Origin of the sequence: Klebsiella sp. KE9456, from assembly GCF_043832615.1 — a bacterium.
Classification (GTDB): Bacteria; Pseudomonadota; Gammaproteobacteria; order Enterobacterales; family Enterobacteriaceae; genus Klebsiella; species Klebsiella indica.
Genome location: NZ_JBDYQK010000022.1, coordinates 1 through 57,671 on the forward strand (window position 1 = coordinate 1; position 57,671 = coordinate 57,671).

Here is a 57,671-nt window from a genome sequence, read left to right on the forward strand (position 1 = left end):
GTCCCACCTGACCCCATGCCGAACTCAGAAGTGAAACGCCGTAGCGCCGATGGTAGTGTGGGGTCTCCCCATGCGAGAGTAGGGAACTGCCAGGCATCAAATAAAGCAAAGGGCTCAGTCGAAAGACCGGGCCCTTTGCTTTATCTGTTGTTTGTCGGTGAGCGCTCTCCTGAGGAGGACAAATCCGCCGGGAGCGGATTTGAACGTTGCGGAGCAACGGCCCGGAGGGTGGCGGGCAGGACGCCCGCCATAAACTGCCAGGCATCAGATAAGTGAAAAGGCTATCCTCACGGATGGCCTTTTTGCGTTTTCGCCACCCGAAAAGATCGTTAACTGCTCGCAGGGTTATAAAGCATGGCGAAATACTGAAATATCTACCATTCTAATCTCGCCATTTTAACCACTGCATAATAAACGCGGCGATCTGCGGAATATCATTTAGATCTAACACTGGCAGTGATGTTCCGACAGGAATATCACTGGCCACCGCAATGACATGCTCATCAAATACCAACTCTTCCGCGCTATGCCTGCCGTTTTGCCGATAAAGTAAAATCTTAGGCACAGATTCATGCTTAAAACCTTCCACCAGCACCAAATCTAACGTTGATGTATCCATTCTGCTAACCAGCCAGTTAAGATCCAGAACAGGTTTATCAGGCGTTTCCGTCATTAACGCCCAACGCTGTGAACTGGCGACAATCGTCTGAGCTGCCCCGGCTTTACGTAGCTCATAACTGTCTTTACCAGGTTTGTCCACATCCATATCGTGATGCGTATGTTTAATGAGTCCCGGGCGTAAGCCTTCCGCGCATAATGCCGGAATTAATTTCTTTAATAACGTCGTCTTACCCGTACCGCTCCAGGCGGAAATCGCTAAAAGAGGGATCATGATGGTTCCTGCATACTTTGTAGATCCTCAAGCGTGTTGACGTTAATAAATGCTGATTTTACATCGCTAAAATCGACAGAATGCCCGGTAATTTTGCGCATAAATACCATCACGCGCCGCTCGCCTGCGGCCAGATAAGTTTCCAGTTCTGGAATTACCTCTCGGTTCACTAAAGCAATCGCAGGATGATCGCGTGCACCGTCATGTACCCAAACGGCCGGGGACGATTCTTTCTGCTGTATTAAGCGCTCTGCGAGAAATGGGGGGATGAATGGCGTATCACATGGGCAAAACAGAAACCACTCATTGTCGACTTGTTGCATAACAGACAGCATTCCGGCGAGCGGGCCAGGAAAATTGTTCAGGCTGTCAGTAATAATCGGGTAACCGCTTTTTTGCCAGCGATCAAGATTGCGATTAGCGCTAACCACCAGGTTTGTTACCTGGGGTTCTAACGCATCTGCGACGTGACGCCACAAGGCCTTACCGTTTAGCAACTGCAATCCTTTATCTATCCCGCCCATGCGTGTGGCCCGTCCTCCGGCCAGCACAACACCGGTTATTACCTCGCCCTGCATATTAATATCGCCTCTTTCATTGTGGGATTGTCCCTGCTAACGTATTCATATTAAGAGTAAGGAGCAACCCTATGAAATGTAAACGCCTGAATGAAGTCATTGAGCTTCTCCAGCCAGCCTGGCAGAAAGATCCTGAACTGAATTTAATGCAATTCTTGCAAAAACTGGCAAAAGAGGCGGGTTATACCGGTGAATTGAGCGATCTTTCCGACGATATTCTGATTTATCATCTGAAAATGCGCGACTCTGCGAAAGAAGCCGTTATTCCTGGCATTCAGAAAGATTATGAAGAGGATTTCAAAACCGCCTTGCTACGTGCTCGTGGCATAATTAAAGAGTAAAAGGTTGTAAGCGCTGCCGCAGAACGGGCAATGAGATGATATCCTGAATCATTCGTACGATTATCGGATGTCAGGATGCACGATAAGGCTTTTACTTTTCAGACGCTTCACCCGGATACCATCATTGATGGTCTGTTTAATCTGGGAATGCGGGTGGATTCCGGTCTCACGCCGCTTAACAGCTATGAGAACCGCGTTTACCAGTTTCAGGACGAAGATCGTCACCGTTATGTGGTGAAATTCTATCGTCCTGAACGCTGGTCCGCAGCACAAATTCTCGAAGAACACCAGTTTTCCCTTCAGCTTGTCCAGGACGACGTTCCCGTTGCCGCGCCATTATCGTTTAACGAAAATACGCTTCACCAGCATCAGGGGTTCTTTTTCGCCGTTTTTCCAAGTCTGGGCGGACGCCAGTTTGAGGCGGATAACCTTGATCAGATGGAATGGGTTGGGCGCTATCTGGGCCGCATGCATCAAACGGGACGTAAACAGCGTTTTGTTGCTCGTCCTGATATTGGCATCAATGAGTATCTCCTTGAGCCGCGCCAGGTCTTTGAGCACTCCAGGCTTATTCCTGCCTCGCTTAAAGAGGCTTTTCTTAGCGCTGCCGACAAGCTGATTGATGCGGTAATGGCACGATGGCACGGGAGCGCCAATATTTTGCGTTTGCATGGTGATTGCCACGCGGGAAACATACTCTGGTGCGATGGTCCCCTGTTTGTTGATTTAGATGACTCACGAAATGGCCCGGCTGTTCAGGATCTCTGGATGCTGTTGAATGGTGATAAAGCCGAGCAGCGCATGCAACTGGAAATGATCATTGAAGCGTATGAAGAGTTCAGTGCTTTCAATACAGATGAAATCGCGCTCATCGAACCTTTACGCGCAATGCGGTTAGTTTATTATCTGGCGTGGTTGCTCAGACGCTGGAACGATCCCGCTTTTCCCGTCAATTTCCCATGGTTAACCGGGGAAGATTACTGGCGCGGGCAGATAACAACTTTTCTTGAGCAGGTGAAGGTTCTGCAGGAACCCCCTCTTCAGTTAACGCCAATGTATTAATGTGATATACCCAGGAGAGAATTAATCATGAAAAAAATTTGGCTGGCGCTGGCTGGTATGATTCTGGCTTTTAGTGCATCCGCTGCCCAGATCACCGATGGTAAGCAATATATTACCCTTGATAAGCCCGTTGCTGGCGAGCCGCAGGTGCTTGAGTTCTTCTCGTTCTACTGCCCGCACTGCTACCAGTTCGAAGAGGTACTTCATGTTTCAGATAACGTGAAGAAAAAGCTGCCTGAAGGCGTCAAAATGACGAAATACCACGTCGACTTCCTCGGCCCATTGGGCAAGGATCTAACCCATGCCTGGGCTGTGGCCATGGCGCTGGGTGTGGAAGATAAAATTACCGTTCCAATGTTTGAAGCGGTACAGAAAACGCAGACCGTGCAGACCGTGGCGGATATCCGTAAAGTCTTCGTTGATGCTGGTGTGAAAGGGGAAGAATACGATGCAGCCTGGAACAGCTTTGTAGTGAAGTCTCTGGTGGCTCAGCAAGAGAAAGCTGCGGCTGATTTTCAACTGCAGGGCGTACCAGCAATGTACGTTAACGGTAAATATCAGCTCAACCCACAAGGGATGGATACCAGCAATATGGATGCATTCGTTGCCCAATATGCTGATACTGTTAAACAGTTAGTTGAGAAGAAGTAAAAACTGAACGCCGGTCACTGACCGGCGTTGTTGTTATTTGCGAGAAAAATTATTTTTTACTCAGCCGCATTATTTCTGTTAACTGCCGATCCTTTTCTTCCCACAGCGTATTTAGCCAACGCTGAAAGCGGCGCTTAAAATTTTTATCATTCACATAATCGCCATGCAGATCTTCAGTAACAGGCTCAAGACTGACTCGCACCACAATCCGCGTCAGTCGGCCGCTTAGCATGTCGTAAAACGGCCGTTGGTCGTTCTCCGGATAGCATAAAGTCACGTTCAGCAGCTTATCAAACTGCGAGCCCAGCACGCTCAATGCCATCGCGATTCCCGCCGCCTTTGGGGCCAATAAATTATTATACGGCGAACGTGTCTGACGCTGCTTTTCTGGTGTAAAACGCGAGCCTTCAACAAAGTTAACAATAGTCGTTGGATGGGTACGGAATTTCTCGCAGGAGCGGCGCGTAGTCTCGACATCTTTGCCGCGACGCTCCGGATGACGAATTAAATAACCACGTGAGTACCGGCGCATAAAGGGCATATCCAGCGCCCAGCAGGCAAGGCCAATGAACGGCACCCAGGCCAGTTGCTGTTTAAGGAAGTATTTATTCATCGGGATATGTTTGCGAAACAGCACGCAGAGCACCACGATATCCGCCCAACTGTGATGGTTGCTGATTAGCAGATACCAGTTTTTCTTACTCAGCCCCTCAAGGCCCTGAACGTCCCATTTTAGCCAGGGATTAAGATATAGCAGCAGCGCCAACCCTTCACACCAGCAATACATCATGAAATTGCAAAAAACGGATATCGAGCGCCAGACCGGTGGAATAGGCACTAGAAGTTTAATCAGTCCGGCAACGATGATCGGCACGGAACAGATTATGGTGACTACGATGGTAAGGGCGATACTCAACGGAAACGTTATCGCAGCGAGTAATCTCGACATAGTTAATTTATTCAGAAAGTTAGGCTGACAAAGAACGCATTTAAACAACGTAAGGGGCTGATTTTATCAGAAAATACAGTAAATGACGGTTGTTACCAGAACAGAAAAATTTCTGGATCTTATATCCACATGGAACATTGAGTCATCATAATGATATTAACGATACAACTATAAATATAATGCTTTGAAAAATAATGAATAATTGATATGTGTGCTGTGCTGTTCTGCTCCGGATAGCTCTGGTTATAAAAATATACACAAAGTTATCCACAGATTAATGTGCAACACCCTCGCCAGCTACGGCGAATCTTTTCGACGAAATGTGGGAAAAATTCAGGATTTAATGCCCGTCTGTGGCATCCTTTACCGATAATCTGATAAACAGGCACGGAAATTATGGTTCAGATCCCAGAAAACCCTCTCATCCTCGTTGACGGCTCCTCTTACCTTTACCGGGCATATCATGCGTTTCCCCCGCTGACTAACAGCGCCGGTGAACCGACAGGCGCAATGTATGGCGTGCTGAATATGCTGCGTAGCCTGATTCTGCAGTATCAACCGACTCACGCCGTCGTCGTTTTTGATGCCAAAGGGAAGACGTTCCGTGATGAACTGTTTGAGCACTATAAATCTCATCGTCCACCGATGCCGGACGATCTGCGGGCGCAGATCGAGCCGTTGCATGCCATGGTGAAAGCAATGGGCCTGCCGCTGATGGCTGTTCCTGGCGTAGAAGCTGACGATGTAATCGGCACTCTGGCGCGTGAAGCCGAAAAAGCGGGCCGTCCGGTGCTGATCAGTACCGGCGATAAAGATATGGCCCAACTGGTTACGCCGGGAATTACCCTGATCAACACGATGACCAACACCATCCTTGGCCCGGATGAAGTGGTGACGAAATATGGCGTACCGCCGGAGTTGATCATTGATTTCCTTGCCCTTATGGGCGATTCGTCGGACAACATTCCGGGCGTGCCGGGTGTGGGAGAAAAGACCGCGCAGGCATTGTTACAGGGGCTGGGCGGTCTTGATACGTTATATGCTGAGCCTGAAAAAATCGCCGCACTGAGCTTCCGTGGCGCGAAAACGATGGCGGCGAAGCTGGAACAAAATAAAGAGGTGGCATATCTCTCTTATCAGCTGGCGACGATTAAAACTGACGTTGAGCTGGAGTTGGGTTGTGAAGAGCTACTGGTTGCACAACCGGTCGCGGATGAACTGCTGGCGCTGTTTAAAAAATATGAATTCAAACGCTGGATCACTGATGTTGAATCCGGCAAGTGGCTGCAGGCGAAGGGGACCAGGCCAGCGGCGAAGCCGCTGGAAGCCGTTGCTGAGGTGACAGATAAAGAAGAGCCAGCGGCGACGGCGCTCTCCGCTGAAAATTATGTCACGATTCTCGATGAAGAAACGCTGACGACGTGGATCGCAAAACTGAAGGAAGCGCCGCTCTTCGCTTTTGATACCGAGACCGACAGCCTGGATAACGTTTCTGCCAATATGGTTGGTCTGTCCTTCGCCGTTGAGCCGGGCATGGCGGCTTATGTACCGGTCGCCCATGATTATCTGGATGCGCCGGATCAGATCCCGCGGGATCGTGTGCTGGCGCTGCTGAAACCGCTGCTGGAAGACAATAATCTTCTGAAGGTTGGGCAGAATCTCAAGTATGACCGGGGGATTCTGGCTAACTACGGCATTGAGCTGCGCGGTATCGCGTTTGATACCATGCTGGAATCCTATATTCTCGACAGCGTAGCGGGTCGCCATGATATGGATAGCCTCTCCGCGCGCTGGCTAAATCACAAAACGATTACCTTTGAAGAGATTGCCGGCAAGGGGAAAAATCAGCTCACATTTAACCAGATCGCGCTGGAAGAAGCGGGTCGTTACGCAGCGGAAGATGCTGATGTCACTCTGCAACTGCATTTGAAAATGTGGCCAAAACTTCAGCAGAACGAAGGGCCGCTGAACGTCTTTAAAAATATCGAAATGCCGCTGGTTCCGGTGCTTTCGCGCGTTGAGCGCAATGGCGTGAAGATTGATCCGGCCGTGCTGCATGCGCATTCTCAGGAAATCGCTAAACGCCTGGTTGAACTGGAGCAAAAGGCCTACGAGATCGCTGGTGAAGAGTTTAACCTCTCTTCACCAAAGCAACTGCAAACAATCTTGTTTGAAAAACAAGGGATTAAACCGCTCAAGAAAACCCCGGGCGGCGCGCCATCTACATCGGAAGAGGTGCTGGAAGAGCTGGCGCTGGATTATCCGCTGCCGAAAGTGATTCTGGAATATCGGGGACTGGCGAAACTCAAATCTACCTATACCGATAAGCTGCCGCTGATGATTAACCCGAAAACGGGTCGAGTGCATACTTCCTATCATCAGGCGGTTACCGCAACGGGGCGCCTGTCGTCCACCGACCCGAACCTGCAAAATATTCCGGTACGCAACGATGAAGGGCGCCGCATTCGCCAGGCATTTATCGCTCCGGAAGACTATCTGATTGTTTCTGCCGACTATTCGCAAATTGAGCTGCGTATCATGGCGCATTTGTCTCGCGATAAGGGCCTGTTAACCGCGTTTGCAGAAGGTAAGGATATCCACCGGGCCACCGCGGCAGAGGTCTTTGGCTTGCCTCTGGATAGCGTAAGTAGTGAGCAGCGTCGCAGTGCGAAGGCGATCAACTTTGGCCTGATTTACGGCATGAGCGCGTTTGGTCTCGCGCGGCAGCTCAATATTCCGCGAAAAGAAGCACAAAAATATATGGATCTCTACTTTGAGCGCTATCCTGGCGTACTGGAATATATGGAGCGTACGCGGGCGCAGGCAAAAGAACAGGGGTACGTCGAAACTCTGGATGGCCGCCGCCTTTATCTTCCTGATATTAAATCCAGCAACGGCGCACGGCGCGCAGGTGCCGAGCGTGCGGCGATCAATGCCCCGATGCAAGGTACCGCTGCGGACATTATTAAGCGAGCGATGATCGCAGTCGATAACTGGTTACTGAGTGAAAAACCCCGCGTACGTATGATCATGCAGGTACACGATGAATTAGTTTTCGAAGTGCATAAAGATGACCTGGATGCCGTAGCGAAGAAGGTCCATGAGCTGATGGAAAGCAGTACGACGCTGGCGGTTCCGCTGTTGGTCGAAGTTGGAAGCGGAGATAACTGGGATCAAGCGCACTAAATACGCGACGGGTAAGGCCATTTTTTGTAAGTGAGCAACATAACTTATCGCTTTTTGTGATGATCATTTGAATTTGCTATGTAAAGAATGAAAAAAAACTACAAAAAATGCTTTATCCGTAACTGAAAGAAGAGTAGAGTTAAAGACGTAGGGTACAGAGGTAAGATGTTCTATCTTTCAGACCTTTTACTTCACGTAATCGGATTTGGCTGAATATTTTAGCCGCCCCGGTCATTTATGACCGGGGCGTTTTTTATTGTGCACAAGAAAATTTTTGCCATCCGGATGATAGCGAAGGGACGGCCCGGATAAAGCTCTGCGCGCTGTTATCCGGGGAAACGGGAAAAATTATTTCTCGTCTTCAGGCGCTTCCTGAGGAGGGAGATCGCTATACCAGCTATCCAGCTTCTGGCGCAGTTTATCCACCCCCTGCTTTTTCAGTGAAGAAAAGGCTTCCACCTGAACATCACCGTTAAAAGCGACCACCGCCTCGCGTACCAGGTTGATCTGCGCTTTACGCGCCCCGCTGGCCAGCTTGTCGGCCTTAGTGAGTAACACCAGAACCGGTATATTGCTTTCAACGGCCCATTGGATCATCTGCTGATCGAGATCTTTTAGCGGATGGCGAATATCCATCAGTACGACCAGGCCTTTCAGACACAGGCGCTTCTCCAGATATTCACCCAGGGCGCGCTGCCATTTGATTTTCATCTCCTCCGGGACCTGTGCATAACCATAGCCAGGCAGGTCGACCAGGCGTTTGCCTTCAGCGACTTCAAACAAGTTGATGAGCTGTGTACGACCTGGCGTTTTTGATGTGCGCGCCAGGTTTTTCTGGTTAGTCAACGTGTTCAGGGCGCTGGATTTCCCGGCATTGGAGCGGCCAGCAAATGCCACTTCGATACCCGTATCTGCAGGAAGATGGCGGATATCCGGCGCACTCGTGACAAAATGCGTCAGTTGATAATTCCAGTTGGTCAAGACGGTCGTCTCCGTAAAATCAGGTTATAGTGGGGGATTATACCTGAACAGCAGAAAAAGACTGTTTTTAACCGTGCATGACCGTGCAGGCAAAGGCCATATGTTTTGTAAGACATTGACTACTGTATATATAAGAAATTCATGAGAAAAAACCGAGCGTAAATTATACAACCGTTTATAAATCATCAGATTAAATTGATGGAAAATTCTTAAATCTGTGTTTTTCTTGTACAGCGGGTTGTAGGTTTTTCTCAAACCAGTAAAGTAGCAATGAAGGGCGAGGATGCTTATCAGGATTGCGACTCAGGATGAGGGGTCAGGAAGCTCCAGGAAGGTGAAGACCACCGATTGTCAGGATGACACGCGTCTGGGAAGACGTTTTAACAAGGAAATGGACGTAACAGGGATCGTGGGTAGCTAAAGGAAAGACAGGGTGCGTCGTGAGCTAACATGGAAAGTGGAAGCCCATTAAGGGTTATCAGTGCGGAAAAAGGCGGCAGAGTAATCTGTCGCCTTTTTTCTTTGCTTGCTTTCTGCTAGATTCCGCCTCAATTCTATACTGAAGAAAATGGCCTGAAGATTACACATTATGAAAAAACCGTCATCCGTACCTCATGGCAAAAAAAGTCGTAAAACGCGCGAAGAATTGAACCAGGAAGCCCGCGAGCGTAAGCATCAGAAGAAGCATCGCGGTCATGCGCCAGGTAGTCGTATGACCGGCGCTCAAACTGCTTCAGCGAGTAAAAAGCAGGGCCAACAGCATGATCCCCGAATTGGCAGTAAAAAACCGATCCCGTTGGGCGTGACTGACAGTACCCCAACGGTTAAGCAGCATAAACCGAAGAGCGAGAAACCTATGCTTTCACCGCAGGCTGAGCTGGATTTGCTGGAGAATGATGAGCGCCTGGACGCGCTGCTGGAACGTCTGGAAGAGGGCGATACCCTGAATGCTGAAGAGCAAACATGGATGGATGCCCAACTGGATCGTATTGATGAGCTAATGCAGCAACTTGGGCTCTCTTATGATGATGACGACGATGAGGAAGAGGAAGAGCGCAAAGAAGATATGATGCGCTTACTGAAGGGTGGAAACTAACATTTGCATCCCATCGGGTTCCCGGTCCTGCTTATAACCCTTCTGGTTATATGTTATCTGCTGTGGTTATTCGTTAAACTACGACGGTTGTCGCGGCGTAAAAGCTGGCTGCGCAACCGGCTCATTACCCGAGGTGCGGTTGGGCCGGCGCGGCGTACCCGCCGACGGCACCATCGGAAGGAGTGAGCATGTCTGTGCAGTTAATCGACTGGGATCTGGCCCTGATCCAGAAATATAACTATTCCGGGCCGCGTTATACTTCGTATCCCACTGCGCTGGAGTTTTCTGCGGAATTTGGCGCCGCTGAATTTGACGCAGCGGTTGCCCGCTATCCGCAGCGACCTTTATCGCTGTATGTACATATCCCGTTTTGCCATAAGCTGTGCTATTTCTGCGGCTGCAATAAAATTGTTACCCGGCAGCAGCATAAAGCCGATCAGTATCTGGATGTCCTTGAGCAGGAGATTATTCATCGCGCCCCGCTTTTCGCTGGTCGCCTGGTGAGTCAACTGCACTGGGGCGGCGGCACGCCGACCTATTTAAACAAGGCGCAAATTAGCCGTCTGATGACGTTGCTGCGAACGCATTTTAATTTTAATGCCGATGCGGAGATTTCCATTGAGGTCGATCCCCGTGAAATCGAGCTTGATGTACTGGATCATTTACGCGCTGAAGGCTTCAACCGCCTGAGTATGGGCGTGCAGGACTTCAACAAAGAAGTACAGCAACGGGTGAATCGCGAGCAGGATGAAGCGTTTATCTTCGCCCTGCTCAACCATGCGCGCGAGATCGGCTTTACCTCTACCAATATTGATCTGATTTACGGCTTGCCGAAGCAAACGCCGCAGAGCTTTGCCTTTACGTTACGGAAAGTGGCGGAGTTAAACCCCGATCGTCTGAGCGTCTTTAACTATGCTCATCTGCCGACGCTTTTTGCCGCGCAGCGAAAAATCAAAGATGTTGATTTACCTTCGGCCGCGCAGAAGCTGGATATCCTGCAGGAGACCATAGATTCGCTGACGGCCGCGGGGTATCAGTTTATTGGTATGGACCATTTTGCTCGTCCGGATGATGAACTGGCGATAGCCCAACGTGAAGGCATTTTGCATCGCAATTTTCAGGGATACACCACTCAGGGAGATACCGACCTGCTGGGACTGGGCGTCTCGGCGATCAGTATGATTGGCGATTGCTATGCGCAGAATCAGAAAGAGCTGAAGAAATATTATCAGCAGGTAGATGAAACCGGAACGGCGCTGTGGCGCGGCATTGCGCTGACTCGCGATGACTGTATTCGTCGTGATGTCATTAAGTCTCTCATCTGCAATTTCCGCCTCGATTTTTCCGTGATAGAAGCGCAGTGGGCGTTAGATTTTGGCCGCTATTTTGCCCAGGATTTGCAGCTACTGGCGCCGCTGGCTAACGATGGGCTGGTGGATGTGAACGAAAAAGGCATTCAGGTGACGGCAAAAGGCAGGTTGTTAATTCGCAACATCTGTATGTGTTTTGATGCTTATTTGCGCCAGAAAGCGCGGATGCAGCAGTTTTCCCGGGTGATTTAAACCACTCACCCTCTCCCGAACAAGGAGAGGGTGAATGAATCAGTTAAACAGACCAACTATAGCTGCGCACAGAACGGCAGCTATCGCCGTTTGCGGCGTATGGCTGGCTGCAGCACCGCTCGATATAATATTTATGAGTGATTCAAGCATGATTTCCCCCGTCTTTCCGGGCAAGATCATACCCAATGCACTGCAACAGTAAAGTACAAAATAGCAGCAGTTTGCGCTGGGTGACTATTTTTTACACACTGCCGCCCGGCTACTCCATTCCTAACTCTTTTAGCTTACGCGTCAGCGTGTTACGCCCCCACCCCAGCAGACGCGCCGCTTCTTGTTTATGGCCCTGAGTATGGCGCAGCGCGGTGGTCAGCAATGTTCGCTCCATTTCCGGCTGTGCTTCCGATAGCAGGTTTTGATGACCAGAACGCAAGGCGCGATCGGCCCATTGTCCCAGCAGCGTGGCCCAGCTATCCGGTAGCATTTGCGTCGGATTATCCGGTACCGCGGTTTCAAACAGCTCGCTGGGAAGATCCTGAGTCAGAACCTCCTGGCTTGCGGCCATCACTGTCAGCCAGCGACAGGTATTTTCCAACTGACGTACGTTACCAGGCCAGGCCAGCCGGGTCAGCGCCATTTCCGTTTCCGGATGTAGCAGCTTGGCTTCGACGCCCAGTTCACGAGCGGCAATTTGCAGAAAATGCCGCGCCAGGCGTGGAATATCCTCCCGCCGCTCGCGCAGCGGTGGGAGATGGACGCGAATGACGTTCAGGCGGTGGAATAAATCCTCACGAAATTTGCCTTCCTGCACGCGTAGTTCAAGGTTCTGGTGGGTGGCGGCGATGATACGCACATCCACTTTCACCGGAGCATATCCGCCTACGCGATAAAACTGACCGTCAGCCAGAACACGCAGCAGACGTGTCTGTACGTCCAGCGGCATATCGCCGATTTCGTCAAGGAATAACGTGCCGCCATCTGCCTGTTCAAAGCGCCCCTGACGCACGGTATTCGCACCGGTAAAAGCGCCTTTCTCATGGCCGAAAAGTTCTGATTCAATCAAATCCTTCGGGATAGCCGCCATATTTAGCGCAATAAACGGGGCCTTCGCGCGCGGACTGTGGCGGTGCAGCGCATGGGCGACCAGCTCTTTACCGGTACCGGATTCTCCGTTGATCAACACGCTGATTGACGAGCGCGACAGGCGGCCGATAATGCGAAAAACATCCTGCATCGCCGGCGCTTCGCCGATAATATCGGCTGTCGGGCTATTCATCGGCGTATTACGTGGCTGCTGCTGTTCCTGATAATGGCTAATCGCGCGATCAACCAGCGCTACCGCTTCATCAATATCAAACGGTTTCGGCAGATAATCAAAGGCGCCTTGTTGATAGGCGCTAACCGCGGCGTCCAGATCCGAATGCGCTGTCATGATGATGACCGGGAGCATCGGATGACGCTGTTTAATCTGCTTTAGTAGCGCTAACCCATCCATCCCCGGCATACGGATGTCAGACAGCAGAACATCCGGGGTTTTGGTGGTGAGGGCATTAAGCACCTCGTTGCCATTTTCAAATGTTGTACAACTCAAGCCTGCCCCGGTGAGCGCGCGTTCAAGCACCCAACGGATGGAGCTATCGTCGTCAACGATCCAGGCTATCCCTCGTTGCATAAACACCTCTACTTCCGAATAGGCAGGTACACCGAGAATTCGGTATGCCCTGGCCAACTGGTAAATTCAATTTTGCCGGAGTGCTGATCGATAAGGCTGCGGGCAATAGACAGGCCGAGTCCGGTGCCGCCTTCACGCCCGCTAACCATCGGATAAAACAGCGTATCTTGTAAGTGGGATGGGATCCCTGGACCGTTATCTTCAACATCAATGCGTGCGGCGAGGCGGTAACGCACGCCGTGCAGAGTGAGCTGGAAGGCTGTTCGGGTGCGCAGGGTGATCTCACCCCCTTCCGGTCCCAGTGCCTGTAGCGCATTGCGCACGATATTTAGCAGCACTTGTTCAATTTGATCCGGGTCATGCGGGAGTTCCGGCAGACTCGGGTCATAGTCGCGAACCAGTTTGACGTTATCTGGCAACTCCATCGATACCAGCTTTACCACCCGCTCAGCAACTTTGTGGATACTTTCTGTTACGTGCATCCCCGGATGCTGTGGTCCCAGCAGACGGTCGACCAGATTTCTTAACCGATCGGCCTGTTCAATAATAACTTTGGTGTATTCCGTCAGCGTTGGATCGGGCAACGCTTTGCTCAGCAGTTGCGCCGCGCCGCGCAACCCTCCCAGCGGATTTTTAATCTCGTGGGCCAGACCGCGCACTAAATCTCGTGCGGCGACCTGTTGGGCTTGCTGAAGCTGTTCCTGGCTCAGGCGACGCTGATTATCCATTGGGGCCATTTCCAGCAGAATAAAGCCTTCTGGCAAACGTTGCGCAGTCAGGGAAAGGATGTGCGAGCGTCCGTCAATAACCAACGTCACTTCGTTATCGGTAAATCCCTGACCCGCCGCCAGGCTCTCTTGCATGAGGCCGATATTCAGCGAGAAATAGCTCAACAGCTCTGGAAGTGGCGTACCAAACAGCTTGCGTGAACTTTGCGCCAGCAACTGCTGCGCCGCTGGGTTCGCGTAATGAACTTCCAGGTCATCGTTGACCAGTAAGATACTGTTGATTAAAGAGTTAAGGATCTGCCCAGCATCGGGCAGTGTGCCTGTTGCCATCTGACAGTCTCCTGAAAAAGGTGCACTATTTTAGTGCATTATAGCTTTTTATAAATAAAAAGCTCATGAGATCAGCGTGTTGGTGGAGAAAAAAGCCCATCCTGAGATGGGCTGAAGTTTCCACGGCAACAAAACATCCCTGGTACTCCACGCCACAACACGGAACGCCAGGGATTTACAGCAAAATTAGACGCTGTAGTACAGTTCGAACTCAACCGGATGCGGAGTCATACGCACGCGGTCGTTTTCCCCAGTACGCAGCGCAATGTAAGCATCAATGGCGTCGTTAGTGAATACGCCACCGGCGGTCAGGAATTCACGGTCTGCGTCCAGCGCATTCAGTGCTTCTTCCAGAGAGCCTGCAACCTGTGGGATCTCGTTCGCTTCTTCTGGCGGCAGATCGTACAGGTTTTTGTCCATAGCTTCGCCCGGATGGATTTTGTTCTTGATTCCGTCAAGACCGGCCATCAGCAGAGCGGCAAAGCACAGATACGGGTTGGCTGCCGGATCCGGGAAACGAACTTCGATACGGCGCGCTTTCGGCGAGGTAACTACCGGAATACGGATAGACGCGGAGCGGTTACGGGCAGAGTAAGCCAGCATAACCGGCGCTTCGTAACCCGGGACCAGACGTTTGTAGGAGTTGGTTGTCGGGTTAGACAATGCGTTAATCGCTTTAGCGTGTTTGATAACGCCGCCAATGTAGTACAAGGCTTCTTCAGACAGGCCTGCGTATTTATCGCCGGAGAACAGGTTTACGCCATTTTTAGACAGCGACATGTGGCAGTGCATACCGGAACCGTTATCGCCGAACATCGGTTTTGGCATAAAGGTGGCGGTTTTACCGAAGCGATGCGCGACGTTGTGCACAACGTATTTATAGATCTGAATTTCGTCCGCTTTTTTGGTCATGGTATTGAAGCGGGTAGCGATTTCGTTCTGACCGGCAGTCGCCACTTCGTGGTGATGAGCTTCAACAACCAGGCCCAGCTCTTCCAGAATCATACACATGGTAGAGCGGATATCCTGAGAAGAGTCTACGGGTGGAACCGGGAAGTAACCGCCTTTCACGCCAGGACGGTGACCTTTGTTGCCGCCTTCATATTTGGTGGCAGAGTTCCATGCGCCTTCGATATCATCAATAGCAACGTGGGAACCAGAGATGGACGCACCAAAACGGACGTCATCGAACAGGAAGAATTCTGGTTCTGGCCCGAACAGTACGGTGTCAGCAATGCCGGTGGAACGCAGATATTCTTCAGCACGCTTAGCAATGGAGCGCGGGTCGCGGTCATAGCCTTGCAGGGTGCCTGGTTCCAGGATGTCGCAACGGAGGATCAGGGTCGGTTCTTCATAGAACGGGTCGATCAGCGCGGTGGTCGCATCCGGCATCAGAACCATGTCGGATTCGTTAATACCTTTCCAGCCGCCAATCGAGGAGCCATCAAACATTTTGCCTTCTTCGAAGAATTCGGCATTTACTTGATGAGAAGGAATAGTAACGTGCTGTTCTTTACCTTTGGTATCGGTGAAGCGGAGATCGACAAACTTCACTTCATGCTCGTTCAGCATCGTCAAAACGTGTTCAGCGGACATACTTAAACTCTCCCGGATTGGTCATTGTCGTCGTGGAAACGAAACTTTCTAACTACTTAAAAGTGGCGTTGTTGCCTTAAAATATACAAAGCGAAATCTGTGCCAACTTTTAAATTGCCCCCAAAAGGCGTTATCATGCACATCATCGTGCAAAAGGGTTGCACCAAAATGAATACATTGCACCAATATAGTGCTTTTGCGTGAGCATGAAGCACTTTTTTGGTGCAAAATAATTTTAATAGCCCTTTTAACGCTCCGTGAAAGCGATCACAAAGAATCTCTGCAATACTTGTTTGCGGAGGATGTTTGTGATCCTGTTTTGTAGCGCGATTAATCCGTGTACAATAACGCGCTATTTCTAATGCCTGAGGCAAAGTTGTGATCGAAAATCTGCGTAATATCGCCATCATCGCGCACGTCGACCATGGTAAAACTACCCTGGTTGATAAGCTGCTACAGCAATCCGGTACGTTCGACGCGCGTACTGAAGCACAAGAACGAGTGATGGACTCCAACGATTTGGAGAAAGAGCGTGGGATTACTATCCTCGCTAAAAACACCGCTATCAAATGGAATGATTACCGTATCAACATCGTTGATACCCCTGGGCACGCCGACTTCGGTGGTGAAGTTGAACGTGTTATGTCCATGGTGGATTCTGTGCTGCTGGTGGTTGACGCCTTTGATGGCCCGATGCCGCAGACGCGCTTCGTCACCAAGAAAGCTTTTGCCTATGGTCTGAAGCCGATTGTTGTTATCAACAAAGTTGACCGTCCTGGCGCGCGTCCGGACTGGGTTGTCGATCAGGTATTCGACCTGTTCGTTAACCTCGACGCAACCGACGAACAGCTGGATTTCCCTATCGTTTACGCGTCGGCGCTGAACGGTATCGCCGGTCTGGATCACGAAGATATGGCGGAAGACATGACTCCGCTGTATCAGGCGATCGTTGATCACGTCCCGGCGCCGGACGTTGACCTGGACGGCCCGCTGCAGATGCAAATCTCTCAGCTGGACTACAACAACTACGTTGGCGTTATCGGTATCGGCCGTATCAAACGCGGTAAAGTAAAACCGAACCAGCAGGTCACTATCATTGATAGCGAAGGTAAAACGCGTAACGGTAAAGTCGGTAAAGTTCTGACCCACCTGGGCCTGGAGCGTATTGACAGCGACCTTGCGGAAGCAGGCGACATCATCGCGATTACTGGTCTGGGCGAACTGAACATCTCTGACACCATCTGCGATACGCAGAATGTTGAAGCGCTGCCGGCGCTGTCTGTTGATGAGCCGACTGTTTCTATGTTCTTCTGTGTTAACACCTCTCCGTTCTGCGGTAAAGAAGGTAAGTACGTGACCTCGCGTCAGATTCTTGACCGTCTGAATAAAGAGCTGGTACACAACGTTGCGCTGCGCGTTGAAGAAACTCCGGATGCAGACGCATTCCGCGTTTCTGGTCGTGGTGAGCTGCACCTGTCTGTGCTTATTGAAAACATGCGTCGTGAAGGTTTCGAAATGGCGGTTTCCCGCCCGAAAGTTATCTTCCGCGAAATCGATGGCCGCAAGCAGGAGCCGTTCGAAAACGTGACGCTGGACGTTGAAGAGCAGCACCAGGGGTCTGTGATGCAGGCACTGGGTGAGCGTAAAGGCGATCTGAAAAACATGAATCCGGATGGCAAAGGCCGCGTACGTCTTGACTACGTGATCCCAAGCCGTGGGCTTATCGGCTTCCGTTCAGAATTTATGACCATGACCTCCGGTACCGGTCTGCTGTACTCCACCTTCAGCCACTACGATGACGTTCGTCCGGGTGATGTGGGCCAGCGTCAGAACGGTGTACTGATCTCCAACGGTCAGGGTAAAGCCGTCGCGTTCGCCCTGTTCAGCCTGCAGGATCGCGGTAAGCTGTTCCTCGGCCACGGTGCAGAAGTTTACGAAGGCCAGATTATCGGTATTCACAGCCGTTCTAACGACCTGACGGTAAACTGCCTGACCGGTAAGAAACTGACTAACATGCGTGCGTCCGGTACTGACGAAGCAACAGTTCTGGTTCCGCCGGTTAAGATGACCCTGGAGCAGGCTCTGGAGTTCATTGATGATGACGAACTGGTGGAAGTGACCCCGACTTCTGTCCGTATCCGTAAACGTCATCTGACCGAGAACGACCGTAAACGCGCTATGCGTGGGGCGAAAGAAGAGTAATTAAACGGATTGTTGCCAAAGCCGCTGATAATCAGCGGCTTTTTTATGGGTTTTAGGTATGGCGATTAGCGTTTATGTTATAGGGACTAATTATATCGTATCAGGGGCGTTACCTGTTTCTTCACTGTGACTATTTGACGTAATTATTTTATGCAGTTTTTACTGCGGGGTTAACGTATTGTTTGTCACCAGGTTTACGCAATACGGTATTCGTAAATCATTTTACACTACTACGCTATTGATTATTTGAGGTGGTTTCAGCGAAAGACCAGGATAAATACGGGTAAACCTATGAGTGAGATTTATTATTGAAACAAGGGCTCAGAGAACCCTTGTTGATAATTTTTCTTTTTTTATCAGAAAGAATATTTTACACCCACACGATAACGTGTTTGTCTTTCATCTGTGGTTTTACTGCCAGAGACATTACCGATTGCCATATAAGGCGACCAGTTCTTGTCGAGTTTATAGGTTAGTTTGAAATCATGAGTCCAGTCATAGCTTTCATTATTCGCTAACACTACGCCTGCAGAGTTTGCTTTTTTATAGTCCAGCTCATAGTCAAGTTGATAATCTTTCAGAAATTTCCATGAAATAACGCTGGTCAGGTTATAACCATTTTCTGATGTATCTTTGGATGTTCCTATATTTCCTGAATTACGCTTGTAGTAGGGGCGATAACGTAGAGATGCGCTGATATCGTCACTTAAATTAGCTTTGCCACGGAGATAAGGGCGATAATTGTTTGACGATGAACTGGTATCTAGTGAGAACCCGGGCTCAATCTGGAATGTTTTATTAATTTTATAGACATAGCTTGCCACGACTTCGGTGCCATTACTGACGGTTTCATCAAAGGCTTTATCTTTATCCTGCGAACCTTTCCATTTACCTTCCAGTGACAATCCAAATCCATTAGCAAAACGGTGTGACATCAATAATCGATCTTTATGATTATTACCGCCGCTATCGTTCATTTCGTGACGATAATCGAAGGTAACGGCATGTGCAGCAATACTCATGAAGGGTACAGTAAATAATAGTAATGAGCGCAACATAGAAGCCTCTACTTTTATAGTCCAAAGGTATGATAAGATCTTCACTGGTCAGCAGTGTGATCGATAAAATAATTTGGCGTGTGGTGCCGGGTGCCTCCCGGTGAATTGGGCGCTGATTTTCCAATTCGTCCATAAAAACGAAACTTCATAGAGGATTATCTCATGTCAGCATGACCCCGCCGCTTAGGGGGATTCACCACACATAATTCTTTTTGTAAGACTTATCATAATTCAAAAATTATCATGGAATGTACTTTTACATAAAATGAAATACTGTTTTGAGACTTGGATCTGACTATTGAAATATGTTGAAATTATTTTAATATATATCATATAAAGATAATCCTAATAATTAATTCGATTAAAATCATGTAGTTATAATTTAAATTTGATTTTTTCATCTTCTTTTGGCGTCAAAAGCAAAGATATGTAATAGTTATCAGATAAGTTTATTCCTAAATGAAAACAACATCTGATGATAGATATGCCGTAAACTTGGACGACGATATCCTTGGGGAGAGGGTGGCACCATTTGTGGCTAAACGAAATGCTGTAGGCTGGGCAATAACATGATCGTAATCTCAGGACTATCAATATGACTATCTATGGAAAGGATTGTTTTTTCATCTATGGAATAGAGAAAATTCTGAAGCAGTTACGCCATGAACAAAACGTTAGCGTAAGCGCAGATTGGCCATATGTGTATTGCACCGCTGGAATGGATATTCAGGAGACGTATTCTCTGTTCTTCACCACAACGCCGATGCACTACTCAGTATTTATCACTTCGGAACGGTATTTTGATTCTATCAATCGCCTTTTCCCGGGGTTGGTGAAGTTGTGCCTCCCGGAAAGAGTGAAAGTGGCAGAACTGAAGCAGGCTTTGTGGGTGATGTGCTTATTATCTGCACAAAATCAAAAATCAAGTTATCTTCCTGATACGTTTAAATTTACCAACGCTGAACACCAAATTATGAAGCTTATCATGCGTGGGCACTCGCTGGATGATATTGCCCAAATCCGCGGCGTCAGTCCTACAACAATAAGCGTTCAACGCAACGGCCTGATGAAACGTACGGGAACGAAAAGCCTTCAGGAGCTATGTTCTGTCTATGCCGCGATGCGTACCAACTAATCATACTGTTCAGCATGCGACTGGTTATCAGGATCAGCGGTTTGTGAAATGACGTTAAAGGTCTGTTCGCAGAGAGAGAATGCGCTTAAGGCAGCTAAATATCCGACCGAATCGTGAAATGTTATGGCCTCAACAGGCCCGATATTGCTCGGGCTTGTTGGTACGGGGGAATTTACTCGATATTCTGGATCTGCTCGCGCATCTGCTCGATCAACACTTTCAGCTCAATGGCAGAATTGGTCACTTCGGCATTAATTGATTTAGACGCCAGCGTGTTCGACTCGCGGTTGAACTCCTGCATCATAAAGTCGAGACGGCGCCCGACCGCTTCTTTCTTCTTCAGGATATTCCAGGTCTCTTTCACGTGCGCTTCCAGGCGATCCAACTCTTCGGCGACATCAATACGCTGTGCCATCAGTACCAGCTCTTGTTCCAGGCGGTTGTTTTCCAGTTGTACTTCCGCATCTTCCAGCCTGGCGACCAGACGATCCCGCTGCCATTGCAGTATTTCTGGCATATGGGCGCGTACTTTAGCGACTTCAGCCGTCACGCCTTCCAGACGCTGTTCGATAAGCGCTTTCAGCGCCTGGCCCTCGGTTTCCCGCGCGACGATAAAATCATCCAGCGCGCCATTGAGTGCGTTGAGGATTTCGGCAGTAATCGCGTCCAGATCCTGTTCATGGGCAGACATGACGCCTGGCCAGCGCAGGATATCGACCGGATTGATCTCGCCTTCATCGCTCTGCATTTTTACCCAGTTGGCGGCGTTAACCAGCTGCTTTGCCAGTTTTTCGTTCAGAATCAGCTCGCCCTGGGCGCTCGGATCCTGCTCAAAACGCAGAGTACACTCGACTTTGCCGCGGGTCAGACGGGCGCGAATACGCTCGCGCACCACAGGCTCCAGGCTACGGAACTGCTCCGGCAGACGGAAATAAGTTTCCAGATATCGTTGGTTTACCGAGCGCAGTTCCCACGCGGCGCTACCCCATTCACCCTTGATTTCACGCCGGGCATAGGCGGTCATACTGCGGATCATAGACGTTCCTGTTTTTTAACGGAGAGTGAGGGGATTATAGCTTTCGAGGCCTGATGAGGATAGGAATAAGCATGTATTATCCGTATAATGCGCAGCCACATTCGTTTCAAGCCGGAGAATATTATGCGTCCAGCAGGCCGTAGCGCTAATCAAGTACGCCCAGTCACCCTGACCCGTAACTATACGAAACACGCTGAAGGCTCCGTGCTGGTCGAATTTGGTGATACCAAAGTGCTGTGCACCGCCTCTATTGATGAAGGCGTACCGCGTTTTCTGAAAGGCCAGGGCCAGGGCTGGATCACCGCGGAATATGGCATGCTGCCGCGCGCTACCCACACGCGCAACGCCCGTGAAGCGGCGAAAGGCAAGCAGGGTGGCCGTACAATGGAAATCCAGCGCCTGATCGCCCGCGCACTGCGTGCAGCGGTTGATCTGAAAGCACTGGGTGAATTCACCATTACGCTGGACTGCGACGTACTGCAGGCCGACGGCGGTACGCGCACGGCGTCTATTACCGGTGCCTGTGTGGCGCTGGCTGATGCGCTGAATCGGCTGGTCGCCGCCGGTAAGCTGAAAACCAACCCGATGAAGGGCATGGTTGCGGCGGTATCGGTGGGTATCGTCAATGGCGAAGCGATTTGTGATCTGGAATATATTGAAGATTCTGCAGCGGAAACCGATATGAATGTGGTGATGACAGAAGATGGCCGCATCATTGAAGTGCAGGGCACGGCGGAAGGCGAACCGTTCACGCATGAAGAGCTTCTCACCCTTCTGGCACTGGCCCGAGGGGGGATTGAATCCATTGTCGCGACACAGAAAGCGGCGTTAGAGAACTAGTTTTTAAAGCGACTGAAAAGTCGCTTTTTTTTGTCCATCAAAAAGCAAGATGAGGAGCGAATCCATGAAACCGTATCAGCGCCAGTTTATTGAATTTGCGCTTAACAAGCAGGTCCTTAAATTTGGCGAATTTACGCTGAAATCCGGGCGTAAAAGCCCCTATTTCTTCAACGCCGGCCTGTTTAATACCGGGCGCGATCTGGCACTGTTAGGGCGTTTTTATGCCGAAGCGCTGATGGACGCCGGGATTGATTTTGATCTGCTGTTCGGCCCTGCCTACAAAGGTATTCCGATTGCCACCACCACGGCGGTTGCGCTGGCTGAACACCATGACCGCGATCTGCCATACTGCTTTAACCGGAAAGAGGCCAAAACCCACGGCGAAGGCGGTAATCTGGTCGGAAGCCCTCTGCAGGGCCGCGTAATGCTGGTGGATGACGTTATAACCGCAGGCACCGCTATACGTGAGTCAATGGAGATTATTCAGGCCAACGGCGCCGAATTAGCCGGGGTGCTGATTTCTCTCGACCGTCAGGAACGCGGACGCGGCGATATCTCTGCGATTCAGGAAGTTGAACGTGACTACGGCTGCAAAGTGATTTCCATCGTGGCCCTGAAAGACCTGATTAGCTATCTGGAAGAAAAACCGGAAATGGCCGAACACCTGGCATCGGTTCGCGCCTATCGTGAGGCGTACGGAGTATAAGCATCGTCCCGGCAGGATAATCCCTGTCGGGATTCATCACAGTTTTGCCATACGCATACAGCGAACAGACAGCAGTGCCGCCAGCGATAGACAGGCGATGACGCGCTTATCGTTTATGCGCGGGGAGTGCGGCATTCCGGCAGTGAAAGGGTGTTGCCAGTGGCGTTTTGTTGTCAGGAACAAGAAACGATAAAAAGATATTTTGTGAGGGAGCGTGTCGGGAACCTCACTGGTGTGATGACTTGACATTCAAGATGAACATGCAGCCTTTTGGGCTGCATAGTGGGGTTACTGCAACTGGGCGGCGACCAACGGCCAACGCGCCTCGAAATCGTCCGTCGGGCGATATTTAAACTCGCTGCGTACAAAGCGAGACAACATCCCTTCGCAGAAGGCCAGCAGCTGGCTGGCCAGCAGAGCTTCATCGACGGTATAGCCTTCGCCTTCACGCATTTTCTTCTCACGCATGACCTGACGCAACTGTACTTCAATGCGCTCGAACAACTGATTGATGCGCCCCTGAAGCCGATCCTGTTCAAACATCAGCGCATGGCCAGTCAGAATCCTCGTGAGCCCCGGATTACGTTCGCCAAACCCAAGAATCAGCAGAACAATCAGGCGCAGGCGCGATGAGGTATCTTTTTCATCTTTTAAAATTAAATTGATGCGCGTAATCAGACTGTCCTCGATAAACTCGATCAGGCTGTCAAACATGCGGGTTTTGCTGGGAAAATGCCGATACAGAGCTGCTTCGGACACGCCAACAGACGCCGCCAGTTTTGCTGTGGTGATGCGTTGACTCCCGTCGCTGGATTCAAGCATTAACGCCAGAGATTGCAGTATTTCTTCGCGACGATTCCTTTTCGCAGTTTGTTTTTCTGCCATGTTTTAAAATACCCCTGAAAAAAGCACTTGCCAGGCAGGCATCCACAAAGCGACCGCAAGCTGTTGCCTGCGGTGATGTTATTGCATTATTTCGCATTTGGAATGCAGGTTGCACGTCATTCTTCAGACCGCCCTCCGCGGGCGTTATCCCGGAATGATTTTGTGTATCACAGGGCTTATTTACGCCCGGAGTGACCGAAGCCACCTTCGCCACGATCGGTGGCGTCAAACTCTTCCACCAGGTTGAATTCCGCCTGTACAACAGGCACAAACACCATTTGCGCGATACGCTCGCCAGGTTCGATAGTGAAACGCTGCGGGCTACGGTTCCAGACGGAAACCATCAGTTGACCCTGGTAATCAGAATCGATAAGTCCCACCAGATTGCCCAGCACTACGCCGTGCTTATGGCCCAGCCCCGAACGCGGCAGAATCACCGCAGCCAGAGACGGATCGGCAATATGAATCGCAAGGCCGGTCGGTATAAGCGTGGTTGCGCCGGGAGCCAGCTCTACGGCGTCATCGAGACAGGCTCGCAGGTCAAGCCCGGCGGAACCGGAGGTGGCATAGGTTGGCAGCGGAAATTGCTGACCAACACGCGGGTCCAGAATCTTAACGTCGATTTTTTTCATCATAACGGGTAACGATCTCGTCGAGTAATAATTGGCCAAGGAGTGCCTTTCGCTCAAGTGGTAAGCGCTTATCTCCCTCCTGCCAGAAAAGGTGTAATGCATTGCTGTCGCTGTTAAATCCCTGATTTGGCTGTGAAACGTCATTGGCGCAAATCAGATCGAGATTTTTGCGGGCGCGTTTTTGCCGGGCGTATTCTTCCACATTATTCGTTTCGGCGGCAAACCCAACGACGTAAGGACGGTTAGCCTCAAGCGCCGCGACCCCGGCGACGATATCCGGATTTTTAACCATTTTTATGGTTAATTCATCACCTTGTTTTTTGATTTTTTCATCGGCAACAGCGGCCGCACGGTAGTCAGCGACGGCCGCACAGCCAATAAAAATGTGCTGCTGCTGCGCAGCGCTTTGCACGGCGGCTTCCATTTCCAGCGCGGTGGTGACATCAACCCTCTGCACAAACGGCGGCGTAGCGAGCGAAACCGGGCCGCTAATCAGCGTCACGTTCGCGCCACGGCGCGCGGCCGCGGCGGCGATAGCGAAACCCATCTTACCAGAGCTGTGGTTAGTGATATAACGCACCGGATCGAGCGGTTCGCGTGTCGGCCCCGCGGTAATCATGATGTTGAGATGTTGCAAATCTTTGACAGCAGAGAAATGTTGCGCGGTCATATCGACGATCGTCAACGGGTCCAGCATGCGTCCTGGACCAATATCGCCGCAGGCCTGACTGCCGCTATCCGGGCCCCAGACCAGCAGACCGCGTGAAGCAATCACGGCAAGATTATGCTGGGTGGCGGCGGCGCGATACATCTGCTGGTTCATGGCGGGCAGGACCGCGACCGGCGATGGCGTGGCGAGGCAAATTGTGGAGACAAGGTCATTGGCCATGCCTGCGGCAATGCGGGCAATTAAATCGGCCGTAGCGGGCGCGAGAATCACCAGATCGGCCCATTTCCCCAGTTCAATATGACCCATTGCCGCTTCGGCGGCCGTGTCGAGCAGACTATCGGAAACCGGATAACCGGATACCGCCTGTAGGCTCAGCGGCGTAATGAAGGCTTTTGCGGCTTCCGTCATGGCGACGCGTACATCCGCACCGCGGTCACGCAGGCGGCGTACCAGCTCCGGTGTTTTATAAGCAGCAATACCGCCGCTCACGCCAAGAACGATCTTTTTACCAGCCAGACTCATCATGATTTTTTCCTGTAGCGGTACACCAGAATTCGCGCATCTTATCACAATCTGATTGACATCGTGTGACCTGCGGATCGCCCCTTTGCGAGGCGTTAAGCAGGGATAAAATTTGCGTATCGGCAGGGCTATGGCGCTGTGTCAGGATAGCACGGATTGAAAAGGAGAGTCCGCCATGGATATACAGAAGCCCCTGATGCCGAGGGAAAAGATGCAGCGCTACGGTATTGAAGTTCTGTCGGATATTGAGCTGCTGGCACTGTTTTTACGCACCGGAACGCGAAAGCAGGATGTCATGGCGTTTTCCCACGATTTATTGCAGCGGTTTGGTTCGCTATACGGTCTGCTGTCGGCGGAAAAAGCACAGCTTGATGAGGTTGACGGGATTGGCCTGGCGAAATATGCGCAGCTTAAAGGCATTGCTGAACTGGCGCGGCGCTATTTTAGTCTGCGGATGACAGAAGAACCGGCGTTGGTCAGTCCGTCAATGACACGGGAATTTCTGCAAAGTCAGTTGGCTGATGAACAACGCGAGATCTTTATGGTGATCTTTTTAGACAATCAGAACCGGGTATTGAAACATAGCCGACTTTTTTCTGGTACCCTTAGCCACGTTGAGGTACATCCGCGAGAAATCGTACGCGAAGCCATCAAAGTGAACGCCGCCGCGGTGATTCTGGCGCATAATCATCCATCCGGTAGTCCTGAGCCGAGTAAGGCAGACAGGTTGATTACCGAGAGAGTGATAAGATGTTGTGTATTCATGGACATACGAGTTCTTGATCACCTTGTTATCGGCCGCGGAGCGTACGTATCTTTTGCTGAGCGCGGCTGGATTTAACCCCGATCACGCGATCCATTGGGATCTTTGTCTGTTCGGGACTTGAGCGCATCGCCGAGTCAGCGTATACTACGCCACCTTTGAGAATCTCGGGTTTGGCATTTGGGCCTGGCAATCGAGAGTTCGCTTAGAACTGCGATGACCGGGCTGTAAAGCCTGACGAGGCGCCAATACCCCATACGAAGCTCGAGCTAATTTGATTTTTGGAGAATAGACATGTCCCGAGTCTGCCAAGTTACTGGCAAGCGTCCGGTGACCGGTAACAACCGTTCCCACGCACTGAACGCGACTAAACGCCGTTTCCTGCCAAACCTGCACTCTCACCGTTTTTGGGTTGAGAGCGAGAAGCGTTTTGTCACCCTGCGCGTATCTGCTAAAGGTATGCGTGTTATTGATAAGAAAGGCATTGATACAGTTCTGTCTGAACTGCGTGCCCGTGGCGAAAAGTACTAAGTACTTAGAGGAAATACATCATGGCTAAAGGTATTCGTGAGAAAATCAAGCTGGTTTCTTCTGCTGGTACTGGTCACTTCTATACCACCACGAAGAACAAACGTACTAAGCCGGAAAAACTGGAACTGAAAAAATTCGATCCAGTTGTCCGTCAGCACGTTGTATACAAAGAAGCTAAAATCAAATAATTTTGGTTTCAATGTAATGAAAACCTCGCTTCGGCGGGGTTTTTCATTTTTGCTTGATACCAATCTTCTGCTGCCAGACGCATCAATCCTTCCTGTTATCTATTCCCCAGAGATGTCATCCGCTCGCGTGAGTTTCAGGCCGGTTACATGATAATTGCCCTGAACCTTGTCGCTGAAAGCGGTAAGATAGCGTCTCTTTTCGCTTGTTTCGAGAGATGAATGCCTGAATTACCTGAAGTAGAAACCAGTCGCCGCGGCATTGAACCGCATCTGGTTGGCGCGACTATCCTGCACGCTGTTGTGCGCAACGGCCGTTTACGCTGGCCGGTTTCCGAAGAGATCTATCGCCTGAGCGACGTCCCGGTTCTCAGCGTGCGTCGCCGCGCCAAATATCTGCTGCTGGAGCTGCCCGACGGCTGGATTATTGTCCACCTTGGCATGTCGGGAAGTTTGCGCATCCTGAGCGAAGAGTTGCCCGCAGAGAAGCACGATCACGTTGACCTGGTCATGAGCAACGGTAAGATTCTGCGCTACACCGATCCGCGCCGCTTTGGCGCCTGGCTGTGGGCGAAAACGCTGGAAGGCCATCCGGCGCTGGCCCATCTTGGGCCGGAGCCGTTAAGCGATGAGTTCAACGCCGACTATCTTCAGCGGAAGTGCGCGAAGAAGAAAACCGCGATTAAGCCCTGGCTGATGGATAACAAGCTGGTGGTCGGGGTGGGGAATATCTACGCCAGCGAATCGTTGTTCTCGGCGGGGATCCATCCAGACCGGCTGGCTTCCTCGCTGTCACGTGAAGAGTGCGAACAACTGGTGAAGGTGATCAAACTGGTGTTGCTGCGCTCAATCGAACAGGGCGGGACGACGCTGAAGGATTTTCTACAAAGCGACGGCAAGCCCGGCTATTTTGCTCAGGAGCTACAGGTGTATGGCCGCAAGGGTGAACCCTGCCGCATTTGCGGAACGCCGATTATCGGCAGCAAACACGCCCAGCGGGCGACGTTTTATTGTCGCCAGTGCCAGAAGTAAGGCGCAGCGTAAGCGGAGAGATGCGGGTTTAACGCTGTAATATCGCGCCCGGATACCCCAACTGGCGCCAGGCCTCATACACCACGACCGACACCGCGTTTGACAGATTCATGCTGCGGCTGTCCGGCATCATTGGAATGCGGATTTTTTGCGTCGACGGCAGGGCATCAAGAATGCTGGCCGGCAGGCCGCGGGTTTCCGGGCCAAACATCAGATAATCGCCATCCTGATAGCTTACCGCGCTGTGGGCCGGGGTGCCTTTGGTGGTCAGGGCGAACAGACGCGGCGGTTTTGCGCTTTCCATAAAGGCGGCGTAATCGCGATGGCGCTGGACGGCGGCGAATTCGTGATAATCCAGCCCGGCGCGGCGCAAACGCTTATCGTCCCAGGCAAATCCCGTTGGTTCGATGATATGCAGATTGAAGCCGGTGTTAGCGCACAGGCGGATGATATTCCCGGTGTTAGGCGGTATTTCTGGTTCGAATAAGACGATGTTAAGCATGCTGCCCTCTTGAGCCTATCCCATTAGGCTATTTTATTTGCCATCCTGAACCTGGGCAGTGCTCACAATCCTCACGTACTACGTGTACGCTCCGGTTGTTCCGCGCTGTCCGTGTCCAGATTGGCTGCAACAATGTACGCCTACTGGGATAGGCGCATTACGTTGCGGCAGGCAGAATAGCAGATATTCGGCAAACCCTCACCCCGCCCCTCACCCTGAAAGGAAGAGGGAGAAAACCGGAGTTAATTTACTGCCGGATGATTCCCTCTCCAGTGGGAGAGGGTGAGGGGAAACGATCGCCGATTACGCCGCATTTCCCGCCTTGATGACATCAAAGGTTCGCAGTGCATCGGCATTTTGCACCAGCGAGTCGCGACTGATTTCACCGATGGTTTTTGCGCCGGTCAGGGTCATCGCTACCTTCATCTCTTTCTCAATCAGGTTCAGCAGATTCGCCACCCCTTGCTTGCCGTGGGTCGCCAGTGCATACAGATAGGCGCGGCCCAGCAGCACGCTGTCGGCGCCGAGGGCAATCATGCGTACCACATCAAGGCCATTGCGAATGCCGCTATCGGCGAGAATAGTGATATCGCCTTTCACCGCATCGGCGATAGCGGGCAGGGCACGGGCGGAAGAGAGCACACCATCAAGCTGGCGGCCACCGTGATTAGAGACCACGATCCCGTCAGCGCCGAAACGCACCGCATCACGCGCATCTTCCGGGTCAAGGATCCCCTTGATCACCATTGGCCCTTCCCAGAACTCACGGATCCACTCAAGGTCCTGCCAGGAAATCGATGGATCGAAGTTATTGGCCAGCCAGCCAATGTAATCTTCAAGGCCGGTCGGTTTGCCGAGATACGCGGAGATATTGCCCAAATCGTGCGGGCGACCGTTTAGCCCGACATCCCAGGCCCACTGCGGATGGGTTACTGCTTGCCAGTAGCGGCGCATTGCCGCGTTCGGGCCGCTCATCCCCGAGTGCGCATCGCGATAGCGTGCGCCGGGCGTCGGCATATCAACGGTAAAGACCAGCGTTGAACAGCCAGCCGCTTTGGCGCGCTCCAGCGCGTTGCGCATAAAACCGCGATCGCGCAGGACGTATAGCTGGAACCACATCGGGCGCTTAAGGGTCGGAGCGACTTCCTCAATCGGGCAGACGGAAACGGTGGAGAGGGTAAACGGGATACCTTTGTCATCCGCCGCGCCCGCGGCCTGCACTTCGCCACGCCGCGCGTACATGCCGCACAGGCCGACCGGAGCCAGCGCCGTCGGCATCGCGAGTTTTTCATTAAACAGCGTGGTTTCCAGACTGAGATCCGACATGTTTCTCAGGATCCGCTGACGCAGGGCGACATCGGACAGGTCTTCAACGTTGCGTCGTAGCGTGTGCTCAGCGTAGGCGCCGCCGTCGATATAGTGGAACAGAAACGGCGGCAGGATACGTTGTGCGGCGGCGCGATAGTCGCTGGCGGCGGAAATAATCATCACGAGTTCTCCCTGGTATTTTCGTTATGGTCGCCGGGCAGGCGGGTAATTCGCGCCTGGCGGGCCTGGTCTTCATCAAAGCGTTTGATCGTGGCGTGGACAAAACCCAAATGGGCCATCATCGCCTGTCTGGCACCTTCGGGATCACCGGCGATAATCGCCTCCATGACCGCCTGATGCTGCTCGGTCAGGCGAGCGAAGACCGGCGGAACGAGATACATCCGCTGGCGGCTCTCCTTGACTGAGGATTGTAAAAGGTCGAAAAAACCGCGCATGGTTTGCAGCAGCACCACGTTGTGTGAGGCTTCGGCAATCGCCAGATGAAAGCGGACGTCGGCCTGCGAGGCCAGGTCCGGATCGTCACTTTGGGTCGCTTCAAAGCAGAGGCGGATTTTCTCTTTTTCAGCATCGGTTGCCCGCATCGCCGCATGCCAGGCGGTGCTGGCTTCGATCGCGTGGCGGGCTTCGAGGATATCGAAACTGTAATCGGGGTCATCGGAGAGTAGCGTCTTCAGCGGCTGAATAATATTTTGCGCCGACCACGCTTCGTGCTGCCAGCGGACGAAGGTGCCGCCGCCGCGACGGCTAAGCAGCACCCCTTCGTTGACTAACATCGCCAGCGCTTCGCGCAGTGAGTTGCGCGATACGCCAAGCTGCATCGCCAGCTGACGCTCGGCGGGCAAGCGCATGCCCGCTTCCAGGTTTTGTTCTTCTATCAGCGCCCGTACACGACGAGCCACGTCGTCGGCAAGGCGTTTCGGCATCACTATCACGGGATCATCCAGGTTAAGACATATGCCTGCAGCGTGGTGATCACGCCGACCATACAGGTGAAAATCAGACTGTGTTTCACGGTAAAGCGGAACAGATCGGACTCCTTACCCACCAGGCCGACCGCTGCACAAGCGATGGCGATAGACTGTGGCGAGATCATCTTACCGGTTACGCCGCCGGTGGTGTTAGCGGCGACCAGCAGGATATCGGAGACGCCGATCTGCTGTGCTGCCGTCGCCTGTAATGCGGCAAACAGCGCGTTAGATGAGGTATCCGAACCGGTCAGGAATACCCCCAGCCAGCCGAGGAACGGCGAGAAGAAGGTAAACGCGTGACCGGTATGCGCCAGCGCCAGCGCTAATGTTGAGGATAGCCCGGAATAGTTAGAAATAAAGGCGAATGCCAGCACCATACCGATGGAGTAAATCGGTAGCGCCAGCTCTTTCAGTGTGCTGCCGAAGGTCGACAGCGCGTCTTTCGGCTTCATACGCAGCCAGACGATAGAAAGCAGGGCGGCGAACAGAATGGCGGTGCCGGTGGCGGAGAGCCAGTCAAACTTATAGATCGCGGCATACGGCGTGGCTTCGCTGACTACCGGAGGCATGCGAGCCACCATCTTGTCGAGGAACGGCACGGAAATATTGATGACAAAATCGTACATCGCGCCGCCCGGGGCGAACAGCGCCTTGAACGGCGGCACGCTCCACAAGGTCACCGTGGCGGTCAGGAACAGGAACGGCGACCAGGCGCGAATCACCTGCCCGGACGTATAGCGAGTGTGCGTCAGGTTCATATCGACCTGCGAAGCGCCCATATCGCCAAAACGGAAGATGCGTACGGGTTTCCAGCGTTTGAGAAACAGCGTCAGACAAACCAGCGACACCAGGGAAGAGATAATGTCCGGCAGTTCCGGGCCGAGGAAGTTAGAGCTGAGGTACTGGGCGATAGCAAAGGAGCCGCCGGCGACGATTACCGCAGGCCAGGTCTCTTTAATGCCGCGCCAGCCGTCCATAATCGCCATGATCCAGAACAGCACGATAATGGTCAGGAACGGTAGCTGGCGGCCAACCATCTGGCCGATTTCGAAGCTGTCCAGCCCAGTAACCTGACCGGCAACCAGAATCGGAATGCCCATGGCGCCGAACGCCACCGGTGCGGTGTTGACGATCAGGCACAGGCCCGCCGCATACAGCGGATTAAAGCCAAGCCCGACCAGCAATGCCGCGGTAATCGCCACCGGCGCGCCGAAACCGGCCGCACCTTCAAGGAAGGCCCCAAAGGAGAAGCCGACGATCAGCATTTGCAGGCGCTGGTCCGGGGTAATCGACAAAATCGATGAGCGAATAATGTCGAACTGCCCGGTTTTCACCGAGATTTTGTAGACGAAAACCGCCGCGATAATAATCCATGCGATTGGCCACAGGCCGTAGAAGAAGCCGTAAACAACCGAGGCCAGCGCATGGTCGACCGGCATTTTGTAGAACAGCAGGGCGACAGACAACGCAATTAATACGGTCCAGGTTGCGGCGGCATATCCTTTCAGCTTGAGCTTAATCAGAGCAAAAAAGAAAAACAGAATCGGTAGTGATGCGATAAGACTTGATAGCCAGATATTTCCGGCCGGATCGTAATTTTGTTGCCAGAGGTTCATGCAGGTCTCCATTGGGCCGCCAGATGTGGTGCTGAGTCTTGCGCTGTTTGCAGGTCACATCATTTGTAAAACTGGCCCGGCCAAAGTGCGATTGTAGGGTTAACGACAACGAATGGTTAATCAAATGTTATTGATGAGCAATATGTGTGTGACTAAAAATAATAGATATGTGAACTATTGGGGGATTTATTAAATAATTGGTAGGGCCAACGCGGCGCCGGAGGGGACGACGGTGAGTCACATTTCAACAAGCGCATGCCCCGGAGACAGAGCCTGTCGTGCTTTCGCCGGACAACAAACGCCAATACCGTGCGGGTATACCGCCCCGGTAAGCGTTGTGGACTGATGCCTGAACGTTGGACGCCCAACTGAGCAAGGAGCAGTCCCGTCACGCCACCGGGGGATTATTCGGAGAAAGGATCAGAATTCGGTTCGGGAGAAACCGGTCATCTCTTTAAGGCCCATTTCGCGACCCAGAGCGGTCATCGGGTGGACAACAACCAGACCACGCACGTTTTTCTTGAGCTTACCCATATCGGCCTGCTCTTTTTTGGTGATGGCGCGGCGGTACGGCAGGCTCATCAGCTTTTGCGCTTCTTTGCTCAGTTTCTGGCCCTGAACGTCGCGCAGACGGGCGATTTCGGCTTCAATGGTGGTTTTTTCTTTTTCCAGCTCAGCGTACTTGTCGGCGGCTTCAACCAGCGACAAACCGGCCTGTTGGTGACGAATGGCGTCGAGACGGTCGCTCAGACGCTTGATTTCATTTTTTTCGACTTCTTTCATGGTAGTTTAATCTGCTAAGAAATGATCATGATCAGACATATAGTATGTGCTGTCGCTTGTGTCGTGGGTAGTTATTTATCGAAACGTTGTTGTTTTTCGTTTTTTGTGAAGCCTGTTGCCCATTAAGCACCTTTTTTTCATCTGATTCCCTGTTTTTGGTTAATCCTTAAATAAGATGATCCCAACGTAGAGGAGGGCGTGATGGCAAAAATTGGCGATGGCATACTTGATGTTATTGATAAAACTGTAGATTTTATGGCCTCAAGTCAGGCCTTTCTGGAATATCTGAAAAAGTCCCCACGTTTGCAGCATATACCGGAGGATATTCCAGCAGACAAAGAAGCGCTATTTTTGCGTCGTCTTGAGTATTATCGTCAGCTTTATCGGCCGGCGTGCAACCCACAAGAGACAGAATCAGAGCGTTGATTTTTGAAAGGCTTTTTTTAAGCTGATTTTAGAAATCAGCTCGGTCAGAGATAGCATCATTGTTGAACGTACAACCTGCTGGTAGCGCATTTTCTGCATTGCCAGCAGTTCCGCATCGCTCTCGTCGAATAGCGGCGTGGGCGGCAGGGCCGCAACGCAATGTAACTCGCCGAATGGTCCGAGGATCTCGTCGTCGGTAAAGCTGTACTCATTACCGTCGTGATTCAACTCTTCACGCAAAGCCATCAGTAGCTCGGCGTCTTCATATTCGGCGCGGCTAATCACCCCAAGGCCATAAATCAGCTTCAGGCGTACAGAAAGATCGCCCAGCGGCCCGTCACCATCCAGCAACGGCTCCACTGCGTATTTCACCGCGTAGTCGTCTTTGCGAAACACCTGAAGCACCAGAATATTGACTGCTTCCGTCAGCAGTTCAACGGCGGCGATCAGGAAGCTTCTTACGGTTTTGCTAGCATTCAGACGCTCAAGCACACGGTTTTCAAATGCCTGTGTTTCTTCCATTATTGCCTGCATATCTGACAGGAGTCGTAATGGGCGCGGTTCGGACCGCGCCAGATCTTGCCTCATTTGGCGGCGTTATAATCGTTAACGGCCTCCGCTACCACGGCGCTTGCCGGATCCAGACCTGAAAGCTGCGCCAGCGCAGCCTGTGGCCCTTTCCCGGCAATCAGCGCCGCCAGTTCCTGTGCCTGCGGATCTTCCTCGCTACGGAAGTGCATGGCGGCAGCAATCCCTTTCACCAGGTTCCGGTGCGGCAGGTTGTATTCCAGCGTACCAAGCAGCGGTTTAATTAAGCGATCGCCGGCGCTCAGTTTACGCAGCGGCTGGCGGCCAACGCGTTCCACATCATCTTTCAGATACGGGTTTTCAAAACGACCAATAATTTTCTGGATGTAGGCAGCGTGCTTTTGTGCATCAAAGGCATAGCGTTTGATCAGTACGGCGCCGCTCTCTTCCATCGCCCCTTTGACTACCGCGCGAATCGTCTCATCGAGAATCGCGTCGCGAATCGTCTGGTGACCCGCCAATTTTCCGAGGTAGGCGGTTATAGCATGTCCTGTGTTTAAGGTGAATAGCTTACGTTCGACAAAGGCCATCAGATTATCGGTTAATTCCATCCCAGGGATGTTCGGTAACGCACCTTTAAACTGGGTCTTGTCGACAATCCACTCGCTGAAGGTTTCGACGGTGACTTCCAGTGGGTCCTGAGTGGCGGAAGCGGACGGCGGAACGATGCGATCAACGGCGGAATCAACGAAGCCGACGTTGGCTTCGACCCAGGCTTTATCTTCTTCCGCGAGGGCGTTAAACACGTGGCCTTTTAACTGGGTGGTGCCGCGGACCATGTTCTCGCAGGCGATGATATTCAGCGGCGCCGTAATGCCCTGCGCTTTACGTTTAGCCAGGCCTTTGGCAATCGCCGGAGCGATGCGCTCCAGCACCACCGGGCCGACGGCAGTGGTCACCAGATCAACGCTGGCAATCAGCTCTACGACGTCGTCGCCGATGCTGCTGACGGCATCGACGCCGGAAACGGTATCCACCTGCTCATTCTCGCCGACCACGTGAACCTGATAGCTATGACGGGCATTCAGGGCATCAAGCACGACCTGATTTACATCTGCAAACGTCAGTTGTATCCCCGCGTCCGCCAGCAGTTTGCCGATAAAGCCACGACCGATATTACCTGCGCCAAAATGTAATGCTTTCATAGTATTAACCTTTAATTAATGTTTTTACCTGAGAGGGCTGGGGTGAGGCTTTTCCCTCACCCTAACCCTCTCCCAACGGGAGAGGGAATAGACCGCACTTGCGTTCATCCTCAGCAGAGGATGAGGCGGCGTTTACTTGTTCAGCAGCGAGAGGACTTCTTCGACGCTGGTGGTCTGTGCCAGACGCTCAATGACGGATTCATCGTCCAGCGCGTTAGTCAGGCTGGTGATCACCTGGATATGTTCGTTATTACGTGCCGCGATACCGATGACCAGACGGGCAACCTCATCCTCTTCTTCACCGAAACGCACGCCTTCCGGATACTGGCAGAACACGATACCGGTTTTCAGAACGCGATCCTTCGCTTCGATAGTGCCGTGCGGAACCGCGATGGACTCACCCAGGTAGGTCGAGGTCAGTTTTTCACGCTCCAGCATTGCCTGAACGTATTCCGGCTCGACATAACCCCCTTTTACCAGTTGTTCACCCGCGAACAGAATAGCGTCTTCTTTGGTGGCCGCTTTCTGACCGAGGAAGATGTTTTCCGCACCCAGTTTGAACAGATGGGTATCCGCCGCATCGAAGCTGTCTTGCAGACTGTCGCGAACTTTCTCTTCGTTATCCGTGTGACGCTGGGCCGCCACCAGGCGTTCGGTCAGGCTGGTATACAGGCCGCTGTCGAGGAAGTTGGTCAACGAAATATGCTGCGCTTGCGGCACCTGGCGCATCGCGCGTTCGGTCAGGTCGCGGTGAGTGATGACCAGGTCAACATCCGGCGGCAGGTTGTTAATCGCACAGTTGGTGACGGAGATATTGCTCAGCCCGGCATCCTGTACTTTCTTACGCAGCACGCCTGCGCCCATGGCGCTGGAGCCCATACCGGCGTCGCAGGCGACGATGATTTTACGCACATGGCTGAGGTCGTTCGTGACATCGCCTGTGGACAGCGGAGTCGCTGCGCCTTTGGACTGCGCTTTCATGTCCTGCATACGACGGGTCGCTGTTTCGATATCATCTTCTTCTTTGACTTTACTGGTTTTCAGCAGAATCGCCGAGATCACGAAGGAGACGGCCATCGCGGCAATAATCGCCGTGATGTTAGCGAAATAGGCTCCTTTCGGCGTCATCGCCAGTACGGCGAGGATTGAGCCCGGAGAGGCCGGAGAAACCAGACCGCCGTTGAGGATAGTCAGAGTAAACACACCGGTCATACCGCCGAGGATAACGGCCAGAATCAGACGCGGGTTCATCAGCACGTACGGGAAGTAGATTTCGTGAATACCGCCGAGGAAATGGATGATTGCCGCACCGCCCGCAGACTGCTTAGCGCTGCCGCGGCCAAAAAACATGTATGCCAGCAGGACGCCCATACCCGGACCCGGGTTAGCTTCAATCAGGAAGAAGATAGATTTGCCGAGTTCATGAGACTGCTGGATGCCCAGCGGCGAGAAGATACCGTGGTTGATGGCGTTGTTAAGGAACAGGATTTTCGCCGGTTCAACAAAGATGGATGCCAGCGGCAGCATGTCGTGCGCCACCATGAAGTTAACGCCCGCAGCCAGGATTTTGGACAGGACTTCAACCGCCGGACCGATACCGAGGAACGCCAGGATGGCGAGGATCATACCGATAATACCGGCGGAGAAGTTATTCACCAGCATCTCAAAACCGGATTTAATCTTACCATCTACCCAAACGTCGAATTTCTTGATGGCCCAGCCACCCAGAGGACCCGCGATCATCGAGCCGAGGAACATCGGCATATCCGCGCCGACGATGACGCCCATAGTGGTAATTGCGCCGACTACGCCGCCGCGTTCGCCGCCAACCAGTTTACCGCCGGTATAACCGATCAACAGCGGTAACAGATAGGTGATCATCGGACCCACCAGCTTCGCCAGCGTTTCGTTCGGTAACCATCCTGTTGGAATAAATAGTGCGGTGATAATACCCCACGCGATAAACGCGCCGATATTTGGCATCACCATATTGCTGAGAAAACGACCAAAGCTTTGCACTTTGATCTTGATATCGGATGACATAAAACACCCCTTCTTCTGTTTTTGCTATCGGCAGGCTGAAAGCCCGAGGCTTGTTGTTAATGTGGCGGCAGAGGTAGCCGGGCCCGGATTGATAGTGCGAAATCTGGCACTGAATTGTTACGCTGTCCAGTTAGTGGGCTTTTATGTGATTTACATCACATAAATATAGGTTAGTAGTGGGTCTGTATAGTGACTTGCGTCACAAAAATTGAGTGTAAAAAAACAACAGGAGGGAGTTTTAGAGTAAAAAACACACTTTTATGTGATATGTATCACAAATATTTTTTATGAGTTTGTTATTTATTTGTGATTTACATCACAAAATATATCCCCACGGATTTTCCCTGATGTGATCCTGGGCAGATTATGCCGCGTCTAATATGAGGATATGTAACTCAGTAACTTGATCCACTAAAGGACATTTTAGCCATCATGGCGAAAACGGCAGGGTAAATTACGTTCGGTTTGTCGGTTTTTTACTACGGTCTGCGCCATACTTACTTTTTTGTTGGCGAAAGGAGCAGGCAATGAAACTGATCGGCAGCTACACCAGTCCCTTTGTGCGCAAAATTTCCGTCATGTTGCTGGAAAAAGCGATCCCTTTCGAGTTCGTCAACGAATTTCCTTATAACGACGCCAATCGTGTGGCGAAATACAATCCGCTGGGAAAAGTGCCTGCGCTGGTTACCGACGACGGTGAATGTTGGTATGACTCCCCCATTATCGCTCAATACCTGGAGCAGCTTGGCATTGCGCCTGCTATGCTGCCCGCGGAGCCGAAAGCCGCGCTGAAAATGCGTCAAATTGAAGCGCTGGCAGATGGCGTGATGGAAGCAGCGCAGGCGCTGGTGCGGGAGAAAATGCGCCCGGCGACGCAGCAGTTAGAAAGCGAACTGCTGCGCCAACGGGAAAAAGTTACGCGTGGTCTTGATGCCCTGGAAGGCTATGCAAATGACGGTATTTTACGTCCCGATGAGGTGAATCTGGCGACCATTTCCACGGCCTGCGCCATTGCTTATCTTAATATTCGCCGCGTTGCGCCGGGCTGGTGCGCGACACGGCCTAAGCTGGTTAAACTGGTGGATTCACTCTTCCAGCGCCCCAGTTTTGCGCGCACTGAACCGCCAGGGAGTTGACCCAGGCAGGTAACAGTTTTTGCGCGAAGGTATTACAATTGCTGCTCATTTATTGACTCCCTCTCCCGTCGGGAGGGGAAAACAGGTTCATTCATGACTACCGAGATTCGTGCACTGTATACCCGGCTTCCGGCCATTGACCGTTTACTCCATGCTCCGGCGTTTTCCTCGTTGCTGATGCAGTATGGTCACTCGCAGACGGTTACGCTGCTACGTCAGATGCTGGATGAGGCAAGGGAACATATTCGTCAGAGACATGCGCTGCCGGTCTGGTGTGACGACTGGCTGCTGGAAACCGCCCGGCGTCTGGCGCAAACGCAGCAGAGTGCGCTGCGCCCGGTTTTCAACCTGACGGGCACCGTACTGCATACCAATCTTGGCCGTGCGCTTCAGGCAGAAGCGGCGATTGCAGCCGTTGCCCAGGCCATGCGCGCGCCGGTGACGCTGGAATACGATCTCGAGGATGCCGGACGCGGCCACCGGGACCGGGCGCTGGCCGACCTGCTTTGTCGGATAACCGGTGCGGAAGATGCTTGCATCGTCAATAACAACGCGGCGGCGGTGCTGCTCATGCTGGCGGCCATCGCCGGCGGTAATGAAGTTGTGGTATCGCGGGGTGAGCTGGTAGAGATTGGCGGTGCGTTTCGCATTCCTGACGTGATGCGCCAGGCGGGCTGCATCCTGCATGAAGTCGGTACCACTAATCGTACCCATGGGGAAGATTATCGTCAGGCCGTCAATGACAATACCGGTTTGCTGATGAAAGTTCACACCAGCAACTACAGCATTGAGGGCTTTACGAAAGCGGTTGATGAGGTGGCGCTGGCGGAAATTGGCCGCGAGCTGAATATCCCGGTTGTCGCCGATCTTGGCAGCGGCTCGCTGGTGGATTTAAGCCGCTACGGCTTGCCAAAAGAGCCAATGCCCCAGGAGATGATTGCCGCGGGCATCAGCCTGGTGAGCTTTTCCGGGGATAAACTACTGGGCGGCCCGCAGGCGGGAATTATCGTCGGTAAGAAAGCGCTGATCGCGCGTTTACAGAGCCATCCGCTGAAACGTGCGCTGCGGGCGGATAAAATGACGCTCGCGGCGCTGGAAGCCACGCTACGCCTCTATCTGCACCCGGAGACACTGGCCGCTGAACTGCCGACGCTACGTCTGTTGACCCGCCCCGTAGACGAGATTCGCCAGCTGGGCGAACGTATACAAGCCGCGCTGGCGGAATATTACCCAGATTTTGTACTGCGGGTAGAACCCTGTTTGTCGCAGATTGGCAGCGGTTCGTTGCCAGTGGACCGGTTACCCAGCGCGGCATTGACGTTTACCCCGTGCAATGGCCGCGGTAGCCAGCTGGAGGCGTTGACGGTTCGCTGGCGTCGGCTTCCGGTGCCGGTTATTGGCCGGGTTTATGATGGTCGACTGTGGCTGGATCTCCGCTGTCTTGAGGATGAAACCCGGTTTATGGAGATGTTAGCGAAATGATTATTGCCACTGCCGGACATGTTGACCACGGCAAAACCACGTTGCTGCAGGCGATTACCGGTATCAATGCCGATCGCCTGCCGGAAGAGAAAGCGCGCGGAATGACTATCGACCTCGGCTACGCCTACTGGCCGCAGCCCGATGGCCGAGTGCTGGGATTTATTGACGTGCCGGGTCATGAAAAGTTTTTGTCCAACATGCTGGCTGGCGTCGGCGGCATCGATCATGCGCTGCTGGTGGTGGCTTGTGATGATGGGGTGATGGCGCAGACGCGTGAACATCTGGCGATCCTTCAGCTTACGGGTAAGCCGAGGTTAACGGTCGCGCTCACCAAATCTGACCGCGTTGAGGCCGGGCGGGTTGAGGAAGTGAAAAGGGAAATCGACGCGGTGCTGGCCGAATTCGGTTTTACTGCTGCGAGCCTGTTTGTTACCGCAGCGACGGAAAACCAGGGCATTGCCGAACTACGCGATCATTTACTGCGACTTTCCGCGCGGCCGCATCCGCAGCATCAGCGTTTCCGCCTTGCTATCGACCGGGCGTTTAGCGTAAAAGGCGCGGGTCTGGTGGTCACCGGAACGGCGCTTTCCGGCGAGGTGAATGTGGGGGATACGCTGTGGCTGACTGGTGTGGATAAGCCGATGCGCGTGCGTGGTCTGCATGCGCAGAATCAGTCGGTCGGGAAGGCCCAGGCGGGCCAACGCATTGCCCTGAATATTGTGGGTGATGCGCAAAAAGAGCAACTGAATCGCGGCGACTGGCTGCTTTCCGTACAGCCACCGGAAGCCAGCGAACGCGTAATTGTCGAGCTGCAGTGCCACACGCCGCTCGGTCAGTGGCAACCGCTACATATCCATCATGCAGCCAGCCATATCACTGGCCGCGTGTCACTGCTGGAGGGGGCGCTGGCGGAACTGGTTTTCGACTGCCCGCTGTGGCTGGCGGATAACGATCGTCTGGTGCTGCGCGATATCTCCGCCCGTCAGACGCTGGCTGGCGCGCGGGTGGTGACGCTCAATCCGCCGCGACGAGGCAAGCGTAAGGCAGAATACATACAGTGGCTGCACACGCTGGCCGCTGCGCAAAGCGATGATGCCAGCGCGCTGGAGATCCATCTGCAACGTGATGCGGTTCATCTTGATGATTTTGCCTGGGCGCGTCAGCTCAGCGACGAGGGGCTACAGGCGCTAAGTCACCGTCCTGACTATCTGCAGGCGGGGAATCGTTTACTCAGCGCGCCACTGGCTGCGCGCTGGCAGCGGAAACTGCTCGACGCCCTGGCGCGTTATCATGACCAGCATCGCGATGAGCCGGGACCGGGCCGCGAGCGTCTGCGGCGTATTGCGCTGCCGATGGAAGATGAAGCCCTGGTGCTGCTGCTGATTGAGCAGATGCGCGAAAGCGGAATGGTCCATAGTCACCACGGCTGGCTGCATTTACCGGATCATAAGGCGGGGTTTACCGACGAGCAGCAGGTGATCTGGCTGCGGGTTGCCGGGCTGTTTGCTGATGAACCCTGGTGGGTTCGCGATCTGGCGCGGGAGGCTAACGTTGAAGAGGCATTAATGCGCGCAGTGTTACGCCAGGCGGCGCAGCAGGGGATGATTACCGCGATCGTCAAAGATCGCTACTACCGTAACGATCGGATTGTGACGTTCGCCAGAATGATCCGCGAACTGGATCAGGAAAGGGGGTCTACCTGCGCGGCCGATTTTCGCGATCGATTGGGAGTGGGACGAAAGCTCGCTATTCAGATCCTGGAATATTTTGACCGCATCGGTTTTACCCGCCGTCGTGGCAACGATCATTTATTACGTGATGCGTTACTATTTCCGGTTAAACGAGGAAACGATTAATTTAAGATGTTTGATAAAACGTGCTTTTATCGCATTGCCCTGTAACCAGCGCCGCTGGCTCGGGCCTGAGTGAAATTCATAACATGATGATATTGTTGGCTTCCCATGATGGGTAAGGCGTCAGCCGGGGGAAATACCCGCACATTTTCTCAACAGGCACATTAAAATATGAACTTAATGTGCCTTTTATATTATCAGAACGTTAAATAATAACAACGATCACGTTTTTAAAGAATATTCACTCGTATTCTGCCTGTCTAATTGCAGTGATTGAGGATAGTACAATGGCTGCTTCAACATTTTTTATTCCTTCCTCGAATGTAATCGACGCCGGTTCATTAATAGAAACAATGAATACCATGGTGGAAAGGCGTTTGCGCCACACATTCATTGCTACGGATGATAAGTCGAAAAAATCAGGCATGACTGAAATATTCAGAATGCATTTCAGGCATTCGATATTTCAGCGTTATTTATGATGGGCATGCCGAAATCGTCGCGATCTCTCGTTGCGCGATGCCATTAACTGGCGGATGGCGAGGCCTGTGAAGGGGATGTTTGCTCAGGCTGGATAAATGGTAAGGCCCACCCGGTACATCAATATCGGCCACTCCGAATAACGTGACCGCAGTCGTAATGCTGTAATCAATTGGCGAATATCTCGCCATCGTTATACCCCTACTGCAAGGAGACGTCCATGACAAATAATTCCCCTGCAACACATATTCAACCCGGTGAATATGGATTCCCTCTGAAATTAAAGGCTCGCTATGACAACTTCATTGGTGGGGAGTGGGTAGCGCCTGCCGACGGTGAGTACTATCAGAATCTGACGCCGGTCACCGGGCAGCCGCTCTGTGAAGTTGCCTCTTCAGGTAAAAGGGACATTGACCTTGCCCTCGACGCTGCCCATAAAGTGAAAGATAAATGGGCCCAGACTTCCGTACAGGATCGCGCGGCGATTCTGTTCAAGATTGCCGATCGTATGGAGCAAAATTTAGAGCTGCTGGCGACGGCCGAAACCTGGGATAACGGTAAGCCGATCCGTGAAACCATCGCGGCTGATGTGCCGTTGGCAATTGATCATTTCCGCTATTTTGCCTCCTGTATTCGTGCTCAGGAAGGCGGGATCAGTGAAGTGGACAGCGAAACCGTCGCCTATCATTTCCATGAACCGCTTGGCGTGGTCGGGCAAATTATCCCGTGGAACTTCCCCCTGCTGATGGCGAGCTGGAAAATGGCGCCAGCGCTGGCGGCGGGCAACTGCGTGGTGCTTAAACCGGCGCGTCTGACTCCCCTTTCGGTCCTGTTGCTGATGGAGATCGTTGGCGATCTGCTTCCTCCTGGCGTGGTTAACGTTGTGAATGGCGCGGGGGGCGAGATTGGTGAATATCTGGCAACCTCGAAGCGCATAGCAAAAGTTGCCTTTACTGGTTCGACGGAAGTCGGACAGCAGATCATGCAGTACGCCACGCAAAACATTATTCCGGTTACGCTGGAACTGGGCGGTAAATCGCCGAATATCTTCTTTGCCGATGTCATGGACGAAGAGGATTCGTTCTTCGATAAGGCGCTGGAAGGTTTTGCATTATTTGCCTTTAACCAGGGGGAGGTCTGTACCTGCCCGAGTCGGGCACTGGTGCAGGAATCTATTTATGAACGCTTTATGGAACGGGCAATTCGCCGCGTGGAGAGCATTCGCTGCGGTAACCCGCTGGACAGTGTGACGCAGATGGGCGCGCAGGTTTCCCATGGTCAACTGGAAACGATCCTCAATTATATTGATATCGGTAAGAAAGAGGGCGCGGATGTGCTGACCGGCGGGCGACGTAAACAACAGGAAGGTGAACTGAAGGAGGGGTATTATCTTGAGCCCACCGTCCTGTTTGGTAACAACAATATGCGTGTTTTCCAGGAGGAGATCTTTGGCCCGGTGCTGGCCGTCACCACCTTTAAAACGATGGAGGAGGCGCTGGAAATCGCCAACGATACTCAGTACGGCCTCGGTGCCGGGGTCTGGAGCCGAAACGGCAATCTGGCTTATAAAATGGGGCGCGGGATTCAGGCCGGACGGGTATGGACTAACTGCTATCATGCCTATCCGGCGCATGCCGCGTTTGGCGGTTACAAGCTGTCGGGGATTGGGCGCGAGACACATAAGATGATGCTGGATCACTACCAGCAAACCAAGTGTCTGCTGGTGAGTTATTCGGAGAAACCGCAGGGACTGTTTTAAGCGTGAAGCCCCTGGCGGACGGCGTGTCCGTCAGGGGGAAAGTTAAGCAAGCACCTTAATTTGCCAAGGGGAAAACCCGGTAAGCCTGAAATGCCTGATAGCGAATCGCATATCAGGCTTGTAGAGAAAATGCCACTGGCCAAATATTGCTAAGCGCTTATCCGGCACGCTAAATTATCACTCTTCATTAACCCAGATACGCATTTCCCCCTCGCCACGGTTGGCCCAACTGAACCAGGGGATGAACGTCAGCGTTTGTGGCTGGCGGGAAGATGGCGTGTTATCGTAGTGCCATAAGGTCTTCTGTTGCGCATCGGCAACGCTCTGCTTCACGCCTTCCGCCTGTATCAGCATTTTGTGTGCAAATAGCCCTTTGCCTTCGAAGACCTGGAAATCACTCTCTTTTGGTAACCACAGATTGTGCAATTCCTCGCCGTTATCTGCCTGTTCGAGGCAATAGACCAGCGGTCCGCGCTGAATAGCAACTTTACCAGCCACATGGCGCAGCAGTGGGTTGCCGTACACGCGGCGTACCGGCATTGGCAGTGTTAACAGAAGCGTATCGCCTTCTTGCCAGGTTCGGGTAATGTGCAGATAGCCCTTACGTATATCTTGCGCAACCTCCACTCCGTTCAGCGTTACCTTTGCATTCGTACACCAGTCCGGCAGACGCAGTGCCAGGGTATGCGTGATCGGTGAGGATGAGTCGATGACAATTTTTACCTGCCCCTGCCACGGATAGTTACCGTTGATACGTAGGCGCAGCGTTCCATCGTTTACCGGGATCTCAGCATTGTTGCCGACATACAAATTGATGTATAGCGCGTCTTTATGTGGCGTGTAGATATAGTGTCCCAGCGAGGTTAGCACGCGGGCGATATTCGGTGGACAGCAGGCACAGCCGAACCAGCGCTGGCGAACGGGCTTTACGTGATCGTAAATATGATTAAATTTTAACGATTTCGGATGCACCTCCAGAGGATTCACGTAGAAGAAATGTTTACCGTCGAGCGCCATTCCGCCGAGCACAGTGTTATACAGCGCGCGTTCCATCACATCGGCGTACTGGCTGTCAGCCTCCATTTCTACCATCCGGCGGGCAAACATCATCAGGCCGATGGAGGCGCAGCTTTCCGCATACACCGTGTCGTTTGGCAGATCGTAGTCACAACTGAAGGCTTCCCCGCTGCTTTGCGAACCTATACCACCGGTGATATACAACTGACGCTGAGCCATATTTTTCCACAGTCGCAGGCAATCCTGACGTTTGCCTTCATCCTGATTTAAACGAGCAAGATGGGCAACACCGGTCATCAGGTAGACAAAGCGAACCGCATGGCCGATGGCGACAGTTTGCCTGGAGAGCGGTTCATGCGCCTGGCTGTAGGGTTTATCTTTTATCATCCATGCCGGGCCGTAGGTGTGCCAGTAGGATGTTTTACCGCGTTTTTCATATTCGATATCGTAAAAATGCGGCTGCGTTCCACGCGCCTCAACAAAGTAGTTCACCAGCGCCATGTAGCGCGGCTCCTGAGTTACATCGTACAGACGCATCAACGCCAGCTCGATTTCCGGGTGTCCAGGGTAGCCGTGTAACTGGTTCTCGCCGGAGCCAAATATGCGGTCAATATGATCCGCCAGCCGACAGACCACTTCCAGCAAACGGCGTTTGCCGGTGGCCTGGAAGAAGGCGACGCCCGCTTCAATCATATGCCCGGCGCAATACAGTTCGTGGCACTCAGCGAGGTTAGTCCAACGCTCCGTTGGCGCTTTAACCGTAAAGTAGGTATTCAGATAGCCATCTTCGCACTGGGCGGCAGCGATGAGCTCAATGACTTCATCGGCGGTCTTTTCAAGCCCGACGTCCGGCTTCTGGCACAGTGACCAGGCGACGGCCTCGAGCCATTTGGCCACATCGCTATCCTGAAAGACCATGCCGTAAAATTCCCCGCCCTGTAGTCCGGCGGCGATACGGAAATTTTCTATCGCATGGCTCGGATCAGCTTCCGGGATGCGATCATTAAGTGCATCCCACTGATAGGGAATCACCACATCACGCACCAGTTGTTGGTACTGGCCGAGAAACGGGTCATTGATTTTCAGTTTGTGCAGATCGACTTCCGTAACAGACATGACAGACTCCTTAAGACTGAACGTGACGCGTGCGCAGGTCGCTGGAAATGCGCGCCATCATAGGATTATTGAGCTTGCAGGCACGAATGGAAAAAGCCAGCAGCAGATGGAACAGAGCAGGCAGAAGGGTTTCCATTGAGGTGATGCCGGTCAGCGATAATGCCGTTTGGTTGGCTACTCCCGGATGATATGCCACGTAGATAAAGACAAGACTGATAATGCCGGCACTGGAGGCCCATGCCAGCTTGATGAAGAACAGATTAAAGGCGAAGTTCATGCCTGAAGAGCGTACGCCGGTTTTCCATTCGCCGTAGTCGTCGGAGAAGGCCATCAGCGAAAAGTGCAGCGGTAGGGTGAAGCCGAGAATAATGCCGTTGCCGAGGATGACTATCAGCCACAGGGCCTGGTATGCCGGGCCAGTTGGCAAAAACCACATCATGATGGCTATCACTGCTAATACCAGGTTGGTGTAATAGTAGAGTTTGACGGTATCAAAGCGGCGTGACAGCAGATTGATGATGACCGAGCCGAAAATTGATGCGAAGGTCACCATGGTGAAAAACAGGGAGGTATAACCGGTAGAACCTCCCAGTACGTAGGTAATAAAGTACATGTAGCCGCCGCCGCGGATATTAAAGACGTTGATCAGCAAAAACGACATCACCAGCATCAGCAGTAGCTGGTCGTTCTTACGCAACCCGGCGATATGTTCGCGCAGGGTAAACTTACCCATCACGTCCAGCGAGACGCGTTCACGAACCCAGAAGAAGCAGCACAGGAACATCACCACCGCAATGGCACAGAGTACGCCGACGCCATACTGATAACCCTGGGCGGTATTACCGTGGCCAAGCGCCTTTACCAGCCAGGGAAGTCCAACGGAGACCAAAAAACCCGCTACGCCGCACAGGACAAAACGCCATGCCTGGCATGAGATAACCTCGGTATGACGAGTGGTCATGGTGTTGATTAGCGCGCAGTACGGCACGTTTATCGCGGTATAGCTCACCGACAGCAGCAAATAGGTGCCGAATGCCCAGGCGATCTTCATCCCCATACCGGCGTCAGGCACGGTAAACGTCAGGACGCCGATAACGCCAATGGGTAATGCGATCCACAATTGCCAGGGACGAAAGCGCCCCCAGCGACTTTGGGTTCGGTCAGCCAGTACGCCCATGATGGGGTCGGAAATGGCGTCAAAAACGCGCAGGGCCAGAAACAGAGTCCCGACTAGCGCGGGCGTCAGGCCAAAAACATCAGTGTAGAAAAAAGTCAGAAAGTTCATGATCAGGCAGGTAATGATTGTCCCGCCCGCATCGCCTAATCCATAACCGATTTTTTCGCGGAGGGATAATTTGTCGTCCTGAGCACGTTGTGCCAAATCGTTTGTCGTAATCGGAGCCGAAGTCATAAATAACTCCCGGATGTGATGTGCGGAAAATCATCCCGCTGAGATGCGGGCTTTTATTGTGTAATTTGCAAAGTACGCTATTTATTCTGCACTAAATATTGTGAGCAACAAGGGAATGAAAAAGTATAAAAAGATGACGATTCCGACTTAATTAAAAAAGTGTGATTTTGATCCAGGATAACGCTATTTTAGCGTGAATAATCAAAGGTAATCAGGGTTTTTTATGATGCGGAAAGCGGAAAATTGAATATCTATGCTTGAATTATCCATGTTTCTTCCGGTTAAGGTACAAAACGGCGGGTTGTTTATTTCCCGCGGTATCGGTAGCCATCCGGCGCGCCAGCTTCATTCCTGGGAAATAATTTTTGTCGAAAAAGGGATATTAACGATTCGCGAAAACAACACTGTTTTTAGCGTGAGTTCCGGAGAAAGTTTGCTACTCTGGCCGCAACGTTTACATGTTGGTATCGGGCAATTTCCGGCAGATTTAAAATTCTACTGGCTGCATTTTGAAGTAACGACTGAAGGACACACTTCATTACCTGAACCATTGCTATCTATCCGGCAGCACACGCGAGTCAGTGAGCCTCAGTATATTATTTCACTGTTCCGGCAATTCTTACGCGAACAGGAAAATATTCATCGTAGCGTCGCGCTGGAATTGATCTTGTTGTTAATTCTGCAGCAAATTTCGGCGGCAGCAAGTGAACAACCCATTGATACTCCCGGTAATGCGCTGGCATGGAAAGCGCAGCAAATTATTCTTACTCAGTTTCATCTGCCCATTTCCGCTTCGACGCTAGCGAAAGAGTTGCACTGTAATGCTGATTATCTGGGACGTGTTTATCGTCATGTTTTCCGTCTGACGTTAACTGAAGCGCTGCACCGTCAGCGGGTGAGGGCAGCGGAAAAGCTGCTTATCAGTGATTCCTTATCACTTACGGAGGTGGCGACGAAATGTGGTTTTAATGACGTCGGCTATTTCCGCAAAATTTTCCGCAAGCACACCAGTCTGACTCCGGCAGCGTGGAAGCGTCTTTACTGCAAAGAGCATGTGAATTCGGCGTAGGTGATGCCTCCTTTTGTAGAGGAGGCTGAGAGTTTAGATGTAGATAGTCCCTACACTTCTACCGAACAGCGAGTGGGGCCTTGTTTTACCCACGAATCCAGATATTGCCTGTAGTCCTGTCCAGGAGAAGCTTCTGCGGGCATCAGTTTTGCCCGTAATAGGCGTTCGCGCCGTGTTTACGCAGATAATGTTTGTCGAGCAATTCTGGCTGCATATCCGGTAGCTGCGGCGTGAGCTGGCGGGAAAACAGCCCCATATAGGCGCACTCCTCAAGCACCACGGCGTTATGCACGGCGTCAGCGGCGTCTTTCCCCCAGGCGAATGGCCCGTGTGAATGGACTAATACCGCCGGGATCTGCATTGGGTTCAGACCGCGTTCTTCAAAAGTTTTGATGATTACCTCGCCCGTCTGGTATTCGTATTCCCCTTTAATTTCCTCCACGGTCATCAGCCGGGTACAGGGGATTGCGCCATAGAAATAGTCGGCATGCGTGGTGCCCCAGGCGGGCAGGTCAAGACCCGCCTGCGACCAGATCGTTGCATGGCGGGAATGGGTATGTACAATTCCGCCGATCTGCGGATAACGACGATAGAGCGCCAGATGCGTCGGCGTATCGGACGAGGGCTTTTTGCTGCCTTCAACGACCTTGCCGCTGGCGATCTCCACCACCACCATATCGTCGGCGGTCATGACGTCATATTCAACGCCGGAAGGTTTAATGACCATCAGTTTTCGCGTTTCATCGACGGCGCTGACGTTACCCCAGGTGAATGTCACCAGATGGTGTGCCGGAAGCGCCAGATTGGCTGCCAGCACCTCGGCTTTTAACTGCTCTAACATGTGAATCCTCCTTCCTGCATACGCGCTTCTATCCAGCGCCGCGCCTGGATAATTTCCAGCACCGGCTCTTTGGCCTTTTCCGTCCACATCTCAATCAAAAACGCGCCACGGTAGTTCAGCTCATGCAGCGTTTTGAAGATGCCGACAAAATCCACGCACCCTTCGCCGAACGGCACGTCGCGGAACTGACCGGGGCTGTTCTCGGTCACCGGCTGCGTGTCTTTCAGGTGGATGGCGGCGATGCGGTCAATACCGAGCTTCAGCTCAGCGGCGACGTCGTTGCCCCAGGCGCTGAGATTGCCGACATCCGGGTAAACGCTAAACCACGGCGAGGCGAGCAGCGCGTCCCATTTTTTCCATTTGCTGATGGAGTTCATAAAGGCGGTGTCCATGATTTCCACCGCCAGCATCACCTGCGCCGCTGCGGCTTGCTCCACCGCCCACGCCAGCCCTTCGGCAAAGCGTTGTTGCGTACCTTCGTCATGTTCTTCGTAATAGACGTCATAACCCGCCAGTTGAATGGTGCGGATACCCAGATCGCGCGCCAGGTGAATCGCTTTGGTCATGATCTCGCGGGCCCGCTGGCGTACGGCTTCATCGCGACTGCCGAAGGGAAAGCGACGATGCGCGGACAGGCACATTGACGGGATGGCCACGCCGGTTTCCAGCATGGCGGTCACCAGCGACGCCCGCTGCGTGGGGCTCCAGTCCAGGCGCGACAGGCGTTCGTCGGTCTCATCCACCGACATTTCGACAAAGTCAAAGCCGCAGCTTTTCGCCAGCACCAGGCGCTCCGGCCAACTGAGGTCTTTTGCCAGCGCTTTTTCATAGATACCTAACGGATGATTACGCATGCTGCTCTCCCCAGATGGCGTTAATTTGCGCGTGGAACCCGGCTGCAACCTGCGCCGGATGCGCCGCCCCTGCCAGCGCGCGTCCGGCGATAAATGCTTTGACGCGAATATCTTTAAACAACGGCAGATCGGCAGGCGTAATGCCGCCGGTAATCGACAGCTCCAGGCCAATGTCAGAAAGCGCCTTCATCCGCGCCAGATCCGAGTCTCCCCACTGCTGTCCGCTGGCCTGCGCGTCGCGCCCACGGTGGTAAATCGCCTGGCGCACACCGGTGCGATACCAGGCGCGGGCATCGTCCAGCGTCCAGTTGCCGAACAGCTCCATCTGAATTTCACCGCCGCAGGATTGCGCGACGGCATGGCCTTTCTCCACCGTGGCGAGCGGCGCCGCACAGATAATCGTCATCCAGTTGGCGCCGGCGGCAAAAGCCTGCTGCGCGAGCGTTTCGCCCGCATCGGCCACCTTCCAGTCGGCAACGATGATTTTATCCGGGCACTGGGCGCGCAGCGCTTTCACCGCGCCCAGCCCCTCGGTTAAGCAGAGGATGGTGCCAGCCTCAACGATATCGACGTGGTTCTGTAACAGGGCGACATCGCGAAGCGCCGCCTGAAGGTTGGTGTGGTCGAGCGCCAGTTGCAGTAATGGTCGGCTCATAATGCGTGCTCCTTAATGCGGGCGTGGTAGCCCTGTAATGCCTGAATCAAATCCTGGTATTGGTGGTATTTGCGCTGATAAAGACGGTGTGCGGCCATGTCGGGCATCAGCGTGCGTACCGGGTGCCGTAAGGCGTGCTGAGCCTCGCTGAAACTGCGGTATACGCCGGTGCCGACGCGGGCGGCGAGCGCGGCGCCAAAGCAGCCGGTCTCTTCAACCTGCGGCAGTTCGATGCGCAGGCCGCTGACATCCGCCAGCATCTGCATCCAGACGTCGGAGTGCGCCGGGCCGCCGGTTACGCGCAGGGTGTGCGCCTCAGTAAAGCGTTCGCGCATACGGTTGAGATGGGTCATGTGGCTGAACACCACCCCTTCGTAAATGGCCTGTAGCAGATGCGCGCGGGTATGCAGCGCCTGCATGCCGTAAAAGCCGCAGGTCATCTCCAGCCCGGCATTGCTGCCGTACAGAAACGGCAGGAAAAAGAGTTCGCCGCTCGCTTTTGGCAGACTGGCGACGGCCTGGTTGATCTCGTCAAAAGAGAGTTCGCCCCACTGGGCGGTAAACCATTCAAGATTGCCGGATGAGGTAGGGCTGGCTTCGTGAACGATGTACTGCCCGTCGTTGACGTAGCGGCCATAGACATAAGGGTGCGCTTCGTGGTCGCGCAACCCCTCGGTGATCCCGCTGGTCACCGCCCAGGTGCCCATCACCGCGTTGAGGGTGAATTCATCTTCAATACCGGCGCAGAGCGCGGTGGAAACCACGTCAAACAGACCGCCGACGACGGGCGTGCCCGCCTTCAGACCGGTGATGGCGGCTGCCTGAGCAGTGATCTCCCCGCATATTTCGGCTGACCCCATAATGGGGGGCAGCGCATCGTCGATTTCACTGATGCCCAACCATTGGGTCAGGCGCGGGTCATACTGCCCGCTGCTCATGTTGTAGAGGTTGGACTCAGAAATGTTGCTCTCTTCGCACCCTTTTATGCCGGTTAAGCGCCAGCGCAGATAGTCATGCCCCATCATCACGCAGCCAATTTGTGCGTAACGTTGAGGGTCGTTCTCTTTAATCCAGCGCAGCAGAGAGGCGGGATGCCCGGTCCACAGCGTCTGGCGGGTAACGGGGTAAAGCTGTTCAGGAATGCCGTCCTGCTGCCAGCGCTGGACAATCTTCAGCGCCCGGCGGTCGGAAGAGAGAATGGCGCTGCCCAGCGGCTGATCCTGCCTGTCGAGCAGAAACAGTCCTTTACCCTGAGCGGAGATACCGACGCCTTTAATTTGCTCGCCGGAGATGCCTGTACGCTGCAAAAGCCCGGTAATGGTGGCTGCACACTGTTGCCAGAGCTGGTGCATGTCGCGTTCGGCGTAACCCGGCAGTGGCGTTGCCGTCTGTAACGACTGCCGGTTGATCCCATGCTCATGACCTTTGGCGTCATACAAACCGGCTTTCAGATAAGTACCGCCACAATCGATGCCCAGCCAGAAGGCCTCTTTCTCTCTCATCTTTCATGTCTCATTTTTGCCGGATGGCGCCACGCTTATCCGGCCTACGGGTTTTGTAGGCCCGGTAAGCGCTGCGCCCCGGGCATGGTGTTACGCGGCGTGTTTACGCGGACTCATTGTCTTTGCCGGTGTCGAACCCGCATCGCATTTCGCGGGCAGCAACAACGCCAGCAGCGCGGCCAGCGCCAGGGAGATCGCCAGGCAATAGACGCCCGCATCTTTGCTGTACAGCGTGATCAGTACGCCAACCGCGTAGGGGCCGCAGAAGCCGCCGAGGTTGCCAAGCGCGTTGATAACGCCGCGTGCGCCGCCCGCCATCTCGGCGCTGAACAGACGTGCCGGGATCGTCCAGAAAACGCCCGCCGCCGATTGCAGGAAGAAGCCGCAGCCGACCAGCGCGGCATAGGCCAGCCAGATTTGGTTTTTCAGCGCCACCGACAGGAACATGCACAGGGCGAAGCCAATCAGCGGCAGGCAGACAAACAGTTTGCGTTTACCCGTGCGGTCGGATAGGAAAGAGAACAGGAACATCCCGGCGATCGCGCCGACGTACGGCAAAATGGCGAGCATGCCGACTTGCCCCATGCTGCTGTGGGTCAGCTCTTTGAGGATGGTTGGCAGCCAGAGGGTGTAACCGTAAATCCCGGTCTGATAGAAGAAGTTCAGGGCGATAAGTTGCCACATGGTTTTGTCGGAAAGGACCGCGCTGAGAGAGGCGTTTTTGACTTCGCTTCCGGCAATGGCTTTCTGTTCTGCGGCGAGGGTTTCCACCAGATAGTTTTTTTCCGCCCCGGAGATCCAGCGGGCTTCCTGCGGCCGGTCATAAATGGTGTACGCCCACAGCACCAGCACGACGAGAGAGAGCAGACCTTCAATAATGAACAGCCAGCGCCAGTCGAGTACGGTGATTATCCAGCCGGAGAGCGGGGCGGTGATAATCCCGGCAATCGGCACAAACATAATCACAATGGCGTTCGCACGACCGCGTTCAGCATCCGGGAACCAGTTGCTGATCATCGTCAGTACGACGGGCAGCATGCCGCCTTCCGCCACACCCAGTAAGAAACGCAGGGCAAGCAATTGATACTGGTTGGTGATTAAGCCTGTGAGGACGGAAATGACCGCCCAGGCAACCAGCGACCAGCCGATAAATTTCTTGCCGCTGCCGTGAACGGCGATTTTGCCGCCGGGAACCTGTAAGAACAGATAGCCGATGAAGAAAATCCCGCCAGCCAGACCGGCCATAGTGGCGGAAATACCTAATTCGGCATCCATTCCGCCAGGCATCGCGAAAGCAATATTCACGCGGTCCATATAAGAAATAATACAGGTAATCAGAATGGGCGGAATAATTCGCAGCCAACGCTGACGAGGTATATCTTTTTCTGTAGGGCGAGAGGTCATATTCATCTTCGTATTCTCGTAAAGTAAGTATTCTGGCGATGAAAAGTAAATTATTTAATGCCTGATGACGTTTTGCTTATCAGACCTACGCCGCCATCCGGCAACGTCTTATTATTTGGCGTTATTTAATGCCGTAATGCCGTCGCGTAATATCGCTACGCGGTGACTGACGTCGGCATTAGCGTTAATTTCCAGTAACTTAATACCCATGAATTGCAGAACGTCTGTTCCTGCGCAGGTCAGTAATTCACGGGCATGTTCTTGCGTCATCATGCTGTCAGGGCAGAAAGGCGCGAAAGGCGCATGTAAATCCTGCCATTCGCCGTATTCACCGCTTTGCGTTGTACCGGAGAACATCAGCGCGCCGAGTTTACCGGCCTGTTTTACCTGCTGCGTATGGGTTAGTGGCAGGGTGGTGTTGCGTCCTTCAATGGCGGAACGCGCCCAGTTAATGCAAACGCTGATGTCGTAGTCGGCAATTACCTCCAGCACGTTGTCCAGAGGCAGGAATCCTTTGCGCGGCGCGGCGCTGGTCATCGCGTCGCAGTGTTCCAGCACCAGGTCGCACGGCCAGTCCCAGCCAGCGATCTCTTTCACTGAACGGGCAAATGCGTCCGTTGCCTGCGCGACGTTTGGGTTATCGGCCAGCGGTGCGGCGTGCAGCTCAAGCGCGATCACTTTCCCGGCGCTTGCCGCGTTGATTGTCGTGATCTTCTGGTAAAGGTGGCGATAGTACGCCACACAGGCCTGACGCTGATCTTCATTGCTGGAGGCCAGCCCAAAGCCGCGGTTTTCACCGCGACGGCGCATGGTTTCCATAATCGCCGTCACGACGATTTGCCAGTTGCCTGGCGTATGGCGCAATAACCACGCGTCGCCGAGTGGGTGAAGATGTTCAAGGCAGGGTTGCTCCAGCCCACGAATATCAGGAGTATCGGAGAGTTGCCGCCAGAATTCCTTCTCTTCCTCTTCACTCTTTTGGTGAAATGAGGGTGCACAGGGATACGCACCGATAATATAACCGGTATTGTTCGTTTTCATGTTGTGCTCCAAAGATAACGTTTTATAAAGCGGATATTGCCACTTTAACGACGATTTTCCGTATGGGTGTCGCGACCGTTTTATTGCAGCCAGGGCGATGAACATCCTGCGGGAAAAAAATAGCGTAGCTTCCCGGAACCATTTCAAAGAAAGATTCATGTTCACTGTCGTGATAGAAAATAATATCGCGCTGTTCTAATAACGATTCGCTGATTTGGTTATTACCGGTGTCGATGGCAACTCCTATTTTTTCTTCACCCCAGGCGAGAAACTGAATATCCAGATAACGGCGATGAACTTCTGGACGGTTTTCAGCCGCAGTGCGGGTGGTTAAATCAATTATCTGGGCAAAAATATTTTTGCCGTCGATTTCCACCACCCCAGGGTCCAGCGTGCGAAAGTCGGTGGTGCGTAAGAAATCGAGCGCCTTTTCAATCGCGTCTGGCAGACGACACGGATTGGGCTGTGCGATATGTCCAAATATCATGCTATGCTTCCTTACAGCGCCTGGATTTTGGCCCATACGCTGTCATCGACGGTGATGCCGTTGCGGCGATTCTCATCCCGCAGCCGGGTAAATTCGTGGCCTGGCAGACGGATTGCCACGTTCTCATCGGCGCGCTCAGCGGTGGTGACGAAATCCATAATGCGCTGGAGTTTGGCATCGCGCGTGGCGCCATCAATCAACTTATCGACCTCAATAGCGATGAAGATCTGCGAAACGCCGTATTCGTCGCTGTTTTCCTGGGTAACTTCGGCAACGGAAGCGCCGTCGGAAAGCAGGGTGGCGATCATATCCAGCACAATCGACAGACCAGACCCTTTCCAGTAGCCCATCGGCAAAATGCGGCGATTTTTTTCGATCACGCCAGGTTCTTTGGTCAAATTGCCTTCATCGTCGAACCCGCCGTCTACCGGCAGCTCACGTCCCGCCAGCCGGTTTACCTCTAACATGCCGTAGGAGAACATCGACATCGACATATCGATCATGGTGATTGGCGATGAAGGGATGGCGACAATCAGCGGGTTCGTGCCAATGCGGCACTCTTTTGACCCCCACGGCGGCATCACGGCGATAGAGTTGGTCCAGCAGATGCCGATGTAGCCTTTTTCCGCCGCCTGCCAGCCGTAGCTGCCGCCGCGCATCCAGTGGTTGGCATTGCGTAACGCCACCAGGCCGATGCCGTGGTCGGAAGCCAGTTCAATGGCGCGATCCATCATTTTTTTCGCCGTCAGATTGCCGATGGATCGCTGAGCATCCCACTGCTCAATAGCGCCAAGGCTGGTGATGCGCTGCGGTCTGGCATCAGGAATGATGTCGCCATTATCCAGTTGCTGAATGAAACGGGGAAAGCGATTCACGCCATGCGAATAGACGCCGGATTCTGTGGTACGGGCAAACATCTCTGCACAGGCGTCAGCCGTTTCCGCCGCAACGCCGCGCGCCAGCAGCACCCGATTGAACGCCTCTTTTAACTGCTCAAAAGTCACTTTCATTCCTGCTTCTCCCGTTTATTTTTGACCGCTTTTTTATCTTTAAATTTCACTATGCGAAATCTGATTTCAAATATAGCGATCAAATTTTGACAGATCAACGGGGTGGTCTATTTTTTAAAATCATCAAAATCAAATAGTTGTGTTTTTTCGGTTCAGATCGTGAACTGAAACACACTTTGCGCTACCATCAGAGCGCGACGAAAAGGGGAGCGGAAGCGATGGGCATAAAAGAGAGCGAAATGACGCAAGAAAAAGAGAGGCCAGCCGGTAGTCAGAGCCTGTTCCGTGGTTTGATGCTGATTGAGATCCTCAGTAACTACCCGAACGGATGCCCGCTGGCGCACTTGTCTGAACTGGCAGGGCTGAACAAAAGTACCGTGCATCGACTACTACAGGGATTGCAGTCCTGCGGGTATGTCACCCCCGCGCCTGCCGCCGGAAGCTATCGTCTGACCACTAAATTTATCGCTGTCGGGCAGAAAGCCCTGTCATCGCTGAATATCATTCATGTGGCTGCGCCGCATCTTGAGACGCTGAATATCGCCACTGGCGAGACCGTCAACTTCTCCAGCCGCGAAGACGATCATGCCATCCTGATCTATAAGCTGGAGCCGACCACCGGCATGCTGCGCACCCGCGCCTATATCGGTCAGCATATGCCGCTGTATTGCTCTGCGATGGGGAAGATTTACATGGCGTTCGGCCATCCTGACTATGTGGAACGTTACTGGAACTCTCACCAGGATATTATTCAGCCGTTGACCCGGAATACCATCACTGGTCTGCCTGCTATGTATGATGAGCTAGCGCAGATCCGTGAACGTAATATGGCGATGGACAGGGAAGAAAACGAGCTTGGTGTTTCCTGTCTGGCGGTGCCCGTTTTCGATATTCACCGACGGGTTCCTTACGCTATTTCCATCTCCTTATCAACATCACGCCTCAAGCAGATTGGAGAAAAGAATTTACTGAAACCGCTACGTGATACGGCAGAGGCGATTTCTCGTGAGTTGGGATTTTCCGTGCGAGAAGACTAAGGCAAATGACCATTTATCCCGGATATTGGCGAGAAAAAGCGGCTGACTCCATTCAGGATCAAGGCGCGCGAGGGTTTTTTTCTGGCACTCTGCATTTTTATCCACAATGGAGCAAGGATGAATCGGTTTATTATCGCAGATGCGCAAAAGTGCATCGGTTGCCGTACCTGTGAAGTTGCCTGCGTGGTGTCCCATCAGCAGGATCAGGACTGTTCTGGCGTAACCCCAACGCGCTTTATGCCGCGGATCCGCGTGGTGAAAAGCGATAGTTTCTCGACTGCGACGCTGTGCCATCAGTG

54 protein-coding genes and 1 rRNA gene (1 of these 55 running past the window's edge) are annotated in these 57,671 nt (G+C 52.8%); 24 read left to right on the forward strand and 31 right to left on the reverse strand.

Annotation, left to right across the window (positions count from 1 at the left end):
- Positions 1-95, forward strand: a 5S ribosomal RNA gene (gene rrf, locus ABK821_RS19870); the annotation flags it as partial.
- 287 nt (positions 96-382) lie between these two features.
- On the opposite strand, the gene mobB is transcribed toward rrf, so the two are convergent.
- Together mobB and mobA are read right to left on the reverse strand one after the other, a co-directional pair.
- Positions 383-892: a molybdopterin-guanine dinucleotide biosynthesis protein MobB gene (gene mobB, locus ABK821_RS19875; protein WP_142503161.1), complete on the reverse strand. Its 510-nt coding sequence runs from the start codon at positions 890-892 to the stop codon at positions 383-385.
- Positions 889-1,470 (reverse strand): molybdenum cofactor guanylyltransferase MobA, encoded by a 582-nt coding sequence (mobA, locus tag ABK821_RS19880; RefSeq protein WP_142503160.1) that lies wholly within the window; start codon positions 1,468-1,470, stop codon positions 889-891. The genes mobB and mobA overlap by 4 nt, the downstream gene beginning before the upstream one ends.
- A 71-nt stretch (positions 1,471-1,541) precedes the next feature.
- On the opposite strand from mobA, the gene ABK821_RS19885 reads away from it, so the two are divergent.
- The 3 genes from ABK821_RS19885 (at position 1,542) to dsbA (ending at position 3,524) form a co-directional block, all read left to right on the forward strand.
- A complete protein-coding gene (locus ABK821_RS19885) occupies positions 1,542-1,811 on the forward strand; it encodes a YihD family protein (RefSeq protein ID WP_343178536.1) in 270 nt (89 codons plus the stop codon).
- 75 nt (positions 1,812-1,886) lie between these two features.
- A complete protein-coding gene (locus ABK821_RS19890) occupies positions 1,887-2,873 on the forward strand; it encodes a serine/threonine protein kinase (protein ID WP_343178537.1) in 987 nt (328 codons plus the stop codon).
- 27 nt (positions 2,874-2,900) lie between these two features.
- Positions 2,901-3,524 (forward strand): thiol:disulfide interchange protein DsbA, encoded by a 624-nt coding sequence (dsbA, locus tag ABK821_RS19895; protein ID WP_138359668.1) that lies wholly within the window; start codon positions 2,901-2,903, stop codon positions 3,522-3,524.
- Positions 3,525-3,573: 49 nt separating this feature from the next.
- On the opposite strand, the gene ABK821_RS19900 is transcribed toward dsbA, so the two are convergent.
- Positions 3,574-4,473, reverse strand: a complete 900-nt coding sequence (locus tag ABK821_RS19900) for an acyltransferase (protein ID WP_308561740.1) — start codon at positions 4,471-4,473, stop codon at positions 3,574-3,576.
- 396 nt (positions 4,474-4,869) lie between these two features.
- Here ABK821_RS19900 and polA point away from each other — a divergent pair, with 396 nt between their 5' ends.
- Complete coding sequence (polA, locus tag ABK821_RS19905; protein WP_343178538.1) at positions 4,870-7,659, forward strand: DNA polymerase I; 2,790 nt, start codon at positions 4,870-4,872, stop codon at positions 7,657-7,659.
- Positions 7,660-8,007: 348 nt separating this feature from the next.
- On the opposite strand, the gene yihA is transcribed toward polA, so the two are convergent.
- The gene (gene yihA / locus ABK821_RS19910; protein WP_138359662.1) at positions 8,008-8,640 is read right to left on the reverse strand and encodes a ribosome biogenesis GTP-binding protein YihA/YsxC; all 633 of its coding nucleotides are present in this window, start codon (positions 8,638-8,640) and stop codon (positions 8,008-8,010) included.
- Positions 8,641-9,229: 589 nt separating this feature from the next.
- On the opposite strand from yihA, the gene yihI reads away from it, so the two are divergent.
- Both yihI and hemN read left to right on the forward strand, forming a co-directional pair.
- Positions 9,230-9,736 (forward strand): Der GTPase-activating protein YihI, encoded by a 507-nt coding sequence (gene yihI / locus ABK821_RS19915; protein WP_138359660.1) that lies wholly within the window; start codon positions 9,230-9,232, stop codon positions 9,734-9,736.
- Between the two features lie 188 nt (positions 9,737-9,924).
- Positions 9,925-11,298 carry an oxygen-independent coproporphyrinogen III oxidase gene (gene hemN, locus ABK821_RS19920; protein ID WP_138359656.1) on the forward strand — a complete coding sequence of 458 codons (1,374 nt, stop codon included), beginning with the start codon at positions 9,925-9,927 and terminating at the stop codon, positions 11,296-11,298.
- 39 nt (positions 11,299-11,337) lie between these two features.
- On the opposite strand, the gene ABK821_RS19925 is transcribed toward hemN, so the two are convergent.
- From ABK821_RS19925 to glnA, 4 genes are all read right to left on the reverse strand, one after another.
- Complete coding sequence (locus tag ABK821_RS19925; RefSeq protein WP_138359654.1) at positions 11,338-11,448, reverse strand: YshB family small membrane protein; 111 nt, start codon at positions 11,446-11,448, stop codon at positions 11,338-11,340.
- 109 nt (positions 11,449-11,557) lie between these two features.
- The gene (glnG, locus tag ABK821_RS19930) at positions 11,558-12,967 is read right to left on the reverse strand and encodes a nitrogen regulation protein NR(I) (RefSeq protein WP_138359652.1); all 1,410 of its coding nucleotides are present in this window, start codon (positions 12,965-12,967) and stop codon (positions 11,558-11,560) included.
- An 8-nt stretch (positions 12,968-12,975) separates the two neighbouring features.
- On the reverse strand, positions 12,976-14,025 hold the full coding sequence (glnL, locus tag ABK821_RS19935; protein ID WP_138359650.1) for a nitrogen regulation protein NR(II): 1,050 nt from the start codon (positions 14,023-14,025) through the stop codon (positions 12,976-12,978).
- Between the two features lie 186 nt (positions 14,026-14,211).
- Positions 14,212-15,621: a glutamate--ammonia ligase gene (gene glnA, locus ABK821_RS19940; RefSeq protein ID WP_138359648.1), complete on the reverse strand. Its 1,410-nt coding sequence runs from the start codon at positions 15,619-15,621 to the stop codon at positions 14,212-14,214.
- Positions 15,622-15,999: 378 nt separating this feature from the next.
- Here glnA and typA point away from each other — a divergent pair, with 378 nt between their 5' ends.
- The gene (typA, locus tag ABK821_RS19945) at positions 16,000-17,823 is read left to right on the forward strand and encodes a ribosome-dependent GTPase TypA (protein WP_138359646.1); all 1,824 of its coding nucleotides are present in this window, start codon (positions 16,000-16,002) and stop codon (positions 17,821-17,823) included.
- A 356-nt stretch (positions 17,824-18,179) separates the two neighbouring features.
- On the opposite strand, the gene ABK821_RS19950 is transcribed toward typA, so the two are convergent.
- Positions 18,180-18,881, reverse strand: coding sequence for an oligogalacturonate-specific porin KdgM family protein (locus ABK821_RS19950; RefSeq protein WP_138359644.1), 702 nt, complete (start codon positions 18,879-18,881; stop codon positions 18,180-18,182).
- Positions 18,882-19,476: 595 nt separating this feature from the next.
- On the opposite strand from ABK821_RS19950, the gene ABK821_RS19955 reads away from it, so the two are divergent.
- Positions 19,477-20,016 (forward strand): helix-turn-helix transcriptional regulator, encoded by a 540-nt coding sequence (locus ABK821_RS19955; protein ID WP_138359642.1) that lies wholly within the window; start codon positions 19,477-19,479, stop codon positions 20,014-20,016.
- A 172-nt stretch (positions 20,017-20,188) separates the two neighbouring features.
- On the opposite strand, the gene ABK821_RS19960 is transcribed toward ABK821_RS19955, so the two are convergent.
- On the reverse strand, positions 20,189-21,052 hold the full coding sequence (locus ABK821_RS19960; protein ID WP_138359640.1) for a YicC/YloC family endoribonuclease: 864 nt from the start codon (positions 21,050-21,052) through the stop codon (positions 20,189-20,191).
- A 123-nt stretch (positions 21,053-21,175) separates the two neighbouring features.
- Between ABK821_RS19960 and rph the strand changes: the two genes are divergently transcribed.
- Complete coding sequence (gene rph / locus ABK821_RS19965; protein ID WP_138359638.1) at positions 21,176-21,892, forward strand: ribonuclease PH; 717 nt, start codon at positions 21,176-21,178, stop codon at positions 21,890-21,892.
- 64 nt (positions 21,893-21,956) lie between these two features.
- Complete coding sequence (pyrE, locus tag ABK821_RS19970) at positions 21,957-22,598, forward strand: orotate phosphoribosyltransferase (RefSeq protein WP_138359636.1); 642 nt, start codon at positions 21,957-21,959, stop codon at positions 22,596-22,598.
- A 288-nt stretch (positions 22,599-22,886) separates the two neighbouring features.
- Here pyrE and slmA read toward each other — a convergent pair whose 3' ends face one another.
- The 3 genes from slmA to coaBC form a co-directional block, all read right to left on the reverse strand.
- Positions 22,887-23,483 carry a nucleoid occlusion factor SlmA gene (gene slmA / locus ABK821_RS19975; RefSeq protein WP_138359634.1) on the reverse strand — a complete coding sequence of 199 codons (597 nt, stop codon included), beginning with the start codon at positions 23,481-23,483 and terminating at the stop codon, positions 22,887-22,889.
- A gap of 176 nt (positions 23,484-23,659) precedes the next feature.
- Positions 23,660-24,118, reverse strand: coding sequence for a dUTP diphosphatase (gene dut, locus ABK821_RS19980; RefSeq protein WP_171034815.1), 459 nt, complete (start codon positions 24,116-24,118; stop codon positions 23,660-23,662).
- The gene (coaBC, locus tag ABK821_RS19985; RefSeq protein ID WP_142503164.1) at positions 24,096-25,307 is read right to left on the reverse strand and encodes a bifunctional phosphopantothenoylcysteine decarboxylase/phosphopantothenate--cysteine ligase CoaBC; all 1,212 of its coding nucleotides are present in this window, start codon (positions 25,305-25,307) and stop codon (positions 24,096-24,098) included. The genes dut and coaBC overlap by 23 nt, the downstream gene beginning before the upstream one ends.
- A gap of 175 nt (positions 25,308-25,482) precedes the next feature.
- Between coaBC and radC the strand changes: the two genes are divergently transcribed.
- From radC to mutM, 4 genes are all read left to right on the forward strand, one after another.
- The gene (gene radC / locus ABK821_RS19990; RefSeq protein WP_138359632.1) at positions 25,483-26,148 is read left to right on the forward strand and encodes a DNA repair protein RadC; all 666 of its coding nucleotides are present in this window, start codon (positions 25,483-25,485) and stop codon (positions 26,146-26,148) included.
- A 216-nt stretch (positions 26,149-26,364) separates the two neighbouring features.
- Entirely contained in the window at positions 26,365-26,601 is a 237-nt protein-coding gene (rpmB, locus tag ABK821_RS19995) for a 50S ribosomal protein L28 (RefSeq protein WP_002436699.1), read from the forward strand.
- 20 nt (positions 26,602-26,621) lie between these two features.
- A complete protein-coding gene (rpmG, locus tag ABK821_RS20000; RefSeq protein ID WP_002436700.1) occupies positions 26,622-26,789 on the forward strand; it encodes a 50S ribosomal protein L33 in 168 nt (55 codons plus the stop codon).
- Positions 26,790-27,008: 219 nt separating this feature from the next.
- A complete protein-coding gene (gene mutM, locus ABK821_RS20005) occupies positions 27,009-27,818 on the forward strand; it encodes a bifunctional DNA-formamidopyrimidine glycosylase/DNA-(apurinic or apyrimidinic site) lyase (RefSeq protein WP_138359630.1) in 810 nt (269 codons plus the stop codon).
- Positions 27,819-27,846: 28 nt separating this feature from the next.
- On the opposite strand, the gene trmL is transcribed toward mutM, so the two are convergent.
- From trmL to ABK821_RS20030, 5 genes are all read right to left on the reverse strand, one after another.
- Positions 27,847-28,320, reverse strand: coding sequence for a tRNA (uridine(34)/cytosine(34)/5-carboxymethylaminomethyluridine(34)-2'-O)-methyltransferase TrmL (trmL, locus tag ABK821_RS20010; protein ID WP_138359628.1), 474 nt, complete (start codon positions 28,318-28,320; stop codon positions 27,847-27,849).
- Positions 28,321-28,623: 303 nt separating this feature from the next.
- The gene (gene lldD, locus ABK821_RS20015) at positions 28,624-29,808 is read right to left on the reverse strand and encodes an FMN-dependent L-lactate dehydrogenase LldD (protein WP_138359692.1); all 1,185 of its coding nucleotides are present in this window, start codon (positions 29,806-29,808) and stop codon (positions 28,624-28,626) included.
- Entirely contained in the window at positions 29,808-30,581 is a 774-nt protein-coding gene (gene lldR / locus ABK821_RS20020) for a transcriptional regulator LldR (protein WP_138359626.1), read from the reverse strand. Before lldR ends, lldD begins: the two co-directional genes overlap by 1 nt.
- A complete protein-coding gene (lldP, locus tag ABK821_RS20025) occupies positions 30,578-32,233 on the reverse strand; it encodes an L-lactate permease (protein WP_138359624.1) in 1,656 nt (551 codons plus the stop codon). Before lldP ends, lldR begins: the two co-directional genes overlap by 4 nt.
- Before the next feature lie 420 nt (positions 32,234-32,653).
- On the reverse strand, positions 32,654-33,016 hold the full coding sequence (locus ABK821_RS20030; protein WP_138359622.1) for a YibL family ribosome-associated protein: 363 nt from the start codon (positions 33,014-33,016) through the stop codon (positions 32,654-32,656).
- Between the two features lie 201 nt (positions 33,017-33,217).
- Here ABK821_RS20030 and ABK821_RS20035 point away from each other — a divergent pair, with 201 nt between their 5' ends.
- On the forward strand, positions 33,218-33,442 hold the full coding sequence (locus tag ABK821_RS20035; protein WP_138359620.1) for a hypothetical protein: 225 nt from the start codon (positions 33,218-33,220) through the stop codon (positions 33,440-33,442).
- Here ABK821_RS20035 and mtlR read toward each other — a convergent pair.
- The 3 genes from mtlR to ABK821_RS20050 form a co-directional block, all read right to left on the reverse strand.
- Complete coding sequence (gene mtlR / locus ABK821_RS20040; protein WP_138359618.1) at positions 33,431-34,030, reverse strand: mannitol operon repressor MtlR; 600 nt, start codon at positions 34,028-34,030, stop codon at positions 33,431-33,433. The genes ABK821_RS20035 and mtlR overlap by 12 nt on opposite strands.
- Positions 34,027-35,175, reverse strand: a complete 1,149-nt coding sequence (mtlD, locus tag ABK821_RS20045) for a mannitol-1-phosphate 5-dehydrogenase (RefSeq protein WP_343178539.1) — start codon at positions 35,173-35,175, stop codon at positions 34,027-34,029. The genes mtlR and mtlD overlap by 4 nt, the downstream gene beginning before the upstream one ends.
- A 132-nt stretch (positions 35,176-35,307) precedes the next feature.
- Positions 35,308-37,218: a PTS mannitol transporter subunit IICBA gene (locus ABK821_RS20050; RefSeq protein ID WP_138359614.1), complete on the reverse strand. Its 1,911-nt coding sequence runs from the start codon at positions 37,216-37,218 to the stop codon at positions 35,308-35,310.
- A 527-nt stretch (positions 37,219-37,745) separates the two neighbouring features.
- Between ABK821_RS20050 and ABK821_RS20055 the strand changes: the two genes are divergently transcribed.
- From ABK821_RS20055 to aldB, 5 genes are all read left to right on the forward strand, one after another.
- On the forward strand, positions 37,746-38,354 hold the full coding sequence (locus tag ABK821_RS20055; RefSeq protein WP_138359612.1) for a glutathione S-transferase: 609 nt from the start codon (positions 37,746-37,748) through the stop codon (positions 38,352-38,354).
- 93 nt (positions 38,355-38,447) lie between these two features.
- Positions 38,448-39,836 carry an L-seryl-tRNA(Sec) selenium transferase gene (selA, locus tag ABK821_RS20060; RefSeq protein ID WP_138359610.1) on the forward strand — a complete coding sequence of 463 codons (1,389 nt, stop codon included), beginning with the start codon at positions 38,448-38,450 and terminating at the stop codon, positions 39,834-39,836.
- Positions 39,833-41,692 (forward strand): selenocysteine-specific translation elongation factor, encoded by a 1,860-nt coding sequence (gene selB / locus ABK821_RS20065; protein ID WP_308561713.1) that lies wholly within the window; start codon positions 39,833-39,835, stop codon positions 41,690-41,692. The genes selA and selB overlap by 4 nt, the downstream gene beginning before the upstream one ends.
- 284 nt (positions 41,693-41,976) lie before the next feature.
- Positions 41,977-42,171 carry a hypothetical protein gene (locus tag ABK821_RS20070; protein WP_138359606.1) on the forward strand — a complete coding sequence of 65 codons (195 nt, stop codon included), beginning with the start codon at positions 41,977-41,979 and terminating at the stop codon, positions 42,169-42,171.
- A gap of 218 nt (positions 42,172-42,389) precedes the next feature.
- Positions 42,390-43,928: an aldehyde dehydrogenase AldB gene (gene aldB / locus ABK821_RS20075; RefSeq protein ID WP_308561711.1), complete on the forward strand. Its 1,539-nt coding sequence runs from the start codon at positions 42,390-42,392 to the stop codon at positions 43,926-43,928.
- A 177-nt stretch (positions 43,929-44,105) separates the two neighbouring features.
- On the opposite strand, the gene ABK821_RS20080 is transcribed toward aldB, so the two are convergent.
- Positions 44,106-46,061 (reverse strand): glycoside hydrolase family 127 protein, encoded by a 1,956-nt coding sequence (locus ABK821_RS20080; RefSeq protein ID WP_138359602.1) that lies wholly within the window; start codon positions 46,059-46,061, stop codon positions 44,106-44,108.
- A gap of 10 nt (positions 46,062-46,071) precedes the next feature.
- Positions 46,072-47,472, reverse strand: coding sequence for an MFS transporter (locus ABK821_RS20085; RefSeq protein ID WP_138359600.1), 1,401 nt, complete (start codon positions 47,470-47,472; stop codon positions 46,072-46,074).
- Positions 47,473-47,725: 253 nt separating this feature from the next.
- Here ABK821_RS20085 and ABK821_RS20090 point away from each other — a divergent pair, with 253 nt between their 5' ends.
- Positions 47,726-48,541, forward strand: a complete 816-nt coding sequence (locus ABK821_RS20090; protein ID WP_138359598.1) for an AraC family transcriptional regulator — start codon at positions 47,726-47,728, stop codon at positions 48,539-48,541.
- A 142-nt stretch (positions 48,542-48,683) separates the two neighbouring features.
- Here the strand turns inward: ABK821_RS20090 and araD are convergent, their stop codons facing one another.
- The 8 genes from araD to yiaK form a co-directional block, all read right to left on the reverse strand.
- Entirely contained in the window at positions 48,684-49,382 is a 699-nt protein-coding gene (gene araD, locus ABK821_RS20095) for an L-ribulose-5-phosphate 4-epimerase (protein ID WP_138359596.1), read from the reverse strand.
- Entirely contained in the window at positions 49,376-50,236 is an 861-nt protein-coding gene (locus ABK821_RS20100; RefSeq protein WP_343178540.1) for an L-ribulose-5-phosphate 3-epimerase, read from the reverse strand. Before ABK821_RS20100 ends, araD begins: the two co-directional genes overlap by 7 nt.
- Positions 50,229-50,891 carry a 3-keto-L-gulonate-6-phosphate decarboxylase UlaD gene (gene ulaD, locus ABK821_RS20105; RefSeq protein ID WP_343178541.1) on the reverse strand — a complete coding sequence of 221 codons (663 nt, stop codon included), beginning with the start codon at positions 50,889-50,891 and terminating at the stop codon, positions 50,229-50,231. The genes ABK821_RS20100 and ulaD overlap by 8 nt, the downstream gene beginning before the upstream one ends.
- Positions 50,888-52,393, reverse strand: coding sequence for an FGGY-family carbohydrate kinase (locus ABK821_RS20110; RefSeq protein ID WP_012135719.1), 1,506 nt, complete (start codon positions 52,391-52,393; stop codon positions 50,888-50,890). Before ABK821_RS20110 ends, ulaD begins: the two co-directional genes overlap by 4 nt.
- A gap of 90 nt (positions 52,394-52,483) precedes the next feature.
- A complete protein-coding gene (locus tag ABK821_RS20115; protein WP_047460323.1) occupies positions 52,484-53,803 on the reverse strand; it encodes an MFS transporter in 1,320 nt (439 codons plus the stop codon).
- Between the two features lie 105 nt (positions 53,804-53,908).
- On the reverse strand, positions 53,909-54,838 hold the full coding sequence (locus ABK821_RS20120; RefSeq protein ID WP_104868035.1) for a DUF4862 family protein: 930 nt from the start codon (positions 54,836-54,838) through the stop codon (positions 53,909-53,911).
- A 22-nt stretch (positions 54,839-54,860) separates the two neighbouring features.
- A complete protein-coding gene (locus tag ABK821_RS20125) occupies positions 54,861-55,325 on the reverse strand; it encodes a YhcH/YjgK/YiaL family protein (RefSeq protein WP_012135715.1) in 465 nt (154 codons plus the stop codon).
- Between the two features lie 11 nt (positions 55,326-55,336).
- Positions 55,337-56,335, reverse strand: a complete 999-nt coding sequence (gene yiaK, locus ABK821_RS20130) for a 3-dehydro-L-gulonate 2-dehydrogenase (RefSeq protein ID WP_071259234.1) — start codon at positions 56,333-56,335, stop codon at positions 55,337-55,339.
- A gap of 218 nt (positions 56,336-56,553) precedes the next feature.
- Between yiaK and yiaJ the strand changes: the two genes are divergently transcribed.
- The gene (gene yiaJ / locus ABK821_RS20135) at positions 56,554-57,372 is read left to right on the forward strand and encodes an IclR family transcriptional regulator YiaJ (RefSeq protein ID WP_138359582.1); all 819 of its coding nucleotides are present in this window, start codon (positions 56,554-56,556) and stop codon (positions 57,370-57,372) included.
- A 117-nt stretch (positions 57,373-57,489) separates the two neighbouring features.
- Positions 57,490-57,671, forward strand: partial view of a 4Fe-4S binding protein gene (locus tag ABK821_RS20140; RefSeq protein ID WP_138359580.1) — the start only. Its footprint extends 307 nt past the window's final position; 182 of the gene's 489 nt are visible here — the first part of the coding sequence; its start codon is at positions 57,490-57,492; its stop codon lies off the right edge, out of view.

Bases quoted from the DNA above. Each gene is read 5' to 3' on its own strand.
- mobB (WP_142503161.1), bottom strand. From the start codon at position 892: ATGATCCCTCTTTTAGCGATTTCCGCCTGGAGCGGTACGGGTAAGACG.
- mobA (WP_142503160.1), bottom strand. From the start codon at position 1,470: ATGCAGGGCGAGGTAATAACCGGTGTTGTGCTGGCCGGAGGACGGGCC.
- ABK821_RS19885 (WP_343178536.1), top strand. From the start codon at position 1,542: ATGAAATGTAAACGCCTGAATGAAGTCATTGAGCTTCTCCAGCCAGCC.
- ABK821_RS19890 (WP_343178537.1), top strand. From the start codon at position 1,887: ATGCACGATAAGGCTTTTACTTTTCAGACGCTTCACCCGGATACCATC.
- dsbA (WP_138359668.1), top strand. From the start codon at position 2,901: ATGAAAAAAATTTGGCTGGCGCTGGCTGGTATGATTCTGGCTTTTAGT.
- ABK821_RS19900 (WP_308561740.1), bottom strand. From the start codon at position 4,473: ATGTCGAGATTACTCGCTGCGATAACGTTTCCGTTGAGTATCGCCCTT.
- polA (WP_343178538.1), top strand. From the start codon at position 4,870: ATGGTTCAGATCCCAGAAAACCCTCTCATCCTCGTTGACGGCTCCTCT.
- yihI (WP_138359660.1), top strand. From the start codon at position 9,230: ATGAAAAAACCGTCATCCGTACCTCATGGCAAAAAAAGTCGTAAAACG.
- hemN (WP_138359656.1), top strand. From the start codon at position 9,925: ATGTCTGTGCAGTTAATCGACTGGGATCTGGCCCTGATCCAGAAATAT.
- ABK821_RS19925 (WP_138359654.1), bottom strand. From the start codon at position 11,448: ATGCTTGAATCACTCATAAATATTATATCGAGCGGTGCTGCAGCCAGC.
- glnG (WP_138359652.1), bottom strand. From the start codon at position 12,967: ATGCAACGAGGGATAGCCTGGATCGTTGACGACGATAGCTCCATCCGT.
- glnL (WP_138359650.1), bottom strand. From the start codon at position 14,025: ATGGCAACAGGCACACTGCCCGATGCTGGGCAGATCCTTAACTCTTTA.
- glnA (WP_138359648.1), bottom strand. From the start codon at position 15,621: ATGTCCGCTGAACACGTTTTGACGATGCTGAACGAGCATGAAGTGAAG.
- ABK821_RS19950 (WP_138359644.1), bottom strand. From the start codon at position 18,881: ATGTTGCGCTCATTACTATTATTTACTGTACCCTTCATGAGTATTGCT.
- ABK821_RS19955 (WP_138359642.1), top strand. From the start codon at position 19,477: ATGACTATCTATGGAAAGGATTGTTTTTTCATCTATGGAATAGAGAAA.
- ABK821_RS19960 (WP_138359640.1), bottom strand. From the start codon at position 21,052: ATGATCCGCAGTATGACCGCCTATGCCCGGCGTGAAATCAAGGGTGAA.
- rph (WP_138359638.1), top strand. From the start codon at position 21,176: ATGCGTCCAGCAGGCCGTAGCGCTAATCAAGTACGCCCAGTCACCCTG.
- pyrE (WP_138359636.1), top strand. From the start codon at position 21,957: ATGAAACCGTATCAGCGCCAGTTTATTGAATTTGCGCTTAACAAGCAG.
- slmA (WP_138359634.1), bottom strand. From the start codon at position 23,483: ATGGCAGAAAAACAAACTGCGAAAAGGAATCGTCGCGAAGAAATACTG.
- dut (WP_171034815.1), bottom strand. From the start codon at position 24,118: ATGATGAAAAAAATCGACGTTAAGATTCTGGACCCGCGTGTTGGTCAG.
- coaBC (WP_142503164.1), bottom strand. From the start codon at position 25,307: ATGAGTCTGGCTGGTAAAAAGATCGTTCTTGGCGTGAGCGGCGGTATT.
- radC (WP_138359632.1), top strand. From the start codon at position 25,483: ATGGATATACAGAAGCCCCTGATGCCGAGGGAAAAGATGCAGCGCTAC.
- rpmB (WP_002436699.1), top strand. From the start codon at position 26,365: ATGTCCCGAGTCTGCCAAGTTACTGGCAAGCGTCCGGTGACCGGTAAC.
- rpmG (WP_002436700.1), top strand. From the start codon at position 26,622: ATGGCTAAAGGTATTCGTGAGAAAATCAAGCTGGTTTCTTCTGCTGGT.
- mutM (WP_138359630.1), top strand. From the start codon at position 27,009: ATGCCTGAATTACCTGAAGTAGAAACCAGTCGCCGCGGCATTGAACCG.
- trmL (WP_138359628.1), bottom strand. From the start codon at position 28,320: ATGCTTAACATCGTCTTATTCGAACCAGAAATACCGCCTAACACCGGG.
- lldD (WP_138359692.1), bottom strand. From the start codon at position 29,808: ATGATTATTTCCGCCGCCAGCGACTATCGCGCCGCCGCACAACGTATC.
- lldP (WP_138359624.1), bottom strand. From the start codon at position 32,233: ATGAACCTCTGGCAACAAAATTACGATCCGGCCGGAAATATCTGGCTA.
- ABK821_RS20030 (WP_138359622.1), bottom strand. From the start codon at position 33,016: ATGAAAGAAGTCGAAAAAAATGAAATCAAGCGTCTGAGCGACCGTCTC.
- ABK821_RS20035 (WP_138359620.1), top strand. From the start codon at position 33,218: ATGGCAAAAATTGGCGATGGCATACTTGATGTTATTGATAAAACTGTA.
- mtlR (WP_138359618.1), bottom strand. From the start codon at position 34,030: ATGAGGCAAGATCTGGCGCGGTCCGAACCGCGCCCATTACGACTCCTG.
- mtlD (WP_343178539.1), bottom strand. From the start codon at position 35,175: ATGAAAGCATTACATTTTGGCGCAGGTAATATCGGTCGTGGCTTTATC.
- ABK821_RS20050 (WP_138359614.1), bottom strand. From the start codon at position 37,218: ATGTCATCCGATATCAAGATCAAAGTGCAAAGCTTTGGTCGTTTTCTC.
- ABK821_RS20055 (WP_138359612.1), top strand. From the start codon at position 37,746: ATGAAACTGATCGGCAGCTACACCAGTCCCTTTGTGCGCAAAATTTCC.
- selA (WP_138359610.1), top strand. From the start codon at position 38,448: ATGACTACCGAGATTCGTGCACTGTATACCCGGCTTCCGGCCATTGAC.
- selB (WP_308561713.1), top strand. From the start codon at position 39,833: ATGATTATTGCCACTGCCGGACATGTTGACCACGGCAAAACCACGTTG.
- ABK821_RS20070 (WP_138359606.1), top strand. From the start codon at position 41,977: ATGGCTGCTTCAACATTTTTTATTCCTTCCTCGAATGTAATCGACGCC.
- aldB (WP_308561711.1), top strand. From the start codon at position 42,390: ATGACAAATAATTCCCCTGCAACACATATTCAACCCGGTGAATATGGA.
- ABK821_RS20080 (WP_138359602.1), bottom strand. From the start codon at position 46,061: ATGTCTGTTACGGAAGTCGATCTGCACAAACTGAAAATCAATGACCCG.
- ABK821_RS20085 (WP_138359600.1), bottom strand. From the start codon at position 47,472: ATGACTTCGGCTCCGATTACGACAAACGATTTGGCACAACGTGCTCAG.
- ABK821_RS20090 (WP_138359598.1), top strand. From the start codon at position 47,726: ATGCTTGAATTATCCATGTTTCTTCCGGTTAAGGTACAAAACGGCGGG.
- araD (WP_138359596.1), bottom strand. From the start codon at position 49,382: ATGTTAGAGCAGTTAAAAGCCGAGGTGCTGGCAGCCAATCTGGCGCTT.
- ABK821_RS20100 (WP_343178540.1), bottom strand. From the start codon at position 50,236: ATGCGTAATCATCCGTTAGGTATCTATGAAAAAGCGCTGGCAAAAGAC.
- ulaD (WP_343178541.1), bottom strand. From the start codon at position 50,891: ATGAGCCGACCATTACTGCAACTGGCGCTCGACCACACCAACCTTCAG.
- ABK821_RS20110 (WP_012135719.1), bottom strand. From the start codon at position 52,393: ATGAGAGAGAAAGAGGCCTTCTGGCTGGGCATCGATTGTGGCGGTACT.
- ABK821_RS20115 (WP_047460323.1), bottom strand. From the start codon at position 53,803: ATGAATATGACCTCTCGCCCTACAGAAAAAGATATACCTCGTCAGCGT.
- ABK821_RS20120 (WP_104868035.1), bottom strand. From the start codon at position 54,838: ATGAAAACGAACAATACCGGTTATATTATCGGTGCGTATCCCTGTGCA.
- ABK821_RS20125 (WP_012135715.1), bottom strand. From the start codon at position 55,325: ATGATATTTGGACATATCGCACAGCCCAATCCGTGTCGTCTGCCAGAC.
- yiaK (WP_071259234.1), bottom strand. From the start codon at position 56,335: ATGAAAGTGACTTTTGAGCAGTTAAAAGAGGCGTTCAATCGGGTGCTG.
- yiaJ (WP_138359582.1), top strand. From the start codon at position 56,554: ATGGGCATAAAAGAGAGCGAAATGACGCAAGAAAAAGAGAGGCCAGCC.